This is a genomic window from Maribacter aquimaris, assembly GCF_014596745.1.
Lineage (GTDB): Bacteria > Bacteroidota > Bacteroidia > Flavobacteriales > Flavobacteriaceae > Maribacter_A > Maribacter_A aquimaris.
Genome location: NZ_JABTCF010000003.1, coordinates 1 through 57,671, shown reverse-complemented (window position 1 = coordinate 57,671; position 57,671 = coordinate 1). Strand labels below are relative to the sequence as shown.

39 protein-coding genes (1 of these 39 running past the window's edge) are annotated in these 57,671 nt (G+C 38.9%); 26 read left to right on the top strand and 13 right to left on the bottom strand.

All coding sequences use genetic code 11. From position 1 onward, the window contains the following. The 3 genes in view from HPE56_RS06360 to HPE56_RS06350 are tightly spaced (at most 58 nt apart) and all read left to right on the top strand, a layout consistent with a single transcriptional unit that may run on beyond the window. Positions 1-624, top strand: the final stretch of a protein-coding gene (locus tag HPE56_RS06360) for a glycosyl hydrolase 115 family protein (RefSeq protein WP_188242939.1). 2,313 nt of this gene lie to the left of the window's left edge; 624 of the gene's 2,937 nt are visible here — the last part of the coding sequence; its start codon lies beyond the left edge, outside the window; it ends in the stop codon at positions 622-624. Positions 625-639: 15 nt separating this feature from the next. Further along, a complete protein-coding gene (locus tag HPE56_RS06355) occupies positions 640-2,484 on the top strand; it encodes a metallophosphoesterase (protein ID WP_223170218.1) in 1,845 nt (614 codons plus the stop codon). Between the two features lie 58 nt (positions 2,485-2,542). Beyond that, positions 2,543-6,589 carry an ATP-binding protein gene (locus HPE56_RS06350; RefSeq protein WP_188242938.1) on the top strand — a complete coding sequence of 1,349 codons (4,047 nt, stop codon included), beginning with the start codon at positions 2,543-2,545 and terminating at the stop codon, positions 6,587-6,589. Positions 6,590-6,633: 44 nt separating this feature from the next. On the opposite strand, the gene HPE56_RS06345 is transcribed toward HPE56_RS06350, so the two are convergent. The 3 genes from HPE56_RS06345 to HPE56_RS06335 all read right to left on the bottom strand — a co-directional run bounded on the left by HPE56_RS06345 (position 6,634) and on the right by HPE56_RS06335 (position 10,046). After that, positions 6,634-7,359, bottom strand: coding sequence for a polysaccharide deacetylase family protein (locus tag HPE56_RS06345; protein ID WP_188242937.1), 726 nt, complete (start codon positions 7,357-7,359; stop codon positions 6,634-6,636). Beyond that, positions 7,352-9,130: a glycoside hydrolase family 9 protein gene (locus tag HPE56_RS06340; protein ID WP_188242936.1), complete on the bottom strand. Its 1,779-nt coding sequence runs from the start codon at positions 9,128-9,130 to the stop codon at positions 7,352-7,354. The genes HPE56_RS06345 and HPE56_RS06340 overlap by 8 nt, the downstream gene beginning before the upstream one ends. Before the next feature lie 196 nt (positions 9,131-9,326). Beyond that, entirely contained in the window at positions 9,327-10,046 is a 720-nt protein-coding gene (locus HPE56_RS06335) for an NUDIX hydrolase (RefSeq protein WP_188242935.1), read from the bottom strand. A gap of 80 nt (positions 10,047-10,126) precedes the next feature. Between HPE56_RS06335 and HPE56_RS06330 the strand changes: the two genes are divergently transcribed. Further along, positions 10,127-12,550 (top strand): glycoside hydrolase family 3 N-terminal domain-containing protein, encoded by a 2,424-nt coding sequence (locus tag HPE56_RS06330; protein ID WP_188242934.1) that lies wholly within the window; start codon positions 10,127-10,129, stop codon positions 12,548-12,550. Between the two features lie 109 nt (positions 12,551-12,659). On the opposite strand, the gene HPE56_RS06325 is transcribed toward HPE56_RS06330, so the two are convergent. The 6 genes from HPE56_RS06325 to mnmH all read right to left on the bottom strand — a co-directional run bounded on the left by HPE56_RS06325 (position 12,660) and on the right by mnmH (position 17,364). After that, positions 12,660-13,028: a DUF1801 domain-containing protein gene (locus tag HPE56_RS06325; protein ID WP_188242933.1), complete on the bottom strand. Its 369-nt coding sequence runs from the start codon at positions 13,026-13,028 to the stop codon at positions 12,660-12,662. Positions 13,029-13,037: 9 nt separating this feature from the next. Then, positions 13,038-13,496, bottom strand: a complete 459-nt coding sequence (locus HPE56_RS06320) for a GyrI-like domain-containing protein (RefSeq protein ID WP_188242932.1) — start codon at positions 13,494-13,496, stop codon at positions 13,038-13,040. Positions 13,497-13,627: 131 nt separating this feature from the next. After that, a complete protein-coding gene (locus tag HPE56_RS06315) occupies positions 13,628-14,236 on the bottom strand; it encodes a YkgJ family cysteine cluster protein (protein ID WP_188242931.1) in 609 nt (202 codons plus the stop codon). 206 nt (positions 14,237-14,442) lie between these two features. Beyond that, a complete protein-coding gene (locus HPE56_RS06310) occupies positions 14,443-14,994 on the bottom strand; it encodes a dihydrofolate reductase family protein (protein WP_188242930.1) in 552 nt (183 codons plus the stop codon). A 302-nt stretch (positions 14,995-15,296) separates the two neighbouring features. Further along, the gene (gene selD, locus HPE56_RS06305) at positions 15,297-16,337 is read right to left on the bottom strand and encodes a selenide, water dikinase SelD (RefSeq protein ID WP_188242929.1); all 1,041 of its coding nucleotides are present in this window, start codon (positions 16,335-16,337) and stop codon (positions 15,297-15,299) included. Continuing rightward, positions 16,330-17,364 carry a tRNA 2-selenouridine(34) synthase MnmH gene (gene mnmH / locus HPE56_RS06300; RefSeq protein WP_188242928.1) on the bottom strand — a complete coding sequence of 345 codons (1,035 nt, stop codon included), beginning with the start codon at positions 17,362-17,364 and terminating at the stop codon, positions 16,330-16,332. Before mnmH ends, selD begins: the two co-directional genes overlap by 8 nt. 639 nt (positions 17,365-18,003) lie before the next feature. Here mnmH and HPE56_RS06295 point away from each other — a divergent pair. Further along, entirely contained in the window at positions 18,004-20,610 is a 2,607-nt protein-coding gene (locus HPE56_RS06295; RefSeq protein ID WP_188242927.1) for a c-type cytochrome, read from the top strand. Further along, on the top strand, positions 20,607-21,293 hold the full coding sequence (locus HPE56_RS06290) for a 3-keto-disaccharide hydrolase (RefSeq protein WP_223170217.1): 687 nt from the start codon (positions 20,607-20,609) through the stop codon (positions 21,291-21,293). The genes HPE56_RS06295 and HPE56_RS06290 overlap by 4 nt, the downstream gene beginning before the upstream one ends. 382 nt (positions 21,294-21,675) lie before the next feature. Here HPE56_RS06290 and ilvD read toward each other — a convergent pair whose 3' ends face one another. Both ilvD and HPE56_RS06280 read right to left on the bottom strand, forming a co-directional pair. Beyond that, positions 21,676-23,367: a dihydroxy-acid dehydratase gene (gene ilvD, locus HPE56_RS06285; RefSeq protein WP_188242926.1), complete on the bottom strand. Its 1,692-nt coding sequence runs from the start codon at positions 23,365-23,367 to the stop codon at positions 21,676-21,678. Between the two features lie 140 nt (positions 23,368-23,507). Continuing rightward, the gene (locus tag HPE56_RS06280) at positions 23,508-24,116 is read right to left on the bottom strand and encodes a DapH/DapD/GlmU-related protein (protein WP_188242925.1); all 609 of its coding nucleotides are present in this window, start codon (positions 24,114-24,116) and stop codon (positions 23,508-23,510) included. A gap of 473 nt (positions 24,117-24,589) precedes the next feature. Here HPE56_RS06280 and HPE56_RS06275 point away from each other — a divergent pair, with 473 nt between their 5' ends. The 14 genes from HPE56_RS06275 to HPE56_RS06205 all read left to right on the top strand — a co-directional run bounded on the left by HPE56_RS06275 (position 24,590) and on the right by HPE56_RS06205 (position 45,886). Continuing rightward, complete coding sequence (locus HPE56_RS06275) at positions 24,590-25,966, top strand: 3-keto-disaccharide hydrolase (RefSeq protein WP_223170216.1); 1,377 nt, start codon at positions 24,590-24,592, stop codon at positions 25,964-25,966. 10 nt (positions 25,967-25,976) lie between these two features. Further along, entirely contained in the window at positions 25,977-27,335 is a 1,359-nt protein-coding gene (locus HPE56_RS06270; RefSeq protein WP_188242924.1) for a Gfo/Idh/MocA family protein, read from the top strand. A 9-nt stretch (positions 27,336-27,344) separates the two neighbouring features. Then, the gene (locus tag HPE56_RS06265) at positions 27,345-28,433 is read left to right on the top strand and encodes a DUF6807 domain-containing protein (protein ID WP_223170215.1); all 1,089 of its coding nucleotides are present in this window, start codon (positions 27,345-27,347) and stop codon (positions 28,431-28,433) included. A 96-nt stretch (positions 28,434-28,529) separates the two neighbouring features. Further along, positions 28,530-29,060, top strand: a complete 531-nt coding sequence (locus HPE56_RS06260) for a 3-keto-disaccharide hydrolase (protein WP_223170214.1) — start codon at positions 28,530-28,532, stop codon at positions 29,058-29,060. A gap of 632 nt (positions 29,061-29,692) precedes the next feature. Next, a complete protein-coding gene (locus tag HPE56_RS06250) occupies positions 29,693-31,786 on the top strand; it encodes an acylase (RefSeq protein ID WP_188242922.1) in 2,094 nt (697 codons plus the stop codon). A gap of 444 nt (positions 31,787-32,230) precedes the next feature. Continuing rightward, positions 32,231-33,289 (top strand): LacI family DNA-binding transcriptional regulator, encoded by a 1,059-nt coding sequence (locus HPE56_RS06245; protein WP_188242921.1) that lies wholly within the window; start codon positions 32,231-32,233, stop codon positions 33,287-33,289. 83 nt (positions 33,290-33,372) lie between these two features. Beyond that, the gene (locus HPE56_RS06240; protein WP_188242920.1) at positions 33,373-34,653 is read left to right on the top strand and encodes an Nramp family divalent metal transporter; all 1,281 of its coding nucleotides are present in this window, start codon (positions 33,373-33,375) and stop codon (positions 34,651-34,653) included. A gap of 17 nt (positions 34,654-34,670) precedes the next feature. Next, positions 34,671-35,609 carry a sugar phosphate isomerase/epimerase family protein gene (locus tag HPE56_RS06235; protein WP_188242919.1) on the top strand — a complete coding sequence of 313 codons (939 nt, stop codon included), beginning with the start codon at positions 34,671-34,673 and terminating at the stop codon, positions 35,607-35,609. Between the two features lie 33 nt (positions 35,610-35,642). Then, entirely contained in the window at positions 35,643-37,208 is a 1,566-nt protein-coding gene (locus HPE56_RS06230) for a glycoside hydrolase family 28 protein (protein WP_188242918.1), read from the top strand. Continuing rightward, on the top strand, positions 37,208-39,739 hold the full coding sequence (locus HPE56_RS06225) for a glycoside hydrolase family 20 zincin-like fold domain-containing protein (RefSeq protein WP_188242917.1): 2,532 nt from the start codon (positions 37,208-37,210) through the stop codon (positions 39,737-39,739). Before HPE56_RS06230 ends, HPE56_RS06225 begins: the two co-directional genes overlap by 1 nt. A 4-nt stretch (positions 39,740-39,743) precedes the next feature. After that, positions 39,744-41,012, top strand: a complete 1,269-nt coding sequence (locus tag HPE56_RS06220; RefSeq protein ID WP_188242916.1) for a glycoside hydrolase family 88 protein — start codon at positions 39,744-39,746, stop codon at positions 41,010-41,012. A 39-nt stretch (positions 41,013-41,051) separates the two neighbouring features. Further along, complete coding sequence (locus HPE56_RS06215; protein ID WP_188242915.1) at positions 41,052-43,871, top strand: TonB-dependent receptor; 2,820 nt, start codon at positions 41,052-41,054, stop codon at positions 43,869-43,871. Positions 43,872-44,131: 260 nt separating this feature from the next. Further along, positions 44,132-44,929 (top strand): glucosamine-6-phosphate deaminase, encoded by a 798-nt coding sequence (locus HPE56_RS06210; RefSeq protein WP_223170213.1) that lies wholly within the window; start codon positions 44,132-44,134, stop codon positions 44,927-44,929. Between the two features lie 96 nt (positions 44,930-45,025). Next, on the top strand, positions 45,026-45,886 hold the full coding sequence (locus HPE56_RS06205; RefSeq protein ID WP_188242913.1) for a polysaccharide deacetylase family protein: 861 nt from the start codon (positions 45,026-45,028) through the stop codon (positions 45,884-45,886). Positions 45,887-46,270: 384 nt separating this feature from the next. On the opposite strand, the gene HPE56_RS06200 is transcribed toward HPE56_RS06205, so the two are convergent. Together HPE56_RS06200 and HPE56_RS06195 are read right to left on the bottom strand one after the other, a co-directional pair. Then, on the bottom strand, positions 46,271-46,753 hold the full coding sequence (locus tag HPE56_RS06200) for a RidA family protein (protein WP_394355035.1): 483 nt from the start codon (positions 46,751-46,753) through the stop codon (positions 46,271-46,273). A gap of 181 nt (positions 46,754-46,934) precedes the next feature. Continuing rightward, complete coding sequence (locus HPE56_RS06195) at positions 46,935-47,243, bottom strand: nuclear transport factor 2-like protein (protein ID WP_188242911.1); 309 nt, start codon at positions 47,241-47,243, stop codon at positions 46,935-46,937. A gap of 641 nt (positions 47,244-47,884) precedes the next feature. Here HPE56_RS06195 and HPE56_RS06190 point away from each other — a divergent pair. The 6 genes from HPE56_RS06190 (at position 47,885) to HPE56_RS06165 (ending at position 56,942) form a co-directional block, all read left to right on the top strand. Continuing rightward, positions 47,885-48,436 (top strand): RNA polymerase sigma factor, encoded by a 552-nt coding sequence (locus tag HPE56_RS06190; protein WP_188242910.1) that lies wholly within the window; start codon positions 47,885-47,887, stop codon positions 48,434-48,436. Positions 48,437-48,530: 94 nt separating this feature from the next. After that, positions 48,531-49,457 (top strand): FecR family protein, encoded by a 927-nt coding sequence (locus tag HPE56_RS06185; protein ID WP_188242909.1) that lies wholly within the window; start codon positions 48,531-48,533, stop codon positions 49,455-49,457. Between the two features lie 71 nt (positions 49,458-49,528). Next, positions 49,529-53,026 carry a SusC/RagA family TonB-linked outer membrane protein gene (locus HPE56_RS06180; protein WP_188242908.1) on the top strand — a complete coding sequence of 1,166 codons (3,498 nt, stop codon included), beginning with the start codon at positions 49,529-49,531 and terminating at the stop codon, positions 53,024-53,026. 11 nt (positions 53,027-53,037) lie between these two features. Then, positions 53,038-54,771: a RagB/SusD family nutrient uptake outer membrane protein gene (locus HPE56_RS06175; protein WP_188242907.1), complete on the top strand. Its 1,734-nt coding sequence runs from the start codon at positions 53,038-53,040 to the stop codon at positions 54,769-54,771. Between the two features lie 25 nt (positions 54,772-54,796). Then, positions 54,797-55,654 carry an endonuclease/exonuclease/phosphatase family protein gene (locus HPE56_RS06170; protein ID WP_188242906.1) on the top strand — a complete coding sequence of 286 codons (858 nt, stop codon included), beginning with the start codon at positions 54,797-54,799 and terminating at the stop codon, positions 55,652-55,654. Between the two features lie 100 nt (positions 55,655-55,754). Further along, entirely contained in the window at positions 55,755-56,942 is a 1,188-nt protein-coding gene (locus HPE56_RS06165) for a metallophosphoesterase (RefSeq protein WP_188242905.1), read from the top strand. Positions 56,943-57,671 lie beyond the last annotated feature (729 nt).

The window sequence follows — 57,671 nt, the reverse complement described above, 5'->3', positions numbered from 1 at the left end:
AACTCCGCCATTGGTTTTGTGGCCAATGGGGAAAAAACGACAATTGGTGTATCGGTATTCAATCCTAAATTCAAAGCGTTGGAGAATTATAAAGGCTTTGTGGAGGATAAAGGCTTCGTCTCTATAAACGCAGAAAATTTCACAAGGAAAAAAGACGGTAAGGAAGCTTCTTGGGAAACAATCGACGGACTGGGATATTCCAATGCCGTTAGTGCTGCTTTGCCAAGAAACGTGGCGTCCATTGTAAATATATCCGATATATTAAAGGACAGTCCGTCTTTGGAATATGATTTTTATACCTTTAATTTTGGGGAGGTGAATGTAAATGTGCAAGCGATACCAACGCACTCTTTTTTTGAGGGAAGAGGGGTTAGGTGTGCTATTGCCATTGATGATGCAGCACCTGTATTGGTTGATTTTCAGACTTTGGGTCGAAGTGATGAATGGAAACGGAATGTTTTGAAGAATGCCTCGGTAAAATCCGCCAAACAAATTGTTGACAAAGCGGGAAAGCATACCTTGAAAATCTGGATGGTAGATCCAGGGGTGATGCTAGATCAGGTATTGATCGATCTTGGAGGATGGAAAGACTCATATGCATTTCCATCAGAAACAAAAATGTAGTTTTAAGCTGAACAAATGATGTTGCGCAAGGTAATTATCTTATTGGTTGGAATCACTTTTCTTGGTTGTACACAAGACCCGGAACACGCTGTACAGCCGCTTCAAATTGCCTTTATGTCAGATGTCCATTTATCTGATATTTATGGAGAGTTTACCGACAACGAATTTAAAGGTGTACTAAATCCACAAACAGGAAAATATACCTTGGCCAGAACCATGCAATCCCAATTGCAATCTACGCGATTGTTCAATGAGAATTATTTTGCCTTTCTGGCCGCTTTGGATGATGTGGTTAAAAAGGGCGTGAAACTGGTGGTTTTACCAGGTGATTTTAGTGATGATGGTCAAGCTTTCAATATTCGGGGGTTAAAGCAGATTTTAGACAACTACACCGAAAAATACGGCATTCGTTTTATCCTGACGACGGGTAATCATGACCCTGTACGCCCTTTTCGAATGGCTGCGGGGAAAACGGACTTTTTAGGTGAAAATGGCCAATCCCAAGCTATTTTTAGTGAAAAAGGGCTGTTTTCACCCAAAAACGATGATGATTTGCCCGTTATTATAACCCAGGATATTGCCAAATTAGGATATGTAGGAATATTGGATGAATTGCAGGATTTCGGTTTTTTCCCCAAACCACAGGATAGGTATTGGGAATCCCCATTTTCTTCCTATGACTATGGAAACTATGATTTTAATGAAGCCGAAAAACAGGCCGTTTTTGAAAATAGGATGTATAGGTCCAATAAGGATACACCAATGATCCCCGACGTTAGTTACCTTGTAGAACCGTTGGACGAAGTATGGTTTTTAGCCATAGATGCCAACGTTTATGTACCTAAGCCAGAAGCAGATGCAGACACTGGGGATCCTAAACTTTTTAGTAGTGCGAGCATAGGGTATAATAATATACTCTTGCATAAGGCACATTTATTGGATTGGATAAAATCGGTCACTACTAGGGCAGAGGAATTAGGAAAGACCCTGATTGTATTCAGTCATTACCCTACATTGGATTTTTATGATGGGGCTGTCCCAGAAATCAAAGCCCTTTTTGGGGCAAAAAAAATGCAATTGCATCGTGTGCCTAAGGATAGTGTGTCCCAAATGTTGATAGAAGCCGGGGTGAAGGTCCATTTTGGGGGACATATGCATATGAACGATACCGGACAAAGGCATTTGGAATCAGGAAGCTTGGTCAATGTACAGATACCCTCCATGGCTGCCTATGTGCCAGGTTATAAATTACTGACGTTAAAAGACAATGATGTTTTTGAAATAGAGACCGTTGTCATCGATAATGTTCCTGATTTTGATAGTTTGTTCCCATTGTATGAAAAGGAATATGATTATCTCAAACAGGTTAAGGATAGTGCTATTTGGGACAAGGGCATATTGGATGCCAAAACCTATAAGGAATTTACAACGTGGCATTTAAATGAATTGGTCCGTCTTCGATTTTTAGAGGAGGATTGGCCCGAAAATTTGAAATTCTTACTTATACGATCTTCGGGAGAGGACCTACTAAAGTTAGGATTTGACCAAGAAGAAGAATATAATGCTTTCTACAAACGATTGCAGGAAAAAAATACGGAAATGGCACCATTGGATAGCTGGACAGGCTTGCATATGATACATGATTTTTATAAAATCAGAAATGCCGATGAATTGGCATTTTCCGATATCGACGAAAAAAGGCTTGAAGGATATAAAGTTGTATGTCAACAATTGAGGAAATCCGATTATAAGAATTTACGGCTATGGGCCAGTATTTTTATGAAAGTTTGCAGTGGGGAACCTTCGGACCATTTTAAGATCGATTTGAAGACCGGTAAGATAGAGCGAGTTGTTCCATAACATTTGTACCTTGCCACTTCTCGAATGTTGTTGCCTTATGTAAGGGTTAAATTCAATTATGTTTAGATATATATTCTTATTCCTTTTGATTGGCATGCAAGTCCATCTTTGTGCTCAGGATATTAAGTTCGAGCACTATAATGATAAGGATGGTCTTTCCCATAACTCAATTCGTCATATTGTTCAGGATGATAAAGGATTCTTATGGATGGGTACTTTTTCGGGATTAAACAGATTCGATGGTTACCAGTTTAAATCATTTAAGAGTTCAAAAGGGGATACCAATACCATATATAATGATGATATTACGGTATTGTTGTACGATAAGCCTTCCAATAATCTATGGATTGGGACAAGAAAGGGATTAACCCGCTACAGAACGGAGACAGATACATTTACCACCTATTTACCTGACGAAAACAATCCCAACAGTTTACCCGATGAAGAAATACGTTCAGTGTATGTCGATCGATTCGACAGGGTATGGGTTGGGACAAAGAGCAAAGGGGTATACCTGTTTTATCCAGAGGAGGAGCGTTTTACAAAAATAAATATCGAGGGGTTTACCTATATAAAGGAAATCTTCGAGGATAAAAAAGGACAGATTTGGGTAGGTAGCTATGAAACAGGTTCGGTAGCTAGAATAGTGCTTGATGAACGGGGGGATATCGAAAAGATCAAACGGTATACCCTAAAAATCCCAAATTCAGAAGAGGTCAATCCCTATTTGAACTTTATTTATGAGGACCATAAATCGGACATTTTTGCAGGGACACGGGAAGGACTTTATAAATTGGATACCGTATCGGACAATTTTGAGAATCTTTATATTGAAAATGAAATTGTAAGGGATAAACTTGGACCTTACTTTTTGTCTGTCGCAAGGGCTCCCGATGATAAATATTGGGTAGGTACTTTGGGGGGGCTTTTGGTCTGTGATAATTTAGAGGATATAAAAACAGGTGATTATGAATGGCATTATTCCATATTATCAGATGATACATCATTGGTCGATAATTTAATCGCCGCATTGTACTTTGACGCTTCAGGCGTATTATGGATTGGTACCGAAGAGGGACTGGATAAATATGATCCTTTCGAAAATCAGTTCAAATTAAACAAGGGTATTTCTTCTTTAATCGATAATCAGGCTCCTAGGATCAGAGGGTTTTCAAAGACCTATGACAATAAGATTGTCGTCGCAACACGTCATAACGGACTATTTATTCTTAAGGAAGATAAAATTTCCCCCCTGTTTAATGACAATAGTGATATAGCCAGTATATTTTCATATGATGGAAAAAAATTCTACTGTGGCCTATGGAATGGTAAGGTCCTGGTTTATGACTATGTAAAACGGATATCCCGGATTATTGATGTGGGCTTTCAGAATTCCCCGATTTTTGATTTTGGAAAATACAAGGAGAATGGCCTCATAGCAACTTCCTTTGGCGAAGGGGCAGTTTGTTTGGATACCAAAACCATGGAGGTAAGGGAAGACATTGGTACGTTGCTATCGGGGTATCAAATCAATAAAGTGGTAGCGGATACCAATAATGATTTTTGGTTTGCCACAGAAGGGGGAATAGCAAAATTCGACAATGATTTAAGGCTGATAAAAATGTATGAACAGGGGGTAGGTTCCGAATTTGGTTTGCCCCATAACAATGTAAGTGATATCACCATTGATTTTTCAGGGAATGTTTTGTCCGCCACACGTATGGGGTTAGCCGTTTATGAGCCTGAAAAAGATGATTTTATGGCGATAAAAGAACCCAAGGGACTTCAGGGTAAATGGATTACCGAAATGGCATTGGATTTAAATGGCTACCTATGGTTGAACATGAACAATAGTATCGCCAAATACGACGTGCCCAATAAAACCGCACAAATTTACCAAGTAAAAAGTGGTAATCGCTTGGATGTCTTTAGTTCTAGTGGTTTTTATAGTTTTGACAATTCCAAAATATATTTAGGGGCCAAAAACGGAATCATTCAATTTTCACCCTTACAGATAGAAGGGAATAATTGGTCACCTGCTCCTTTGATTACCGAATTTAAGGTACAGAACAAGGAATTGTTGCCGGGAATGGAAATCAATGGGCAAATACCTTTTGACAAGGACCTGAACTATGGCAAAAATCTTGAGCTCGACTTCGCCAATCGAAATTTCTCCATCGAATTTTCCACACCATCCTTTACCAATCAAAGGCTCAACAAGTATCAATATATGCTTGAGGGTTTTGATGACGATTGGATAGAAACCGATAGTGATTCCAGAACAGTCCAGTATACGAACCTATATGCCAATGATTATGTTTTTAAGATCAAATCGAGTAACAGTGACGGGATTTGGAGTGCTACCTCTTCCTATCATATAAAGATTTTACCTCCATTTTGGTTAAGTTATAAGGGTATTTTAATCATTCTCATCATAATGGCCTTGTTACTTTATTTATCTAGAAGACAACTTAAGATACGACTTAAATTGAAACAGGAACTTCTTCTGGAAAAGGTAAAAAGGGAGCGGGACGAAAAACTGAATAATGAGAAACTCCGGTTTTTTACGAATATCTCACATGAACTCCGGACCCCTTTAACCCTTATTCTAGGGCCTGTAAAACAGCTTCTGGAACAAGAGGGCTTAGGCTCATACAGTCGAAGCAGGGTAGATTTGATCCATCAAAATGCCAATAGATTACTGCGTTTGGTGAATCAGATCTTAGACTTTAGAAGGGCAGAGACAGGTGAGTTGAAATTAAAGGTTTCAAATACCAACATACTGAACACGACAAAGGACATTTTCAATTCTTTCCACGAATTGGCACAGTCCAAAAGCATCAACTTTAATTTAACTATTGAGGATGTTCCGGAAGAGTGCCTTATAGACGTAGACAAGTACAGTAAGATATTGTACAATTTATTGTCGAATGCCATGAAATTCACCAACGTGAATGGGAATATAGATTTGTATCTGGGTGTGACACAGGAGGAACATAGGCAATTGATATTAGAGGTCAGCGACGATGGAATAGGGATACCCAAGGAAAGTAGGGAGAAGATTTTTGTAAGATTCTACCAGGCCAAAAACAGTAAGGAGAATACAACGGGTACGGGAATAGGATTGTCTTTGGTAAAAGCGTTGGTTGAAATACATAAAGGAAATATCGATGTGGTTAGTTCACCTGGATCGGGTAGTATTTTCACCGTTAAGTTGCCCATTTATGGGGAAGCCTATTCCATGGAAGAAAAATTCAATACGATTCCTGTTAAGATAGAAGATAATAAGGTACAACCCATTATCACGGGTGTAAGTGCTCCCAATACTGTAAAGCCGGTTAAGACCAATACGGATATCAAGCAGAAAATCGTAATTATAGATGACAATGCCGAACTCAGAAAATATATTGTAGAGTATTTATCGAGTTTTTATAAGGTGTATGAAGCGGAAAATGGGAAAGAAGGCTTAGAACTTTGTAAAAAGGTAAAACCAGTATTGTGTGTGGCAGACGTTATGATGCCCGTTATGGATGGTTTTGAGTTTGTTGAAGTGTTGAAATCTGATGAAAACATAAGCCATATCGCCGTTGTGCTCCTTACGGCATTGGCCGAAAGTGAAAATAGGATCAAAGGGTATAAAATTGGAGTCGATGGGTATTTGGTGAAACCGTTTGACCCTGCCCTGCTTAAAACCCGTATCGATAATATCATTAAGATCCATTTCGATTTAAAACAAAAATTTTCAGGAGATGTGGAAAGTGATGTCATTAGTTTGGCCCATTCACAAATCGATATTGACTTAATTTCAAAAATCAAGAAAATCGTAGAGGAGAACATAAGTAATCCAGAATTGACATCGAACATGTTATGTACCGAAATGGCAATGAGCTCCTCTAAATTGTATCGTAAAATAACACAACTGACCGATATGTCCCCCAATGAATTCATTCGGACCATTCGCTTGAAGAAATCGGCCACCTTCCTTAAAACCAAAAATTATAATGTCTCCGAAGTAGCCCATATGGTTGGCTTTAACGACCCCTTGTATTTTAGCAGGTGTTTTAAAAAGCAATTTGGCCATTCCCCAAGCCAATTGATCAAATAGTTTGTTTGATAGGAAAGCAAGCTAAAAGAGATTGATATAGCCGGTCAAAACTTGGAGAATTGATATCCTTTTTCCTTTAAAGTGGCAATAAGTGTATCCAAATGGAAATAGAATTTATCTTTCCTCTTTGGACTCGTACCTGGATGGATCAGTAAGTGGAATCCATTCAAGCCCTTTAAGGATTCATAATCATAGATGCTTTTTAAAATAGCCTTACTGGATGTATAGTTAGGCATGTCTGGAGTGGTATAGTCGGCATTGGAACGGGTTCCGGGTGAAAAATTGATGGTCGTTTGGTTTAATCCGGAAGCGATTTCCACAACTTTTTTATTATGCCATTCATAGGGTGGCATAAAATACTTGGGATGAATCCCAAGTTGCTTCAATGCCAATAGATTCTGAAGAATATCGTTCTTGATTTTTTCCGTGGAATGTAGCAGACTGTCCCTATTCGTCCAGTCACAGTATAAAAGATGCTTATCGGAATGGGCACCGATAAAGTGTCCTTGCTTGGCAATGGCTTTCACTAAACGTTTATGACTTCGTACAAAATCGCCGGTCAGAAAGAATGATCCTTCTACCTTATGCTTTTTCAGTATACGCAGCACATAGTCAAAACCTTCGTCATAATCGTGGCCCGTAAAACAGAGTTTAATATTTTTATATAGCGTATCCGACCTAACAATGGCCCCTTCCTTATCCACCATATTTTGGGCAGAAAGCGATAGGTTGATCAATAAGCATAAAATACATAACGTTGTCCTAGTCATTACTCAATCTTGTTAAAATAAGGAGTAATTCCGCCGACCCATCCAACGTAGGCTCATTGGTACTATAATCGGCCCAGTCATCCATATACTTAATGTGATCGGGTTGTAAATGGGCATATTCGTCAGGTTTGGACAATGCTATCCCCAGCATTTTATCATGTATGGTAGACCACAAGGGGCCATCAACCAGGCTTCCTTTAATGGATTTTTTATAGATCCTCCAAAATGGCATATGCACATCAACCGGTGTATCGGAGTTCTCTGGAATTTCCGTGATCATACTCGAACTCCATGGGTTCAGGCCTAATAGCCAATTGATATGGTTTTGCATAAGGGGGCGATATTCTGTTGATCCGGTCATCTCTTCATATAGCATGGCTTGTGTAGCTACTGCTGCAGCCAAATTATTGGAACACCATATAAACAGATGGCCAATGCCATACGGATTTTCCCTCGATCGTTTTTTTACCTGTTCTAAATTGTGCTTGTAATAGGCACTCATTTCTTTTTTGTCTTTGGAAGAACCAACTTGCCACAAGGCATAATGTCCCATGTTTATAAAAGGGTACATTTCATAATGGCTGGCGGTATCCCTCTCCATCCATGACCAGTTGCCAATGATTTTGGCGTAACCTCGGGCATCTCTTAGAAATTCTTTCTTTTTGGTGATTTTGTAAAGGCAGGCCGCTGCCCACTCCATATCATCGGCCCAGGTGTTTTCTTCATAACGATAAGGGGCTCCAAAACTATTGCCTTGCTGATATCCCTCTTGTGATTTTCCCATTTGATATAGTTCCTTAGCGGCCTTCAGACAGGTTTGGGCAAATACCTTATATTCTTCAAAATTAATAAAGACCTGATACCCTAAAGCAAGGGTGGCAGACGAACGACCCGCCAGATTGGCTATTCCCGTTGCCTTGCTTTTATATTTTGAAAGGCCTTGGGGTTTCCCTGTTGCAAAATAGACAGGACGAAAACTATTGGGACCCCATCCATAATCAGCGTTTTCTTCATGGGGAAGTTTAAATCCACGGTGGTCCCTATCGTCAGCAACTTGATGGTAGAGTTCATCTGGACTCGGGTGAAGTTTCAAGATCCATTCGAGTCCCCACTTTGCTTCGTCCAATACATCGGGCAGGTTATTCGCACCTTTTAATCCCCTGGCATCAACCACATCCTTAAAACTATGGGGTTTCATTTGATAGGCCATGAGCAATCGGGCAGTGGTATTGCTCCCCGTAATAAGATATTTCAATTGGTCACCGGCATCATGCCATCCACCCGTTGCATCAATCCGGGTTGAATCCGGTCTTTTACCAAAAAAACTTAATCCGTCTTTTTGATGGCAGAATGCTTTGGTATACGGATTAAATCCACAACGTTGCGTGCGTATGAAACCAATGACATCCTCCTGCCAATTAGGATAGGATCCGACCGTAAAAACCGGACTTACAATATTATTCTCCCCTAATTCAAAGTAATACTTCCCTCGTTCTTTAAAACCGGAAAAATCGGCTTTGTAATAATAGGGGAAGGGAGGCCAAGGGTTTTCACTGGGTATGCATTGGTATTCCTTTAATGTTACTCCTTTTTCATTCTTTAATTTCAAAACGGGATTGTCCAAAGCGCCTTTACTTAGAATGAGTACTTCTTTAGGCATATCACCTGGGTAGCCTCTAAGATTTACCCTAATCTCTATGGGGGACTGGGCATGTAACAGCGAGGCACAGCTATAAAAAAGCAAAAGGGTTAAGATTAGGCTGTTCTTCATAAAATGCGCTTTATTGGGTTCGTATATGCTAAACTGTAAATTGGCATGGTTAGCTCCAACGGGTTTTTTAACTATAAATAGGGAATAGTGATGTCTGTTTTATCGATTGCAATTAAAATTAATCAAAAAGAAGGGATATTTATGGATGAACCATCTTCAGTATTCAATATTCTTTATTCCTGTATTCGTTATATGATCAACTATCCCTTTTCCTTAACGTATATTGATATGGATTTCTTCCAGGTGAATCCTTATTCAGTAGTGAAAGACGTTCTAGTAGTCCTGTAGCAAGAATTTTCTTTTGAAACCTGCTACGGTCTACTTTTTCCTCAAGAATGGTTTGGTGAAGTTGATGTAGCTGGGGCATGGTAAATTGTTCAGGTAATAGATTGTAAGTAATCTGTTCGTATTTCACATCCTCCTTTAACCTGGTACGGGCGGAGTTGACAATCGACTTATGGTCTAACCACATATCGGGCAAATCATCAAAGGCGAACCATTCGAAAGCCTCATCGAATTCCCCAAGTACCGGTTGGGTGCTGTCAATGTTTACTAGGGAGTAAAAAGTCAGTGTGATGAACCTGTTGTTTATCCAGTAGTCTTCCTCCCATGGGATTCCCTTATCTTCAAAGAACTGTTTAAACTCTTTGTCAAACTTACGATCCTTGTCACCGAATATCGCTAGAAATTTCATATAAGGTTCTTCCAGACCGGTACGGAATTTTAAGATCCTTTTCACAGCAACATCCAAGGACTCATCAATCTTTATATGGCCTCCTGGCAATATCCATTTATCCCCAATTTTAAGTAATAGACACTTCAGTTTATGCTCATGATATCCGATTATTACCAAATCGATAGACAAATTGGGTAAGAAATAATCCGATCCATGTTTAATGATATCATGTACATTCATATTACAAAAATAACATTTGGGGCGCTTTGTCACAAAATAAAATAATTATATTTGTGTCGTATTGTCACAAATAGAAGCGCATGAAAAAGTTTTTGAAAAGATTTTTGATCATAGTATCATCCCTAGCCGTTCTTATAGCCATTATCGCATTTATCGGTTGGTCCTATATAAAATCAAGTTTTTTGACTTTTGAAAAGGACTATGTCGAAAATCGAACGATTGGGGAACTAACCATTGAGGGGTATACCTTTTTAGATCGTAATGGAAATAACCAATTGGATGATTTTGAAGATGATCGCAAGTCAATTGATGTACGGGTGGCCGATTTGCTCTCGCAAATGACTATGGAAGAAAAGATACATTTGCTCAAAGGTTCAGGGATGGCTTCCGGGGTTGGAATGAATGAACCCGGACAGGGAATACCAGGCGCCGTGGGTACCATTGTGCCAACACCAAGATTGGGGCTTCCGACGGTATATTTATCAGATGGTCCGGCCGGACTCCGAATCCAGCCAACACGGGAAGGGGAGGATAGAACGTATTATTGCACGGCTTTCCCCATTGCCACCCTGCTCGCATCTACATGGAACGAAACCCTTGTCCAAGAGGTTGGAAATGCCATGGGTAACGAGGCATTGGAATATGGCATAGATGTGATATTGGCCCCTGGTGCAAATATTCAGCGTAATCCCTTATGTGGACGTAATTTCGAGTATTATTCCGAAGATCCGGTGCTGACAGGGAATATTGGTGCGGCCATGGTCAATGGAATAGAAAGGAACGGGATTGGCACTTCCTTGAAACATTATGTAGCCAACAATCAGGAAACGGAACGCAATTTGAACAATGTGATCATTTCCGAAAGGGCCTTACGTGAAATCTATTTAAAGGGCTTTGAGATTGTTGTGAAAAAATCGCAACCTTGGACGATTATGTCTTCTTACAATAAAGTCAATGGTACCTACGCTTCAGAAAGTGAATATTTACTCACCGATGTGTTAAGGAACGACTGGGGATTCGAAGGACTGGTGATGACCGATTGGTTTGGGGGAAGGAATGCGGCCGCCCAGATCAGTGCAGGGAACGACCTTTTGGAACCGGGAACCAAAAAACAATGGGATGCCTTACTGGAAGCGCATGAAAAGGGTGAATTGACTGAAGAAACGATTGACAGATCCGTCAGTAGGATTCTAAGGTTGGTCCTAAAAACCAAAAAGATGGGGAATCAAGGGTACGGAAACAATCCTGACCTTGAAGCACATGCCAAAACTACGCGCCAATCGGCCTCTGAAGGTATGGTCTTACTAAAGAACAACAATTCGTTACCGTTGCAGGACACAAAGCATATTGCCCTTTTAGGAATTACCTCCTATAATTTTATTGCGGGTGGTACAGGTTCGGGGGATGTAAACGAGGCTTATACGATTTCCCTTGAGCAAGGTTTGATGGATGCCGGTTTTGAAATTAATGAAACGGCCAAGCGTGTGTATATGTCCCACAGGGAGGACAACCAGGAGGCGTTTCAACAGGCGGAAGGGATAGATGCCATGTTCGATCCGTATGCACCAATTGAAATGGCATTTACGGCAGAACAACTAAAAGAAATAGTGCAAAGTTCAGACGTCGGGATTTTAACCATAGGTAGAAATGCAGGTGAAGGGGGAGATAGGGTAGAAGAGGATGACTTTTTATTGAAACAATCAGAAAAAGAAATGATTTCCAATACGGCCAAGGCTTTTCAGGCTGCCGATAAAAAACTTATCGTTGTTCTCAATATTGGGGGCGTCATCGAAACAGCCTCTTGGAAAGATATACCCGATGCTATTTTTCTTGCCTGGCAAGGCGGTCAGGAAGGCGGGAATTCCGTTGCCGATATTTTAAGTGGAAAAGTGAATCCTAGTGGTAAATTACCGATGACATTCCCAATGAATTTGGATGACCATGCTTCGAATACCAATTTCCCCCAGGAAGGGGGACACCTTTCCTATACCGATTTAATTTCGGGGTTTATATTTGGGAAGGAGGATCGACCGGAAGCAGAAAAGGTCCAAAATAGGGACTATACGAAGTATGATGAAGGTATTTATGTAGGTTACAGGCATTTTGATCAAGCCAACTTAGAGGTTTCCTACCCTTTTGGTTATGGTCTTTCCTATACCGATTTTGAATTTTCAGAGGTAGCGGTAAGCTTAGAGGATAACATGATCACTGCGGTTGTGCGTGTTCAAAATACCGGTCTGGTTGCAGGCAAGGAAGTCGTTCAGGTGTATACCGAAAAATTAGAATCCACCATTGATCGTCCCATCCAGGAATTAAAGGCATTTGCTAAAACCAGGCTTTTGGAGCCAGGGGATTTTGAACGCCTAACCCTGAAAATCCCTGTTTCAGAGTTGCGTTATTGGGATGGGGAAAGTGGGGGGTGGGCACTTGAAAAAGGAGCCTATAGGATACATATCGGTTCCTCATCAAGGAATATCCGACAAATGGCAGAATTGGTATTGTAAAGTTTTACCCTTAAATGGACAGGGTTGATCTGGAATATTTTTAAGGAAGTGTAGCGGCCTAAGGGATTGACTCATGTCACGCCAAAAGCCCACACGTGATGATCATTGCTTATTTTATCTGTATCGTACCGTTCCTGTATAAATCCAAAGCTTGGTTTAAGATCGATCCAATGGTTTCAATGGGTAAATCGATGGTAGGGTCAATGGTGAGGATCTTCATTCGTGAACGGTTTCCTGCTACCAATTCAGGATGGTTTAGATGTTTCCCCTCTACCCAGAGTATATAGGGCATATCAGTTTTTCTATCGGTCCATAAATAACAGAACATTTTGTTTTTGTAGGTAAAGCACGGCATTCCGTATTTACGGGTTTCACTGATATGTGCATCCGGCTTCAGAATAAATTGTCGTAAGGCAAGCAGGCAGCTTTTGTTCGGCTCATCTTTGTTTAAATAATAATTGTCTATTTCCCGTATCATTTCCAAGGACTATTTTACACTGACAAATATATCAATTTCCGCAGCTGTAGGTTCAATGGCCTTTTCTCCATAAACCTCAAAGTCTGCCGTATAACGTCTATCCAAATCCATTTTCCAAATTTCCGACCAGTGGTTTACCATTAGGCCCTTGGTTAAGTCCCCATACGCCTTGGTCTTACAATAGGTACCGCCTTCAATTGACCTACCTATCATTCCCTTTGGGATTACATCCAATGCGTTAACCTTGCACCCAAGTATTACCGTATACGGTTGGGTATGGTCACTTTCATAGTCTGTGTAGATACCGTAAATCGTATGATCCACTTTGTTCGGAATTGTATTCAGAATGCCCTCAGCCATAAACCTACCCCATAATGCAACGATTTCCTTGTTGGCTTGCCCTTTTTCGTTTGTTGTGCGTATCGAAATCCCGATACTATCGAAAGGCGCTATGCGTACTCTTTGCATCCAATTCTATTTTTTGATTTCATGCAAATTTAAACACACCTGATGACAAATGATGTCAGGGGTGTTTTTTAAAGAATTCAATGTAATCAGGTAAGGCTACGGCGAGATACAACTAATGGTAAGATGAAACATTAGGCAGGTAGCGCATTTTTTCCTATGCTGGGCATAGGCCTGTAGGCATAATATTGTAAGACTTCTTCCAAGGCCATTTTCAGGGCTTTATTAACAGGTAATATGATATTTCCCAAATGGAAATCTATTTGGTTTAATTGCATGTAATATTCCGTGAATACTGGGATATTCAAATCTTTTGTAATTGCTTCTGCCGTTTTATTATAGTTATCCGACTGACCTTCCTTGATGATCTTACAAGTAGCCAATCGCAATTTTCCATATTTATCGGTATTGGCTGCAAATCCAAATAGCCTACAAATCAATCCACGGTATTTATAATCGCTGCAACGACCTTGACCAATAATGGATAATGGCTTGTAAATCAAACAGGTTAAACTGGTGGACTTATTTAACAAAAGGAGTGTTTTTTCGGCTTCCCCATTTAAAAATAGATGAAAGGCCCAAGGCAAGAATTCGAGAGGGGAAGCTTCTATATCGGGATATGTACAACATTTTCCACAGCCGGAAACACAGCCGAGCCCTGATGTTTGTTGAAACACGGTGGTTTCTTGCTCCAATTGAAGAAAAAGGTTTTCTACCAATTGTACTCTTTCCTCTATCGACATTGTTTTTTGCCGAAGGTAGCCTTAATAAGCCTAGGTAGGACATTTTATTTCCTAAATGAGTATAAAAGTATTTGTTCCATTTTGTACCCAAAATCCTTCTTGGCAGGTCTTAGGAAATGAACGTATTTCTACGGATACTGATTGTTTCTAATATGGGAACTTCATTACATTTTCAGATAGGGTAGTGGACCAATAAAATTTTATTATTAGCTACCTTGGGCGTTTATATCTTTCAAATCGTAGGTCAAAATTTGCAATCCTTCATCAAACCATTCTTTGTCAATCAATTTTCCGACCAATGAGGCTTTTGAATTTCCGAAAAGGGGTATGCCTTCCCCGAGTATGATCGGATTCAATTTTAGTTTCAATTGGTCGATCAATCCATTGTCGAGAAGCCAGCCGGCAAATTGTCCGCCACCGCAGAGATAAATATCCGTTATCGAGTTCCTCTTGATTTCGTTGATCCGATCTGTTGAAATTTTTTCAATATGGACATTTTTCGCGAGGGTATCCATGGTTAAGGTTTCAGAGAATATATGATGTTCCATATGAGGATACGCCGGTTGTCCCGGTTCCAGTCCATATTGATAACCAAATTCATAGGTTCGACGCCCCATGATTACCGTCTCGAAATTTTTTAAATCGGATAAATACTTTTGTACCCCATTGCCTTGGGGAATGAACTTGCTAATGTCGTCATCCACTCCTGCAATAAATCCGTCAAGGGAACTGGCTACGTAATAAATTATTCTTTGCATGTCTTCGTTTTTTTAGGCGTCCTTCTAAGCCATAGCGGTCGTCCTATGAAACCTAGCCTATCATTTCTGCGCAGGCATTGGGAGAGCAGAGTTGCCGCGGTGGCGTTTTTAATTCGCTGGATGAACGCAAAGCCGTATGCCACCTCAGGGGGGAACTTCATAAAAATATAAAAACTTGACAAATAAGCCAGAAGGTCGTAAGGGCTATAGGCTTGGTTATGGTATGGTCTTCTTCGACCTGTAGTTGATAAATCCCTTGTAGTATGTTTTGCTTGTTCTTCTTCAAATCGTTCTTTCCACTATTATTTTTCATTAATATATATAGGCAATTCCGATCGTTCTATGAGTTCCCCTATGGGTTTGGCAAAAAGCCCCTTGCTTTTTAGGATGGATTCAACTTTTTGGGAGGCTTCTTTTTTAACAGCAATTAATAACCCTCCACTGGTTTGTGGATCACATAGGATATATCGTTGCTTTTCATTCTCAATATGAAGCTTATGACCATAACTGTCCCAGTTTCTCAGCGTTCCCCCAGGGATACATTTTTTATCGATATAGCCATGGATCTCTTCGAAAACGGGAACGTTGTCATAATTAATAACGGCAGATACATTGCTTCCTTCACACACTTCCAATAAATGGCCCATAAGTCCAAACCCAGTAACATCGGTTAGGGCTGTAATTCCTTCTATTTCAGATAGTTCCAATCCGACATCATTTAATATGACCATTGAATTAGCGGCAATATCCTTATGTTCTTCTTCCAAAACCCCTTTCTTTTGTGCGGTAGCCAAAATACCGATACCCAAAGGTTTGGTGAGATAAAGAATGCTTCCTGATTCCGCTTTATCATTGCATTTTAAATTAGGGATGGCTACCGATCCAGTAACTGCAAGTCCAAAAATAGGTTCTGGATTATCGATACTATGCCCTCCAGCAAGTATGATTTTCGCGTCGGAGCAGGCTTTTCTTCCGCCTTCCATAACCTGGGCTGCCACTGTGGGGTCTATTTTATCAATGGGCCACCCCAAGATGGCAATCGCCATTAATGGTTTCCCTCCCATGGCATAGATATCGCTAATGGCATTGGTAGCGGCAATCCTTCCAAAAGTGAAAGGGTCGTCCACTATGGGTAGGAAAAAATCAGTAGTACTGATGATGGCCGTTCCATCTCCCATGTCATATACAGCAGCATCATCCCGAGTATCGTTACCCACTAAAAGATGTGGGTCTTCAATTTTAGGGGAACATGATTCCAATATTGTCGTTAATACCTTGGGCGATATTTTGCAGCCACAACCTGCACCGTGGCTAAAACTTGTCATTTTTATAGGTTCATCCATTTTTCTGATTTATTAAATTTATTAAAAAATCTGCCGTTTCCTCATGGTTCACGGAAGTGATCTCAAATTTTAAAATTGCAGATTCCTGACGTTTTTGTAATCCTTTTAAATAGTATTTGTCGTAATAGGAAAGGATAAGCGCTACAACCTTATCGTAATTATTATTTTCTAGCGCATTCAAGGCCAATTTAGCTTTCTCATTCCCAAGCCTTTTGGTTATTCTACCAATGGCTTCCGCCAATTTATCCTGACTGAGTTGGGCGTAGGTATCCACAAGGTGTTTTATTCTTTCCTGAATAGGAATATCCAGGAAATATACGGGCATATCCCTCATTTTAAAATATAATCGATCGGGAATCGCTACTTTCCCTATTGCCTTACTTTCGTCCTCGATCCATATTGGCGTTTCAGGATGTAAACTCCGAACTTTTGTAAAAAGGTTGTTTTCAAATTGCTCCGTTGTGGGTTGTGGCGGTAGATCGATCCCTCCAAAAGCAGAACCTCTATGGTTGGCCAATCCTTCCAAATCAATAACCTGTTGCCCTTTCTTTTCTAAAAAATGCAGTATTTCAGTTTTCCCTGTACCTGTATATCCTCCTAAGATTTTAAGATTAAAGGGTTGTTCAAAAAACCGCAACACATAGTTTCTATAAGCTTTGTACCCTTTTTCAATGACGTAAACCTTTTTAAACCCATTCTCGATTAGATGATCCGCAAAGGCACTACTCCTCATCCCTCCACGCCAACAATGAACTACAACCTCTTTTTCAGGGGCAACCCCAATAGATTGGGTTATAAAGTCATTTAGTTTGGGTTTTACAAATCCATACCCAAGTTCAATGGCCCTTTCTTTTGATTCTTTTTTATAGGCGGTGCCAACGATTGCCCGTTCTTCATTGGTAAATAATCCAATAGTATTGGCCCCGGGGATATGCCCTTTCGCAAACTCTCCCGGTGACCGGACATCGATAATCGGAATATGCTCTAAATTGTTAAAATAAAAGTCAATGGTAATGTATTGTTTCATTTTATGGGCTATATGATTTTTCAGCGATGGATGTAATACATGATAGGCGTTTTATATTAGAATAAGCAAGACAACGGGTATGGCATGGATTCCAATGGCTGCATACGTGGATTTAATAAAGGCTTCAATTCCCGAACGGTAAAGTAAAAAAAGAAGATCGATCTATTGATTGTTTGAACTACATCCGATTAAATTTTGTAAATAGTGTACAATGTCTGGGCTTAGGATAGGGCGGGAGTACAGAAGCTTTTTGCTTCCGACTTCACACCGGGCCGAAGCCTTTTGTCTTGTTTTTTTCTTTTTTGTCCAAAGCATTCACCCATAAATCGGGATATGTATTTTGCGACATCATAAAGATACGCAATCCTTTAGATTACGTCATAATTGTGGAAATCAAAAAGCCGATAATTCGATTGGTTTACGGATAAGGGGTTTTCCCATGTTCCCATATTTCGACAAGGGGCAAAATCTGGAAGGGTTAAATCAGGATATTTAAGTCTTTGCAAACCTAATTTATGACGGGTCCATTTCTTAAAAACAAAAAATCTAAAACTTTATGTCTATTTTTAACAGATGCCAGAATATCCACGTTCGGGATATTTACCGGTATATTAGGATCAACCAACCACTAATTATTTTATGAAAAGAATTACGCTATTATTATTAAGCCTCGCGAGCATTCTGTTTTATTCCTGTAATCTGGACTCGGATAACGAAACACCTATTGTTGAAACGGTCACAATCGATGGTATTACACTTCCAAAAGGTTTTGTTATCTCTAAATTGTATGAACCTACCGATAAGGAACAAGGCTCCTGGGTAAGTATAGCCAAGGATGATCAAGGAAATTTCTATACTTCCGACCAATACGGAAGCATTTATAAATCCAGACTTACCAAATCAGGGGAAAAGGATGTTTTTGAAGTACGGAAATTAGAGGTAAATATTGGATTGGCCCAAGGGTTGTTATACCACAATAAAGAATTGTTCGCCTTGGTAAACTCAAATGATGAAAAGATCCAAAGTGGATTGTATAAAATCATCGATTCCAATGGGGATGGGGAATTGGATAAGGTTAAAACGTTAAAGACCCTAAACGGGAATGGGGAGCACGGACCACACAATATTGTATTGGCCCCGGATGGTCAATCCATGTATATGGTTTTTGGAAACCATACGGATATTCCCAGCGACGTCCATGGTAGGGTTCCAGAAGTATGGGGAGAGGATAATTTATTACCGGTCATTAAAGACCCCAGTGGACATGCCAATTCAAGAAAGGCACCGGGTGGTTGGGTAGCCCAAACGGATTTTGAAGGTAAAAAATGGACGCTGATAACGGTTGGGACTAGAAACACTTATGATATAGCCTTTAATCGTGATAATGAATTGTTTGGTTTTGATTCTGATATGGAGTATGATCTAGGCATGCCGTGGTACCGACCCATCCGTTTGATCCATATGACGAGCGGTGCCGATTTTGGATGGAGGACAGGAACAGGAAAATTTAAGGACTTTTATCCAGATAACCTTTCAGGTATTGCCAATTTGGGGCAAGGATCACCAACAGGTCTTTTAGATGGAAGGGAATTGAAATTCCCGGCCTATTATCAAAAGGGATTGTACTTGTTTGATTGGAGTTATGGAACGATGTACCATGCAAAGCTAACACCCAAAGGCAGTTCGTTTGATGCAGAGGTCACAGAGTTTCTTTCCGGTGTTCCCTTACCCCTTACCAATGGTGTCGTGGGTGATGATGGGGCCTTATACTTCTTAACAGGAGGAAGACGTTTGGAATCCGGACTGTACCGCGTAACCTATGAAGGTGATTTGCCCTTTGAAGTATTGGCCTTGGAAGAGCGCTCCGATGGAAAAAGACAACGGGATTTAAGACGGGAACTGGAAGTGTTGCACGTGAGTCCCTCAGCGGACCAAATTCCGTTGATCATGAAGCATTTAAATCATGAAGATCGAGCCATTCGATATTCGGCCCGGGTGGCTTTGGAGCATTTGGATTACGCACATTGGAAAGATGAAATCAAGAAAGATAATCCGCCGGAAGTTGCTGTTGGTCTGGCCTTGGCCATTGCGCGTCATGGTGATGATGCCGCTAGGGTGGAAGCCTTGAAAATCTTAGTGGGAATTGAATGGCAAAGTTTGGAGGAATCTAAAAAACTGGATTTTATAAGAGCAGTTGATTTGCTTTTAACAAGAATGGAAGGAAGCTTGCCAAACGATATGCATAAAAAAATCAAAAAGCTGTTCTTACCTGCCTATTTGGCAAGTTCCGAGGCTGTGAATATGGAATTGTGTAAGATCCTAAGTTATTTGCAGGTAGCGGAAATTGTTGGGTTGACATTGGATGAAATGGAGACGAATACTTCTACGGAGGGTATGAAAGCGTTGTACATATCCGGTGATATTTCCAATAGAAGTGAGCAATACGGAAAGGATGTTGAGAATATGCTGGCAAATATGCCAAATCAACGCAATATTAGTTATGCCAAGAGTTTGAGTTACCTTCAAAAGGGATGGTCAACATCTACAAGGGAGCGTTATTTTAAATGGTTTGGCGATGCGATGCAAAAAGCTGGGGGGAAACAGTATTTGAATTTTATTAGGGCAATCCAAAAAGAGGCTTTGGCCAATGTTCCTGAAGAAGAACAGGATTACCTTTCTGAATTGACTGAAATCGCAGCGGCACGCAGGCCGGATTATATGGAGGATGTAAAGCAACCTCAAGGTCCCGGTATGGCTTATTCGGTAGAGTTGTTAATGTCCGCTTACGAAAAGAATTACAAAAACGCAGATTTTGAAAATGGCAGGAATATGTTTAAGGCTTCATTATGTATTTCTTGTCATAGTATGAATGGGGAAGGAGGTAGCACGGGGCCAGAATTAACCCAAATAGGTTCAAGATTCACGGTTGGGGCAATCGCCGAAGCCATTGTTAATCCTTCTGGAACCATTGGGGATAGGTATCAATATTCAGATTATCATATGGAGGATGGTTCTGTAATCACAGGAATCGAAATCAATGAAGATGACAATACTATTGAAGTGGCTATAAGTGCTTTTGCTCCCGATGTTACCGCAAAAGTGAGAAAGGATAGACTGGAAAGCGTTGAGCTGTCCAAAATATCACCAATGCCAGCAGGCTTGGTCAATAGATTGAATGAACAGGAAATTACAGATTTGATAGCGTATATGTTGTCAGGCGGAAACCAAGATAAAATAAAAAAATGAATTATAAAGTAATTTACACGGCGCTTATGGCCATGGTGATGAGTTGCAATTTAGCAGGTCAGAAAGCAAATGAAACAGAGCAATTGTTCAATGGCAAAGATCTTAGCCATTGGCGGGGTGATAGCCAGGTTTGGTCGGTGGAAGATGGTTGCATTAAGGGGGAAACCACCGATGAACGGGTTATTGGGCATAATACTTTTTTAATTCACGATATGATTGTGTCGGATTTTGAGTTGACATTCAAATACAAAATTATAGGAGGGAATAGCGGTGTCCAATATAGGGCTAGGGTAGTAGATCAAGATAAATTCATTGTTGGTGGCTACCAAGCGGATATGGAAGCGGGCATTCAATATTCCGGGATATTGTACGAAGAAAAAGGAAGGGGAATTATCGCTCAGCGGGGTGAAAAGGTGGTTGTTTCGAAAGATGGACAGAAAACAGTGGAACGATTTAACACCACTGAAGGGATTCAGGCCGTTATAAAACAAGAGGATTGGAATGACTACCGCATTGTGGCCAAGGGGAGTCATTTACAGCATTACATCAATGGGCAATTGACAATGGATGTTGTGGATAATGAAACCAAGAAATCGGCATCTTCAGGAGTGTTGGCATTGCAGGTTCATGCAGGTCCGTCGATGGCAGTATTTTATAAGGAATTGATATTGAAAAAATTATGAATGGTACTATTGGTCTCTACTTTTTAACGAAGGGGCAGGGGGACAATTGATCAAGGCCCCAAACTAATCAATGGGGCAATTGGGATGTAGGATAATCAATAATAGTTCAATAACGATTTTTTATTTGATCTTTTAATTTGGTTCGCCGACATGGTGTCCTAACTTATCTCTTCTTCATTACTTATCCAAGGCGAAATTAAATCAATATAATTTTGTTTACCTATTCGTATGTAAGGATTCTGACAGTAAAGTTTTTTAAACGGCAAACTCAATATTTCCGTTATTGAACAAAAAAGGTTTGTGACTTGATAAGTCACAAACCTTTGAAATAAGACTGAAGTCCATATTTATAATTATGAACCAGAGTATATGGTATTATTATTTAAAATAAATCCGTTTTTAAAATAGCCCCACTACTTGCATTTGTCACTAATGCCCTATATTGTTTAAGCCAACTAGACTTTAGTTCTTTTTTAATTGGAACGAATTCTGATTTTCTTCGTGCAATTTCTTCATCACTTAAATTTACCGATAAAATATACTTATCAACATCAATATGAATTTCATCACCATCTTTCAGTAAACCAATCATACCACCTTCTGCAGCTTCCGGACTTACATGTCCTATACTAGCTCCCCTAGTAGCCCCACTAAATCTACCATCGGTAATTAAGGCTACTTTATCACCAAGTCCCATTCCCATAATTAATGAAGTAGGCGCTAACATTTCTTGCATACCCGGTCCTCCTTTAGGGCCTTCGTATCTTATAACAACAACATTACCTGCTTTAACTTTTCCTCCGATAATTCCTTCAATAGCTTCTGGCTGACCATTAAAACATACTGCTGTACCAGTTAAAGCCCTAGCTCCGATAATTCCTGCTGTTTTTATAACAGCCCCTTGTTCAGCTAAATTTCCGTATAAAATAGCAAGTCCACCTACTTTTGAATATGGATTGTCTATCGTGTGAATAATTGAGGTGTCTTTTATATGTGCATCTTTAATTTTTTCATAAACTGTTTCGCCGGTTATTGTTAAGTTATCCTTTAAAACATCATCCCCTCTTTTGGTCATTTCTTTCATTACGGCATTTACACCCCCAGCGCTATTAATATCTTCCATATGAACTGTTGACAAGCTAGGGGAAATTTTAGCGATATGTGAAACTTTTTTAGAAATATGGTTTATATCTTCAAGATTAAAATCAACATGTGCTTCTTTGGCTATGGCCAACATATGTAACACCGTGTTAGAACTACCACCCATGGCCATATCTACCGCGAATGCATTTCTGACAGCATTTTCATTCAATATATTAGTAAGTTTAAATTTTTTGGTCGCCGCTTTGTTCTTTGCTATTTCACAAATCCTTCTTGCTGCTTTTCTATATAGTGCTTCACGTTCTTTGGTTAATGCAACGATGGTACCATTCCCAGGAAGGGCTATTCCCATAGCCTCCATTAGAGTGTTCATTGAGTTTGCCGTGAACATTCCAGAGCAACTACCTCCACTAGGACAGGCATTACACTCTATATCATGTAGTTCATCATCGGTCATTTCACCAGCCTCGTATTTACCAACAGCTTCAAATGCGGTAGCAAGATCAATGGGAGTACCATCTTTTGTATATCCTTTCTTCATGGGGCCACCACTCACGAAAATGGTAGGTACATCTACCCGTAAGGCGCCCATAATCATTCCCGGAACTATTTTATCGCAGTTTGGAATAGCGATCATGGCATCTAACTTATGGGCATTCATGACCGTCTCTATAGAGTTCGCTATAATTTCTCTTGAAGGGAGGGAAAAAAGCATGCCATCATGCCCCATGGCAATACCATCATCAACACCAATGGTATTAAATTCAAAAGGAACACAACCATTAGCCTTAATTTCTTCTTTTATTACTTTTGATACCCTGTCCAAAAAAAAGTGCCCTGGAATAATTTCAATAAAGGAGTTTGCAACCCCTATAAAGGGTTTGTCAAAATCTTCATCAACTAATCCCGTTGCCCTAAACAATGATCTATGTGGGGCTCTTTGATGTCCTTTTTTCACTTCATCACTTCTCATAATATTTGGATTTTTATTTTCTATACTACTTAAATATAAAATGCATATATTTTTATCGAATCACTAAAAACAGTATAAAATAAATACTTTTATACTACCTAAGTGTCAAAGTTAATCATCCTTTTTTTGAACTTTTAATTTTACCCTAATTGATCTACATGTGTTAGGCGAGGAACAACAGATTTAACATATAAAATGGTTCCTGGATTAAGAACGGAATTTGCCCCTATTCTAGAATGATCACCTATTAATGAACCGAACTTAATTGCATTGGTTTCGACAATCTTATCTTCAAGGAATATTCGAATAGTCTTATCTTCCCGTTCATTAAAGTGGTTGGCAAGAATAGACCCAGCCTCCAAATTCACATCTTCCCCAATCAGGGAGTTCCCGATATAGTTTAAATGTGCCGCTCTTGAATTTTTAAATAGGATACTCTGCTTAATCTCACAGTTTGCTCCTATTACCACATCACTTACCAAATAGACGCCATTTCGAAGATATGAGCCGGCCTTTATTGTACATCGGGGTCCAATTATCGTATTTGGTTTAATTGTTACACCATTTTCAACCAAAGCGGTTTCATGAATAGCGACTTGGTTTACTATCTTATAATTCGTTGTTTCCAAATTAGACAGCAAATGTTTTATCGTTTTTTCCAAGTTATTGATAATCTCCCAAGGAGGTAAGTCCCTAGGTAAAAACGGTAGGTCATGGTAAATGTCTTTGATGAACTCTGATAAATCCATTTCTAATTTATGTGTTTAATAATCCTTTGTCTGAACTTCAAATTTTATTCAGGCTAACGTCTAGGCCTGTCTGCATATTTTAAAGATAGCTAGAAATGTGCACATCAATAGATGGTATCAAACGAGTGTATATGAAATTATATGAATAATCAATTAAGTAGTATTTTAAATTTCAATGAATCCTTAATCCAACCTTTTAATCAGCGTGTCCTTGGTTGGAGGCTTAGTGGGGGGAGCATAGCAAAGGCCATTTGTGAGTATGACTTTCTTTATGATCCTTTCCCAAATAGGATCCAAATGCTTTTATGGAATGAATTGATGTTTATTGTTTTAATCTGTAACTAATTCTTAGGATTTAGAAATAAAATCATATTTCGTTAACGTTAACGACTAAATTTATTATTTTTAGTTAAAATATCTAACAATCCCTATTTTAATCGGGTAAAACCATATAAAACAAAGAACTTTAAGTGATGATGAAAAAAGTAAAAATTGAATTCTTATTACTTCTCCTTATATCCTGTTATTCTGTATCTGCACAAGAAAACTGGGAATTCCTTTTTAACGGGAAAGATCTTACCAACTTTCAACAACTAAATGGGGAAGCCGACTACAAAGTTGTGAACCAAGAACTGATCGGAACTTCAAAAATCGGGGTTCCCAATAGTTTTATGGCCACAAAAAAAACGTATGGTGATTTTATTTTGGAGTTTGATGTATTTGTTGAAAATGGATTGAACTCTGGCGTACAGTTCAGAAGTTTGAGCAATCCCGACATCATGGACGGGAGAGTACATGGGTACCAATGTGAAATAGAAACTAGTGCTAGAAAATGGGCCGGTGGTGTGTACGATGAAGCGCGAAACGGTTGGTTGTATCCATTGACAAGAAATCCAAAAGGTCAAAATGCCTTCAAACCTGGAGAATGGAACCACTATCGTATTGAAGCGGTAGGTTCATCGATCCGCACATGGATAAATGGTATACAATGTGCCAATTTGGTTGACGATACCACTGCTGAAGGCTTTATTGCCTTTCAGGTGCATAGTATTCATGATAATACCTTGGAAGGTAAAATCGTGAAATGGAAAAATATAAAGATCAAGACAACCGACTTGGAAAGCTCAAGAAAGCAGGTGGATAATGAAGTTCCTGAAATCAGTTATTTAAAAAACCAGTTAACTGCTGATGAAACCAGAAAAGGCTGGCGCTTATTGTGGGATGGAAAAACCACCGATGGATGGAGAGGGGCGAAATTGGATAAATTCCCTGAAAAAGGTTGGGAAATTAAAGATGGTATCCTTAGTGTATTGTCTTCAGGAGGGGCAGAGTCCAGAAATGGTGGTGATATCGTAACAACCAATGTATTCAGTAACTTTGAATTATGTGTTGATTTTAAATTAACTGAAGGTGCCAATAGCGGTATCAAATATTTCGTGGATTCTGAATTGAACAAAGGTGAAGGTTCGGCAATCGGGTTGGAGTTTCAAATATTGGATGACGAGAAACACCCAGATGCCAAAAAGGGTAAGAATGGCAATAGAACGGTAGGATCTTTATATGATCTGATCAGAGCTGAAAATAATGAAAGTTCCAGAGGTAAAAATTTCAAGGGTATAAATAACTGGAATAATGCCCGAATTGTTGTAAAAGATGGCCATGTAGAGCATTGGCTGAATCAGGTTAAAGTTGTCGAGTTCGATAGGTTCAGTCAAGTTTTCAGGGCCTTGGTCGAGCATAGCAAATACGAAAAATGGGGGAATTTTGGGCAGTTGCCCAATGGCTTGATCTTATTACAGGATCATGGGGATAAGGTATCCTTCAAAAATATTAAAATAAGGGAGTTTTAAACTATTTATTATGAAAAAAGACAGACGCAATTTTATAAAGAAATCAGCTTTGGCTACTGGCGGTATCGTTTTAGGGGCAAACGCTATGAGTGCAAGTAGCTACAGAAAGATTATAGGTTCCAATGATCGTGTTCGCGTGGGAATCTCAGGGTTTTCCAATCGTGCGAAAGGGGCTTTGATCCCAGCATTCAATGGTCATTCAAAAATCCAGAATTTCGAAATCGTAGGGGTCTCCGATATTTGGAACCGCAGAAGGGATGAAGGAGTTGCTTTTATTCAGGAGATGACCGGGAATAAAGTTAAAAAATGGGAGAACAATGAAGAGATGTATGCGAAAGATAAGATTGATGCCGTAATCATTTCAACTGCCGATTTTCAACACGCCCTCCATACCGTAGAAGCGGCTACTGCTAAGAAAGATGTGTATTGTGAAAAACCATTTGCGGAAACAATGGCCGATGCCCGTATTGGAATGAAAGCCGTTAATGATTCGGGTATTATTTTCCAAATCGGTTCTCAAAGAAGAAGTGGGGCCAATTATCATACCGCCAACGATTTCATTAAATCAGGTAAGTTCGGCGATATTGTGATGGTAGAAATGACATGGAATGTCAATCAACCTGGCAGATGGCGTTTACCTAAATTAATACGGGAAATCAGGGAATCGGATACGGATTGGAAACGCTATCAAATGAATCGGCCGGAAGCAGCTTGGGACCCAAGAAAGTATTTGGAATATAGGTTGTTCTGGCCCTATTCTTCAGGTATCCCAGGCCAATGGATGTCGCACCAAATTGATACCGTACATTGGTTCTCTGGTTTAAACCACCCAAGAAGTGTAGCTGCCAATGGTGGTATTTATTTATGGAAGGACGGACGAAAAAACTTCGATACCATGTCCGCTGTTTTTGATTATGGCCCTTCTGATGATATGGGTTCTGGCTTTCAAGTGACGTATTCTTCACGCTTTACAAACTCAGCAGGTGGGACGAAGGAAATATATTATTCAAATGGAGGAGAGCTCAACTTGGATACCAACAAAGTAAGTGATAATGGAGGTTTATCTGAGAGGCACGCAAAAGCTATGGATATGCTACCCAATAAATTAGAAGCTTTTGATCTTGCTGACAATGCCCCAAAAGCAGTTACTTCCGCCAACACGGGCGTCGATGATATGACATCATTGCATATGTTGAATTGGATGGAATGTGTCCGAAGTCGTAAAACGACAAATGGTCCGATTGAGGCCGCATATAATCATTCAATTGCCAATATCATGACTACTGCAGCCATGAGAACTGGACTCAAAGCTACTTTTGATGAGGCAACCCAAAATGTTATGGCTGGTGGAAAAATATTCCAATATTAAAAATAAGGTATGGTAAAGATTCCTAGAAAGATTGTTGGATATGGCTTTATTCTTATTTTGTTGCTAGCATCCTGTAAGGAGAAAAAGGAAGGGTCCGAGTCGGATGCTTCCAAAGAAAGTAAAATGGTACAATCATCGAAGATAAGTTTCGCTAGTGATGAACTGAATAAAAAAGTCGACGTCTTGATAAATGGTGACCTGTTCACAAGTTATGTGTATGATGGGCAAACCCCAAAGCCAATTTTATACCCCATTCGTACCAAAAGTGGAAAAACGGTCACTAGGGGTTTTCCATTTACACCAAGACCCAACGAACGTGTTGATCATCCACATCATGCTGGACTTTGGTTCAATTATGGTGATGTCAATGGATTGGATTTTTGGAATAATTCCTATGCCATTCCCGCAGAAGATAAGCACAAATATGGAACTATATTCCATCAGGAAATCACAAATATGGACGAAGAAAAAGGCATACTTAGTATCAGGTCTTTTTGGCGTTCACCGGATGCTGTTGATCTTTTGGAGGAAACGACCCAGTTTGTTTTTAGCGAAAAAGGAAATTCAAGAAGTATTGATAGGAAAACCACCTTAAAAGCCTTACAAGATGTTTTATTTAAGGATAATAAAGAAGGTATGTTAGGGATGCGGGTTACGCGTGAGTTGGAAATTTCTTCTGACAAACCAGCAGTTTATACCGATGCAGAAGGTAATGTAACCGAGATAAAAGCCCTAAACAATACCGGAGTGAATGGAAATTATTTTGGAAGCGAAGGTTTAACGGGCGATGATGTTTGGGGTACCCGAAATAAATGGGTGAAATTAGAGGGCGACATGGAGGACGAAACGGTATCGGTAACCATAATCGATCACGAAAAGAATATTGGATACCCAACGTATTGGCATGCTAGGGGATATGGGCTATTTGCGGCAAACCCCTTAGGACAGGCCGTTTTTTCAGAAGGAAAGGATACACTGAATTTAAAATTGAACCAAGGCGAGTCGGTTACCTTTAACTATCGTATCCTTATACATAATGGATCAACACTTTCCAAAGAAGCCATCAATGAATCCGCTGCCGATTTCAATGGAAAGTAATTTGAATTTAAGATGGAAAAAATGAGACTACTTTGTGTATTAATTCTCACAGTTGTGATGACATTGAATAGTTTTGGGCAAACCAAGCAGCCTAAAATGAAATCTATTTTCAATGGAAAGGATTTAAAACAATGGAACACTCCTGAAGGTAATATTTGGTGGTCTGTGGATGCTGGTGTGCTTTGGGCAAAAAGTGATCTGGAAAAACAAGGATCGATTTTATGGACAAAGAAAAATTACAAAGATTTTGTGGTTCAAATGGACTTCAAATTTGGAGAAGGTACCATTGATTCGGGTATTTTTATGCGTGGGGACGATGAAAAAAATGCGCAAATACAAATCGGGGAATCGGGTTCCTTAAAGCGCGACATGACAGCATCACCCTACGTTCCTAAGTCAGGATATCCTGTTGAGGCACATGGGATCCAGGAATTATTGAAATTGGATGATTGGAACACCATAAAAGCGATGGCCAGGGGAAACACCTATAAAGTTTGGCTCAATGGAAAGGAAGTCATGAACTATACCCTTGAAAATGCCAATTTAAAAGGACCGATAGGTATTCAGCTTCACCCGAATAGGGAAATGTCCATACAATTCAAGAATATATTTGTAGCCCGTTTGTAATTGGTATTGGGTATATATTATTTTTAAATTCTATGTAGAACTTTTGATTTATCACTGGGAATAAAATTAATAGCAAAATTGGCCAATGTTTCCATTGGCACTGTAGATTGGGTATTGCATAAGCGGGCAGGTGTATCAAAGGAAACAGAAAAAAATCCTTAAGATTATTAAGGAAACGGGCCATGTAAAGCATACAACCGCTAATAGGCTTAGATTGGCTTCCGTAAAAAAATAAAGTTTGAATTCTAATTCCTAAAGAGGGAAATCCATGGGGATGGAATTATTGGAAACTTTCAAAAAATGGAATCAGAAAGGCTGTTGAAGGGATTGCCGAATTGGGTATCGAAGCTAATTTTTATGATTTTTAGGATTCCATTTCATTCTCAAGGCAAAGTAATGAAATTCTCAAGGAAAATTATGATGGTATTGTAACGGTATCCTTTTTTAAGAAAGGAAGTAATGAACTCGCTATTATTTGAATGCTCTAATTTCTGAAAAGTTCAAATAAACGGTAGGATCTTTGATTGATTTTGTTGGGAATATAAAACAGAAAAATATTAACTTGTTACTGTAATCCATTGACAACCTTTGTTTTGAAATTTAATTTACCACTTCTAAACCAACCATAAATCATGAAAATCCATTTAATTATTGCTTTTTTTGTCCTTTCTTTATTTAATATCTCCTACGCCCAAACGGAGAATACAGCAACACGGATTGCATGGGATACTTGGGGTGTACCACATATTACAGCTGATACTATTGAGGATTTATTTTTTGCACAGGGTTGGGCACAGATGCACAATCACGCCAATCTGATTCTGGAGCTCTATGGTAGTTCTCGAGGTAAAGCTTCTGAATATTGGGGTAAAACAAAACTTGAAAACGATATACTGATCCATACCCTAGGGTTTGAAGACTTGGCGGATAAATGGGAAAGGGAACAAAACCCGGAAACCAAGGTAATTTACAAATCCTTTGTTGAAGGTTTAAATGCCTATGCAAAAGCCCATCCAGAAGCCTTGGATGAGAAGAATAAAATAGTTCTGCCCATAACCACAAAGGATCTAAACATGCACCTTATGTATGTCGTTTTTACACGTTTCATCGGAGGCAACGATTTGGGACGTGTACAACGATGGCCGGACATGGGTAGTAATGCCTATGCGATTGCCCCCAAACGATCGGCTTCAGGAAATGCCATGCTGGTACAGAATCCACACTTACCCTGGTGGCGTGAATTCCTTTTTTTCGAATCACACCTAAACCTAAAAGGTAAAAACATGTATGGTAGTACCTTGGTGGGGCTTCCAGGAATTGCCATAGGGTTCAATGAACATTTAGGTTGGAGCCACACCAACAATACCATTGATAATGCTGATACGTATGAATTGGAAGTAAAGGATAATGGCTACGTGTTGGATGGGGAAGTAAAGGCATTTGAAAAGACTAAAAGAACAATTAAAATAAAACAGGAGGATGGCTCCCTGGTCGAAAAGGAAATACCTGTGCTTAGGACCGTCCATGGGCCAGTGGTCAATCAAAAAGACGGTAAGGTTTTGGCTTTGCGTATGGTTGGACAGGATAGGCCCGAATTGGTTTTACAGTGGTGGAAAATGATCAACAGCTCTAATTTTGACGAGTTTGAAACAGCCTTGAAGATGGCACAAATTCCGTTTTGGAATGTCATGTATGCCGATAAATCAGGTGGAATTTTCTATCTATTCAATGGACTGGTACCCAAACGAAATGAAGATTCTTGGTCGTATTGGGACCGTATAATTCCCGGAGGAAAATCTGCTGATATATGGACAGCGGTTCATGATTATGCCGATTTGCCTAAAGTAAAAGACCCTGTAAATGGCTGGCTTCAAAATGCCAACGATCCACCGTGGACAAGCACAATACCCATGGCCTTGGACCCCAATGATTATCCTGGTTATATGTCCCCACAAAATATGGGATTTCGACCACAACGTGCGGCAAGGATGTTGATGGAAGACGAATCGATTACCTTTGATGAGTTAGTGGACTACAAACTGTCTACACGGCTCGAATTCGCAGATAGGATTTTGGATGATTTGTTTTTGGCGGTTGAGGCCTCAGGTTCAGAAAAGGCAAAGGAGGCCAAAATAGTTTTGGAAAATTGGGATCGTGAAGCGGATGCAGATAGTAAAGGAATGCTCCTGTTCTATAATTGGGCAAAAAAATTCAATGTTCGGAAAAAATCCAATTATACGGAGCCATGGAGTATGGATAAACCAAATACAACCCCGGATGGCCTTGCTGACCAAAATGTAGCCGTTCAACTATTGGCAGAGGCGGCCCTTGAGGTTGAATCCAAATTTGGTCGTTTGGATATCCCTTGGGGAGATTACTATAGGATTCACTATAACGGTAAAGACCTGCCCGCAAATGGCATCGATGGTTCTATGGGCGTCTTTCGCGTGGCTTGGCCCGAGGGGAATGATGAAAATAATATGTTCGTTGGTGGGGGTGATTCTTGGGTAGGTATCATAGAGTTTGGTGAAGCAGTAAAAGCCAAAGTACTATTGTCTTATGGAAATGCAACCCAAAAAGATTCTCCCCATAATGGTGATCAGTTGGAATTATTCTCCAAAAAGGAAATGCGTGATGCTTGGTTTACCAAGGAAGCGGTAAAAGCCCATACCACAAAAATGGAAGTGCGAACGGAAAATGGGTTTGATGAAAAGAACCAAGAATGACGGGCAAAGGGTTTTAATTAAACGACAAACCGTGAACAAACATTTATCCAAATGAAAAACCCTTATAGAATTATAGGGGAACAGTTGATGCCCCTGATTTTCCTCCATTTAAATGGAGCCAAAGCTTTAAAATAACAGTAGCAAGCAAGAGGAACCGTGGCATGCGGTTCATCAATTGCAAAATAGATTGATACAAGGATCTACAATAGGCTTTTTCCGAATCAACCTAGAAGTACAACCCCAATTTTCGATGCTTTGTAGAAGCTCTTAAATAAAAAAGTTGAATTAGTATGAAACGGACAGGAATAAGTAGTTAAAACAAGATATTCCAAACAACTTGTAAGGATTTCGTAATATTGCAGGGAGCAAAGGATGATCTACGATATACGTTCTAATTGCTATTATTCAAATTACTACCATATTGAGGTCCATGAAAATTATATAATGGGAAAACAACAGAACTACGGTATTAAGGAAATCGCCAAGAGAGCCAATGTGTCCATAGGAACAGTGGATAGGGTGATACACAAGCGAAAAGGGGTTTCCGAAAAGACCCGATTGAAAATTCTAAAGATTATTGAAGAACTGGATTACCAACCCAATGTTCTTGCCAGTAGATTGGCTTCAAAAAAAATATACAGGATAGGGGTATTGGTGCCATCGGCTTCGAAAGAAACGGATTTTTGGAATGCCCCTATTAATGGAATGAAAAGGGCAGCAGAGGAAATTAAACAATATGGGGTTGAAATATATTACTGCTTTTTTCAACTTCATTCCAGGGATTCTTTCCTTACCCAAATAGATAATCTATGGAAGAAGGAAGTACATGGGGTTATTCTATCGCCACTTTTTAAGGAAGATGCCCGACAGTTTGTGGCGGATTGTAATAAGCAGAAGTTACCTTTAGTTTATATTGATAGCTATCTTGAAGACCAAAAAGCACTTAGTTATATCGGTTTTAATTTAAATGATAGTGGTCGGCAGGTGGCCCAATTATTTGATTACTGTTTAGATGGGAAAGACAAGATCCTTGTCGCAAACATATCCTGGAAGATTGATGATTTTCACATAGAACAAGGGTTTAGGTCTTATTTAATTGATAAAGGGAGTACTAGACCTGTTATTAAAGTGGATATCCGACATACGGATTATGCCTACATAAAGGATAGTTTACAAAATCTTTTAAAGGACCATACGGATATAAAAGGCATATTCGTCACCAATTCCAGAGTGAATATTGTGGCCAAGTTTATGGAGGATATCGGTCGGAAGGATATTTTTATTATTGGGTATGATATGACCGAGGAGAACCTGAAATATCTTAAGAATGGGACCATTCATTTCTTGATTTGCCATAAACCGGAGTTTCAGGGCTATCAGGGAATAATGACCCTCTATCAATATTTGGTCCTAGGCGCTGATGTCAAAGAAATGCAATATATGCCCATAGACATCTTGACCAACCAGAATTACCAGTATTATCAAATGAGTAATGAACTATAATTAAAAAAAAATAAACAATTTACGTGTACGCCCACGTTTTTATTATTATATTGCGTTAACGTACACGAAATACGAATAACGGAATGGGCGATAAACACAAATTGGGTAATACAGGATATCGAAGCAAATTAGGAGCTTTCAAAGGCAAGGTAGCCCTTTTAGTGTCTTCTATAGCTCCTGGATTATTTTTATTGGGATATAATATAGGTACAGGAAGTGTTACCACTATGGCCACTTCAGGAGCCCAATACGGATTGCGGCTGAGTTGGGCGCTTTTATTGTCCTGCGTGTTTACCTATTTTTTAATTATCAGTTTTGGAAAATTTACCATAGTATCCGGTAAAACGGTATTACAAAGCTTTAGAAGTCGTTTTGGTTATGGTATAGCCATGTTTATCCTATTGTCCTTGATTCTTAGTGAATTTGCTTCTTGTATAGGGATAATGGGGGTTGTGACCCAGATAATACAAGAATGGTCCAGACCATACACTTCGGATGGTAGCGGATTTCATCCCATGCTGATTTGGCTTTTTTTTAGCGCCATACTCGTCTTTCTTCTTTGGCAGGGTAGGTATAGGTTTTTTGAAAAAGTATTGGCGGTGTTCGTTGGTCTGATGGCAGCAAGTTTCTTAATGACCCTTTTTGTCACAAGTCCGCCACCGGTAGATTACTTGATTGGTTTGATTCCGACATTGCCAAAGGAAAATCACACTTTTTTGATAATCTCAGGTATGGTGGGAACCACAATGGGAGGTGTACTCTATGTCGTTCGATCGGTTTTGGTCTCAGAAAAAGGATGGACCCTAAAGGATTTGAAAATTGAAAAACGTGATGCGGCAATCTCATCGGGGCTTATGTTCATACTTAGCCTAGCGGTTATGGGATGTGCTGCGGGTACCTTATTCCCAAAAGGCTTACATATAGAAAATGCTATTGATATGGTTAAATTGATGGAGCCCTTGGCGGGGAAATTTGCATCCTCCATATTTGTTTTTGGTATTGTAAGCGCCGGACTCTCATCGCTTTTTCCAATCTTATTGTTGGCACCGTGGCTTTGGTCCGATTTTCAAGGGGTCAAATCCAATTTAAAGTCACCCGTTTCCCGCGGTTTGATAATTTTAGGAATTTTGATAAGTGTTACCTTTCCATTATTTGGGGGCAGGCCTATCTTTATAATGATCGCTTCCCAATCACTCGCAATAATGGCAACCCCACTAATCCTTTTTCTCATCTTGATATTATTGAATGACAAAAAAATAATGGGGAAATACAAGTTCAATATAAGGCAAAATATAACCATGATTCTTATCCTATTATTCACCATATATATGGCTGTAGTGGGGTATATGGGTCTGTTCTTTTAAATTGATTTTAAAATTATATGGAAATAAAGTCAAAAAGAATAAGTCAAAAAATCACTTGTGCTTATTTATATACAATCAGTAAGTATGGTTATCCACCAAAAGTGGAGAATACCACGGCACATATTAGGGAAATGGCAAGTCTGGGTTTTTCGTCCATTGAATTGGAGGGTATAGGGCATGCGAATATTGAATATTTATATCAAAATCAGAAGGATATTGTGCAACAAGTTGAGGAATTGGGACTTGAAGTCCCCGTTTTTTGCATCGTTCTTCCTGAAATGAGTGCCTTCGACCATGAAGTGAGACAAAAACAGTTACGGTATTTTGAGCAGGGATGTGAAATTGCCAAAGCATTAGGTGCAGAAGGTGTTTTGGACAATGGTCCTTTACCTCCTTATAACTATCCTAGCGATATGCCGATCCAGAGACATTATACGGGGGATCAACTTTACGGATTGCCCTTACCTGAGAATTTAGAATGGGAAACCTATTGGAAAGGACTGGCTACCACCTATAGCGATGCATGTGATATAGCCGACAAATATGGCCTGAAATATCATTTACATCCTTGTGAAGGGAGTCTCGTCTCCAACACAGATGGTTTTGAGAATTTCGCCCGTATTGTTGATCGAAAAAACCTTGTTTTTAATTTGGATACGGCCAATCAGTTCTTTCTTAAAGACAACCTTGCCCTATGTTCATTAAGGCTGGCCAATAAAATATCATACATCCATATATCCGATAATACGGGCAGCCAATTGGGTCACTTGATGCCTGGTTCCGGTGATGTTCATTGGGATAGTTTTTTTCAAAGCTTGAAAAAAACCGGTTTTTCCGGTCGGTTCGGAATAGATATAGGTGGTGCTGAATCCAATGTGGGGAATTTGGACAAGACATATAGTGAAACAGCACTTTGGTTGGAAAAGCAAATCGAAAAACATCAGTTATTCCAATAGAAAAGTTATAAAATGGTAATGACTTTAGCTAAAATGAAAGGAAATAGACACAGAGGGTATATGACTTTGAGAAATCTGCAAATGGTAATATGCTTTTTGTCGATCCATGTCTTGTTGGCCCAATCGTATGATATTACGGAATACGGTGCCATAGGGGATGGAATAAAAGATAATACGACCATTATCCAAAAACTTATTGACCGTTGTTCCTCTTCCGGTGGTACGGTCCTAATTCCAAAAGGGGTTTTTCTTACCGGTACTTTAATTCTCAAGGACAATACCCATGTACACCTCAGTCAAGGAAGCGAACTTCGGGGAAGCACCAACCCCAAAGACTACCCCTTACTCAATGCGGGAATTAGTTTTTATGGTGAAGGTTGGGCAAAACAAGCCTTAATTTTCGCTAAGGATGTAAACAATATCCAAATCTCGGGTAAAGGGACAATCAATGGACAAGGGGAAACTTTTAAAATCACCACGAATAAAAAACCAGAACGTTATAAAAATCGACCATACCTGCTTTGGTTTTCCAATTCCAAAAACATAACCGTAAAGGATATCGAATTGAAAAATTCCGCTTTTTGGATGCAACACTACTTAGGTTGCGAAAATGTGACTCTTGACGGATTGCGAATATGGAACCATTCGAATAAAAATAATGATATGATGGACATTGATGGTTGTAAGAATGTCACTATTTCCAATATCATCGGGGATTCCGATGATGACGGAATAACGCTAAAAAGTACATCCCCATTGATTTCGGAATATATTACGATCACGAATTGTATCATCAGCAGCCATTGCAATGGACTTAAAATGGGAACGGAATCCACAGGAGGGTTCAGAAACGTCGTCATTTCCAATTGTATCATACGTCCATCAAGAAGTAAGACAAAAATTTATGGCCTCGACGAAGGTATTAGTGGTATTTCATTGGAAGTGGTAGATGGGGGAATCATGGAAAATATATCCATTAACAATGTGGTTATGGAAGGTCCGGAAGTACCTTTATTTATACGATTGGGAAATCGAGCAAGAAAACACAACCCTTCTGCAGCTATTCCAGGACTAGGAAAAATAAGGAATATCAGAATCTCCAATATCACAGCTACCGGTGCAGGGGAAACGGGGTCTTCAATAACCGGCATAATTGGGGCGAACGTTGAAAATGTATCCTTGCATAATATCGATATAATGGTTTCCAAAACTGGAGAATCGGAATTGGCTGCCGACCAAGTTCCCGAAATGGAAAACGCATATCCAGAAGCTACTATGTTCGGAAAACTTCCTGCCTATGGATTTTTTATTAGGAATGTAAAACAATTACAAATGTCGAATGTGAACATACGGCATACAAATAAGGATCCAAGACCGGGTATCCGAATCGATAATACAGAGGTATTTTCCCTCTCCGGTTTAAATCTACAATCGGATATTAACACCAAAAAGGTAGTTGACGTTCGACAAAGCACGAATGGTTGGATTCAAAGTAACCATCAATATCCTGCCTTACATTACCTCGTAAAGGACAAAGATTCCAAAAACATAGAACTCGAAGGAGATTTTCCCTTTCTAACGTCAAAAAACAAAAACTGATGAAGATGTTGCATCCTAAATATTTTCTGTTCTTGTTCGTACAGCTGTGCATGGGCCATTCCGCCTTTTCACAAAATCTTCCTGTAGTCCCTTTACCCCAGATAGTGAAAGAGGGTGGTCATAATATGGACTTGGACCATATCCAATTACAGGTATCCAAGGGAAGCAATATTGGCAATCTAGTCGAATTGTGGAATTCATATTTCAAGGAACAACCATCCCATTCCGGTACCACAAAGAAACCATTGTTACTGGGTATCCTCGGGGATAACCCGGATTTTGACGCCATGCTCTTGAAAGCGGTCCAAGAAGACCAAATAGCAACGATTGGGAATGAAGGTTATGTTCTGGTTCTAAGGAAAAAACAATTCATGTTGGCTGCCCATAGTCAGGCTGGACTTTTCTATGGATTACAAACATTGAGACAATTGATTGCCTCGGAATGGGAGAAAGAAGTTGTGGTCATAGACTGGCCCGATTTCCCTGAAAGGATAATCATGGATGACATCAGTCGGGGACCAATTTCAACATTTGAATACATTAAACAACAGATCGATCGGTTATCGGCATTGAAAATAAATGCCCTGACCTTCTATGTGGAAAAAGTCATACAATCGCCAACCTATCCCGATTTTGCCCCTGGTGATGGCAAATTGACCTTGAGTCAAATAAGGGAATTATCAGAATATGCAGCTCAGAATTACATGCACCTCATAGGGACTTTCCAATCTTTTGGCCACTTTGAAAAGATATTGGCATATCCCCAATATAAGGATATGGGAGCGACCAGTACAATGATTTCACCGATTGACCCAAAAGCGAAATTATTTTTACAAACCATATTGGAAGAATATATCGATGCCTTTAACTCACCTTATTTTAACGTCTTCTGTGATGAAACCTGGGATATAGGACGTGGAAAAACCAAAGCCTATGCAGAAAGTGTGGGAATTCCTCGCTTTTATGCCGAACATATCAATTTTTTACATGGCATTCTCGCAAAGAAGAATAAAAAAATGATGATGGCGGGTGATATCATTCTCAAATATGAGGAAATATTGGATATGGTGCCAAAGGACATCATGTATCTTACTTGGGAATATGGTGCCAAGAAAGATTTTTCCCCATGGATAAAACCTTTCGCCGATAGAAAATTGGATTTTATGGTCACTCCCGGAATCTTGAATTCCAATCGACTGTTCCCTGACCTGACTATGGCTAGGACAAATATCGACGAATTTTCAAAGGCGGGTTACAAAACAGGGGCCAAGGGGGTGTTCACTACTATTTGGGATGATGGCGGAATACATCTTTTCTCCAACGATTGGTCTGGTGTGGGCTTCGCTGCCGAAAAAAGCTGGAATGTTGGAGATACCCCAAAATTCAACGAAAGATATGGTCAAGTTAATTTTGGTTGCAGCGACACCTACTTCCAAGCCGTTGAACAATTACTTAAGCTAAAGGATAACCCCCTTACGTTTGCCATGGGCGATGCCATTTGGAAACAGCAATTATTACCGGAAGCAGGACATAGTTTGATCGTGGAGACCGTTGGTCTAAAAGAGGCACTTGAAAATATAAAAAATGCCAAGAGTATTTTAAAGGAACCTTGTGCCACAAGGAACCAAATGGAGATGCAATCCTTGGAATTGATCGTAGACCAATACCACCTACTTTTACATAGCAAAGAATCCTTGTTGAACATTGCGGAAGATTATAAGGAGGCTTCAAAAATACAACTGTCACATACCCCTAAAGCCAGGGCAATACTTATTTCCTGTATGGCTCAAGTAGGGGAACTCCATAAAATGTATGGTCTTTTGGCCAATAGATTCCGTCAAGCTTGGTTAAAGGAAAATCAGATTTACGGACTTGATTATGCTCTGGAATTTTATAAGGATAAGGAAAGTTCCCTGCACAAACTAGAGCAGGCCTTATACAAACAATTAACCTATCTGGATTTAGGGCTGTCTTTAGCCCCTCCACTTCAAATAGGTTTGGATCTGCAGGAAAACAACAAAATATATTTTAAAAACTGGTTACTATTGGGTAGTATTCCGTTGGATACATTGGAAGTACTTCCCGATTTCACCTATAATCCTAATCCCAAAAAGGATATTCCCCCTGTTAAAGGAACAACATTAAACTATAGGGGAAAGGAGTACCAATGGACGGAATTCCAATCCATCGATGGCTCTGTCATTAATTTACGAAAGCAGTTTACCTCCAATGAAAAAAGTGTAGCCTATGCGTACTGTTCTTTAGATGCCGATCAAGCCAAAAACGTGAAGGCATTTATTGGAAGCAATGACGGGATGGAAATATTCGTGAATGGGAAATTGATTCACTCCAAAATTATAAAACAACCTTTTATCATAGATGAAACGGAAATTATACTGCCACTCAAGAATGGGCGCAATGATATTCTTTTACGAATATCACAATGGAAGGGCGAGTGGCAGTTTTCGTTTCGTTTAGATGATGAAGAAGTACGATACCGTGAGTACAACTATTTCACTTTAAAAAACTAATCCTATGAAAAGCAATACTACTACCTACAAAATCATGTATCCCTTATTCCTGCTCTGTTTATGTGTGGGTATTTCCCAAGAAACTTATGCCCAGGAAGATATAGAGGTCAAGAATAGCATTTTACAGGCAATCGAAGAATCTGCAACTTATATTTCCACTACTATTTTGGATGAAGAGGGGAAATCGCAATGTGATTATAATTTGACCGAGGGGAAGTGGTATCCCTATGAGGTTCCTTGGCATACCGGACAAGCGATTTATGCACTCCTACATGCCTACCATGCTACTGGAAACCAGCATTACCTCGATCGAGCAATTACGGCCGGGAATTATTGGACGAGTTTGGAAATCAAGGACAAAGGGAAACTTCAAGGAATGGTAAAGGGTCTTCATGGGGATTTTATTGGGGATTCATCGATTATTTTCGCCACCATTTCCGATGGAACCCCAGGTATTTATGAACTTTCAAGGGTTACCGATAACCCACATTATGCAGAAGTGGCTACCTCTGCGGCATCTTGGATGCTTGCTAACATGTACAACGAAAAAGAAGGGGTTTGCTATGATGTGGTTAATAATAAGGGAGAGGTTCAAAAAGAAAGTAGTCCATTCTGGGAAGCTAAGGATAAGGAAAAACAAGACCTTTTCGACGTTTCAAGACCGAATACCGAAGGATGGCTTTTTCTGGATGCTTACCACTATTCACATGATGAAAAATTTAAGAAAGCCTATATCAATTTATGCAATAGCTTATTGGAAAAGCAAGGTCCAGAGGGACTTTGGATGCATTTTATGCCCAATTTCATGGATGCAGGTTCTTTTCATCCCAGATTTAACCTGTGGTATGCGGAATCGTTGATAAAGGCCTTTGAACTTACCGGTGACAGAAAATATCTAGAGGGAGCAGCCAAAACGGCTAGGGCCTATGCAAAAGTTCAAACCAAAAATGGAACGATCTATTACAAAAATTTCATAGATGGCAAAGAACCCGACAAAGGTTCGATTTGTGGTTCTTCCGTGGCATTTTCCGGTATTGTATGGATGGAATTGGCCAAATACGGATATACCGAATTTGAAGGCCATATAGAACTATCGTTAAACTGGCTTTTGAAAAATAGATTTTCCATAAACCACCCAGACCCAAACCTTAGGGGTGCCATAGTGAATACAAGAACTCGGAGTAAAAAGGGAAAAAACTGGATGGTGAATCGTGATATAGGTACTTCATTTGGTTTACGATTCTTTGCCGATTACCTGGATTACAAATATTAGAATACCCAAACAAAATTTTATAAACTCAAAACTATGATTATGAATAAACAAGAAAGTTTCAGATTTAGGTTCTTAAGAAGTAGATGGTTGCTTTTTTTTGCTCTTAGTTGTATAGCAGTCCTTACAACATCGGCACAAGGCACACCTGCCAGCATTCACGGCCAAATTAGTGATGAATTTGGTACACTCCCAGGTGCCCAAGTGTTTATTAAGGGGTCTACCATGGGGGCCGCAACAAGCCTTTCCGGGGATTATGTTATTGATAATTTACCAGCAGGTAATTACACTTTGGTCGTAAGTTATTTAGGTTTTACGACAATTGAAGATGATGTGACAGTACAAGCAGGCGATAAACTGCTAAGGAATTATACAATGACCCAAAGTTCTACAGAGCTAGGAGAGGTAGTTGTGAGTGGGGTTCGTGAAGGTCAATATAAAGCATTGAACCAACAACGTAATGCTGATAACATCAAACAGGTGGTATCCTTAGATCTTATGGGCCGTTTTCCTGACCTTAACGTTGCGGAGGCCTTACAACGTTTACCTGGGGTTACCATAGGTAGGGAACGTGGAGAAGGTGCGGATGTGCAATTGAGGGGTACACCAGCTAGCTTTACGAATATCAATATAAATGGGGAACAGATCATGGGTACCCAGGAAGAAGGAAATAGGAATGCGCAATTGGATGTAATTCCAATCGATGTTCTTTCCTCTATGGAAGTTATAAAAACACTTACCCCTGATTTGGATGGGGATGCCATCGCTGGGGTTGTAAATATGAGGACCCCTACTGCCTCAAGTCTAAAAGCAAAAGGATCCGCCAATTTAGGGGTCGGATACAACGATTTGAGAGAAAAACCCAATGCCATTGGCAACTTTAGTTATGGCCAGCGTTTTTTAGCAGATGAAAAAGTACCCATGGGACGATTAGGTATCATAGCAAGTGGAAGCTATTTTAGGACAAAGAACGGTAGAGACCGTATTGAAGCCAAAAGTTGGAAAACCAAGGATGTCGGTGGTGATTTGGGTGAAATAATTTATCCGACCGATTTCCGATACCGTTATTTGGAATCCGTACGTACCCGTACAGGACTTTCCGCTACCGTGGATTATAAATTCAGTCCATCTACATTTGTTATCGCCAATGCTATGTTCAACAATAGGGATGACGATGATACGCGTTATCGAAGACGTTTTCGTATGGATGGTCCAGAAATTCAGGAAGACGGTTCTTATTATGACGATAGGGCCAGGGCATATAATCAGGTGCTGACAAGAACCCAAGATGTAAAAAACGCAAATTACAGCTTACAAGGAGAAACTAAAATAGGAACTTCTACCTTGGATGCCGCTGTTTTCTACACGGATTCCCAAAGAGATTACAATAGTGATGCCGTTAGTTTTAATTCTGGCAGATTTCCAATGACGAATAGGGACATTAACACGAGTTACCTACAGACAGAAGGTGATTATAATGATTCTTCAATCTATTCATTAAATAATTTCGAGTCTAACGATGTCGTAACCCATGGTAATAACACTGTTTTTAGAGTGAATCTTTCAATTCCATACCGTTTGGGTTCTGGAACAGGGAAAATAAAAACTGGACTTAAAAGTAAAAGCTTGTTCAACGAAAGATACAGACCTAGTTCTTCTATTTACAGTGAGTTTTCAGGAGATACATCAGTTTTGTTAACCGATTTTGTAGGTTCTAACGAATTAGATGCCAATTTTATGGATAACCATCTGAATTTCGGTCCTAATGTATCTACTTCTGCTATTGATTATTATTATGCAAATCCAAATAGTTTTACTACAAATGAAGACGCAAGTAGAATTTCAGCGGATACTTTTTTCTATGAAGCAAATGAAAATGTATTTGCAGGATATGTAATGACCCAGCTTCAGTTAGACAAACTTATGATACTTTTAGGGGCAAGGATAGAGCGTACAGATGTCGATTATACCGCAAATATTGTGGAACAAAACGGTGAGTCTTGGGTATCTACTACACCCATTACCATTGAAAATGACTATACCAAAATACTCCCAAATCTTCAGTTTAAATACAATCTGAATAAATCCTCATTGATTAGGGCAGCACTTTCTTTTGGATATTCCCGTCCTAATTTTTCCGATTTGGTACCCTCTAGATCTATAGGCATAGATAGTGAGCAAATAACCATGGGAAATCCTGATTTAGAACCCGCTTTTTCTACCAACTTGGATTTAATGTATGAAAAATACTTTGATGACTTAGGAATTATTTCTGGAGGGTTATTCTATAAAAATATAGACAAGTTCCAATATACCAGTCAAACTTCTGTAATCGGTGATGAATTTGATGGTGCCTCGAATTATGAAGATTGGTTACTATATCAAACCCTAAACGGAGAAACAGCAAAGGTATATGGAATGGAATTGAATTTTCAAAAGAATCTGACTTTTCTCCCTGGCGCACTTAAAGGGCTTTCATTTTATGGTAATTACACCTATACCTACTCTAGTGCAGACACCCAAGACAGAAAAGATTTAAACTTACCGGGACAGGCACCCCATTCCGCTAACGGAACGTTGTCCTTTGCGTATAAAAAGTTCTCAATTAAGGGAAGTGCCAATTACAATGGCACTTATGTCTTGAGCTTGGGAGCAAATGAGGATGAGGATATTACACGTGATAACAGATTGCAATTTGATGCAAATGCAGCTTATCAACTATCGAAACACTGGACAATCTACACGGAAGCCTTAAATCTTACCAATGCCGCCCAATTCGATTATTATGGTGATAAATCCAGGGTCTACCAAAAAGAGTTTTATTCTTGGTGGGCAAGAATGGGTGTTAAATATCGATTCTAATCTAGAATAAACGGTATTTCAAGACCATAAAAATAACAGTGCTATGAATCGCGAAATATGTTCCATTCCCTAAAACGGAAGAACGTATTTCGCGAGACGTAGCCATTAACGAGATCAATAAAGGAAAGTTAAACTTAGTTAGATGGAAACCTATGGTTTTCAAACTATCGGATAAACTATGCGGTAGAGCCTCAAGAAATTCTTCAGATTAAATACATACTTATTGGTGTGTGTTCATTTGGGGCAAAACATAGGGTTGCATGTTTATTAAAACAACCATTGTAAGTATGATTAAGGAGACAGTATACGGAAAACTAAAAGTGCAATTCCATCAGGATAAACGAGACGCTGGAAGAATGATGGCACAGTTGGTGGCCCTACGTATAATAAAACTTCTCGATAATAAGGAAACCATAAACATGATTTTTGCAGCGGCACCTTCACAGCTCGAATTTCTAGACTCCTTGCTTTTACATGATGAAATTCCATGGGAGCGAATAAATGCCTTTCATATGGATGAATATGTAGGGTTGGATAAAAAAGACGCCAGCAGTTTCAGTAGTTTTTTATCACAACATATATTTGACAGAGTTCCCTTTAAAAAGGTACATCTGATCAACGGTAAAAATGCATCCCCTAAAATGGAGTGTGACATTTATTCCTATTTATTGCACAAAAATCCCCCGGATATCGTATGTATGGGTATAGGGGAAAATGCCCATATAGCTTTTAATGATCCCCATGTTGCCGATTTTAAGGATTCGGAAACAGTTAAGGTTGTAGACTTGGATAATGATTGTCGGAACCAACAGGTCAATGATGGTTGTTTCACATCCATCAACGATGTACCAAAATTTGCACTTACCCTAACCATTCCCTGTCTTATGAAAGCACCCCATATATTTTGTATCGTACCAGGGAAAACCAAGGCAAAGGCGATTTACCATACGCTGCTTTCACCCATAGGGGAGAAGTATCCTGCCACATGTTTACGTGAACATATGGATGCAACACTTTTTTTGGACCAAGAAAGTTCTTCTTTAATAGACGGTAATTAGATAACCGGAATATGGCTTATTTGCAGAGGTAATCAATTAGAAAGGACAATACACTATTCAAAAAATCAACCAAAAACTTTAAAAACCTGATTGAAAATGAATTCGGCACAAACATTGGGATTCTCCGAAACAACCAAATTACTGATCATCCATGCAGATGACGCCGGACTTTCGCATTCCGAGAATATGGCAACGATACAAGCCTTGGAGAATGGATTTGTAAATTCATACAGCCTTATGGTACCCTGTCCGTGGTTTTATGAAATGGTATTGTTCGCCAAGGACAACCCCCAATTTGACTACGGAATACACCTAACACTGACCTGTGAATGGGAAAATTACAAATTCGGTCCTGTCCTGCCCATTTCCGAAGTACCAAGTTTAGTGGATGGTAATGGACATTTCTATAAAAACAGGAAAGATCTTGGTAAAAACGCGACGCCAGAGGATGTTCGAAAAGAGCTGCATGCACAGATAGGGAAAGCCCTGGAATTCGGATTACGACCTACCCATATTGATTCTCACATGTACAGTGTCGGGGCCGATCCGGCATTTTTTAAGATCTATAAGGATTTGGGGAGGGAATTGAATCTTCCGGTTTTGATCAATGAACAATTGATGCAGATGGTGGGAATAAATCCTGAACAGCATATCGAAGAGGGCGACTTCCTGATTGACCGAACCTATGTTGGGGAATTCAAGTATTTTGAGACGGGTAAATTGGGGGACTTTTATAACGACATTTTGGAAAACTTATCAAGTGGGATCAACCTTATCCTAATCCATCCCGCATTTGATGACCGTGAAATGAAGGGCGTAACCGTCAACCATCCAAATTTCGGTTCCGAATGGCGGCAAATCGACCTCGACTTTTTCACCAATGAGGAAAACAGGTCAAAACTCCAAGAAAACAATATCGAATTAATCACTTGGAACGACATAAAGAAATGGAAATAGTAAATGTGTGATAAGCGTAACAAACTTACCACAGCATACTGGTTTTCATTATATACCATTGAATCAAGCCTCTTCAAGAGGCTTTTTTTTGTACCCATGGGAAATGGAAAATTTAATTTCGGCTATTGGGTAACCAAAGTGTTTAACGTTAAGTAAATTATATACTTGCCAAAGGGTAGGCTTTCGAGTTTGTCCTTTTTCAAATGTTTGCTTTTTACTGTTGCAATTAATAAGACTCAAGCTAAATACAACTACGGTTATTGTCTTAATCAATCTTTTCATTAGAATCCTCTCCATTGTATTTTTCAACAGCACAAGGATCAAGCAATGGCAAGTAGGATAGAACCAAGCTGTTTATGTTCACGGTGTTGTACGTTCGCGCTTTTATTCAGATTTATGTACTTCGAATTCAATTTCAATCATAAATTTCGGTACGGCCAATTCTGTTACGCCGAGCCAAGAACCTGTCGGAAATTGTTTGGTGTATATTTCATTTCTGTAGGCAGCGTTTTCGATGAACAATGCCATATCGGTCGTGAAAACATTTTCCACAACGACGTCATCAAATGTGCAACCATAGTGTTTCAGTATTTTATCCAAATCCGCATAACAATTTTTCATTTGTTGTCCAAAATCCCCTATTGCAGTTGGATTCCCTTCATCGTCCATACTCACGGCACCGGATATTTTAATATCATTTCCGATTTTGACTGCGTGTGAGTATCCGTATGCCTTCTCCACTTCTGGCCGAAGTAAAAAGTATTCAGGTTTTTCAGATTCAACAACAACTTCCTTTTCCACTTCTTTGGTTGCTTCTTTTTCCTTTGGGTCACAACCTTGAATTGTAAAAATCAATGCAAAAAGCATCAAAATCAAAGTCGGTTGATGGGTTGGTTTTTTCATGGATTCAATTTATTATTTTATACCTGAATTTAATCGGATCCAGATTTTTTCGTTTTTATATAAGTTTCGTCCTTAAGGAACATGATCTCACAAGGTGTTTGCTTCCCTTATTTCCAATCAATCACTTTTCGGAATCGCCAACTTCTTAGTGTCGACAAACTGCTGAAATGCGGTAATTTCCTTCATCATTAAGCGTCCATAGATGTGCGGCTTGTGTGCTATAGCTCTTTCCGGTTGCCTTTACCTTAGCATCATATCTCAGGGTCGCTAAGACCATATTATCATTCATGCCATGCACTTTTACATCCTGTAAACTAAAGTATTCGTGAACTTCAGTACGTTTTTTAGATATGCTCGTAGATGCGCTTAATTTCGATAATAGTTCGGCATTATGGGCACTTGGAACCAAACCCAGTTCCAAATAGGTAATGAGAGACCTTTTAATGAGGGTCATGAACAACTAGTGTTCTCGTTTGGTTTTAAAGCGTGTCCTCGGCCTTCATGGAGTTTGTCGTACTAGGGTAGGTTAAAATAAGAAAATAAAAGACATAAAAAAACGGCTTGTGCGTACACAAACCGTTGATTTTGCTGGTATTGATCTTTGTAGCGAGAGGGGGGCACGATCCCCCGCCCTTCGGGTTATGAATTTTCAAAGACCCCCTGTTTTAGGCTATTTTCAAGCTTTTTATACAAAATCGTATTAGGTAGAGTATACGCTGATTAATTTCGAAAATTAATAAATAAAAGCTGCAGTTAACTTTTCTGGAAAAGGACAGGTATAGTTGATAGATCAAGGCTTTAAATTTGGTTTTTTATTTAGTAGTCGTAAAAACCTATCATTAGTTATAAATTGGATAACTCATTGTTAATATTCGAAAAAAACTATATTTAGATTTATTCCGCCTATTATCAATCACCTCATTAACCTACTCTTATTGATACATGTTTTTTTTAGTATATTGTCAATTATTTGCTAAAATCTTTATTGAATTACATTATTTATTGTATAGATTTAATCTTTTTATAATAATATTATAATTTAATCTTTACTTTTAATTAATGCTTCCTACTTGAATATTTAATTTATTTGTGGCTATGAAAGAAAGCAATATTAACCTAATTTCTTCTTTTGATCTGATGGAGAGGATAAAGAATTCTGATGAATTAGCCCTCCGAATCCTATATAGTAGGCTTTGGGAACGTATGTATGTCTTGGCTTTTGGCATACTACGTGACGAAGCGATTTCAAAGGATATTGTTCAAGAGATATGGATAGATTTATGGGAAAGAAGAAATAAGATTATTAATCAGAATATTGAAGCCTATATAATTACAGCAACAAGGTTCAAGGTTTTTAGAACCTTGAGGGATTCGAAGATGAATGTAGTTTCGATGAAGTTTTTAGAGCAATTAAAAATACCTGAAGCGGAAGGAGCATTGGAAAAAATATATGCTAACGAAACAGAGTCTAAGATACATAAAGCAGTAGAAAAGCTACCCAAAAAATGCAATCAGGTATTTCTTTTGAGTAGACAGGAAGGGTTGGAAAACGCTGAGATTTCGAAGATGTTGAATATTTCCCAAAGGACTGTAGAAACCCATATTTCCAATGCAATAGTTCGGATAAAACGAGAACTTTCTATATAGGTGTTAAACCCATGTTTTTATTTTTTTTCAAAATTTATTGATTTTTTTTACGTGTGACGATAATGTTCTGGTATATAATAGTAGAACATAAGTCATGACCGAAAAAAAATTCAAAGAACTTATAGATAAATATCTGCAAGGAAAAACTTCGCCGGAAGAGGAAAAAATCTTAAATGATTTTCAAGACTTCGCAATTTCCCATTCAACAGAAAGTGTTTTTAAAACCGATGACAATAAGAAAAGAATCAAAGAAGATGTCTTTGGTAATATTGAAGATCATATAAGCAAGAAAGCTTCTAGAGGGGGATGGATAAGGATAGCGGCTTCGATTGCAATCCTAATAGGTTTAGGAACCTTTTTTTATAATACCGGTTTCTCGAATGCCATAGTGATTACCAATAATTCCGAAACCTTTAAAATCACCAAACTTGAAGACGGAAGCCAAATTACGCTCAACGCATACAGCTCATTACGTTTTGACAATAATCATAAGGGGGTACGACTTGCAGAGTTAGATGGTGAAGCCTTTTTTGAAATAGCGAGGGACGAACAAAAGCCTTTCATCATTAAGACAGGATCAATAAGTACAAAGGTTTTGGGAACTAGTTTTAATATAAAGGAAACTGATTCTGTTATTGATGTTACGGTAGCTACAGGTCTAGTTCAAGTTTCCAATGGCACCAATGCAGTAAAATTAAAACCTAACCAGAGGGTTAAATACAGCTCAACGTCAAAATCTTTTAAAACTACCGAAATAAATCACAATCTGTACACATCATGGTATAAGAATAAGGTTGAGTTTAATGGAGTTAGAATGGTTGATTTGGCCAAATATTTAGAATCTAAATTTAGTGTAAACATCAATTTTAAGGAGGAAAAGTCAAAAAATGTTCAAATGACATTGACCATTTCTAAAGAGGAATCTTTGGAGGATGTATTGAATACTATCAATTATATCAGTGAATTAACATTAACCAAAACCCAAACCAATGAAATAGAAGCCAATTTTAAAAACCAATAAAAACGGAGAAGGGCCTGCTGTTACAGACCCCTCCATTACAAGCGTCGAATGTCAAATAAACAACACTTAATATGAAAACAGATTTTAATTTCTTTAAACCTAAACTGCCAATATTGGCATTCCTATTTTTTATAGGGGCCTATGCCTCCGGTAGTTCAAACAGTCCAAATATAAGTATTAAACTTAAAGGTGCTAAGCTTGTTGAGATTTTTTCCGAATTAGAACAAAAAACGGAATATGAATTCAATTATGGTCAATTTGTACTAAATAATGAAAATAAATATTCAATTGCCCAAGAAAATAGTCCTTTAGAAAGGATATTGGAGGATTTATCAAAAAAGGCCAATTTTATATATAGGATCAATAAAAATCAAGTCTTGGTCGCACAAAGTTCTATAATTGGCAGTGCAGAACAAGAAGGGGTAATTAAAGGGTTGGTAGTTGACAGTGATGGTAATCCTTTGCCAGGAGCTACTGTTATTGAAAAAGGGACCAATAATGGTACAACTACTGATTTTGATGGAAATTTTTCTCTAGATATTTCAAGTGCCGTAGCCACAATCCAGATTACCTACATAGGTTTTGAAATGCAGGAGGTAACGGAAGCAGCGGGTTCAAATATCGTCATTGAATTAAAATCGGGTTCCAATACTTTGGATGAGGTAGTTGTTATCGGTTATGGAAAGAAGAGTAAGGAAAAGCTAATCGATGCCGTTACGAAAGTTGATATTTCTACTATTGAAAATCGACCATTGTCGAATGCAGCAATAGCATTGCAAGGAGCAAGTCCTGGGCTTAATATTGTTCAGACTAGTGGAAAACCAGGAGACGCACCAAGAATTAATATTCGAGGGTTTACAACTATAAACGGTGGTTCTCCATTGGTGATGGTAGATGGAGTTGAAGGAGATATCAACAACCTGAATCCTGATGATATTGAATCGATAAGTGTTCTTAAGGATGCTGGGGCATCTGCAGTTTATGGTGCCAGGGGTGCGTTTGGCGTGGTATTGGTAACCACTAAAAAAGCAAAGAAAGGAGACTTTACAATCAATGTGAATCATACAACAGCCTTTAGTTCACCCACGATGAACACGGATTTCTTAACAGACCCATATAAGTCTACAATGTTAGTAGACGAGGCGTTTAGAACTGCGGTAGGAAGATCGTATACTGGGTATACCGAACAAGATTATGCCAATCTTCTTGAAGTTTCACAAGACCCATCAAAGGCTAGGGTCATAACCGATATACGAAATGGAAGAGAGCAATACGTTCATTATGGGGCTACGGATTGGTGGAATACTTTTTTTAGAAAAAACTCACCATCCAATATAACAAACGTTTCCCTTTCTGGTGGTTCTGAAAAAGTGAGAACATTTTTCTCATACAGAAACTTTCAATCTACAGGGATATTAAAAGTGCAAGATGATATATATAAGCAATATAATCTTAGGGGGAAACTAGAGGTTGATGCGAAAGACTGGTTGACCTTTAGCAACAACATGCAGTACAATCGCTCAAATGATATTCAGCATGGAGGTAGTCAATACGGTAATTATACGAATCCTTGGAGTAGCCTAATATGGGTACATGCCTTACCGGCTTATGTTCCAGTTAATCCAGATGGTAATGCACTTTGGAGAACCGAATTGAATAATTATACCGTAGGTGATGGAATTTATGCCGCTCTTCTACATGGTAAATCAAAACAAGAAACGGATAATCAAGAGTTTTCGAATATCGCAACGGCGATTATTACACCTTTTGAGGGTATGGAAATAACAACTAGTTATGCCCTGCGAAAAAAGACGTACAATAGATATCAAAGATCTACTAGAATACCCTATTCGATATTTACCGATGAAGTCGGTATTATGGGAAGTGATAGATTGACAGAGTTTAATACTCAATCGAGTTACAATGCTTTTAACATTTATGGGGAGTATAGGAAACAGCTTTCAGATCATTTTATAAGTGGTATGGTAGGTTTCAATCAAGAGTCATATAATGTTAAGAATATAGAGGCTAGTAAATTGAACAGTATATCGGATGACCTAAATTCGTTGGGCTTAGCCACTTCTAATGCAGAGGCAAATGGAAGTGCTTCAGCTTGGGGATTGCAAGGTCTTTTCTATAGACTTTCTTATGATTATAAGAAGAAATATCTTTTGGAGTTTAACGGGAGATATGATGGTTCTTCAAGGTTCCCATCTGATTATCGATGGGGATTTTTTCCATCAGTTTCTGCCGGATGGATTGTTTCCAACGAAGAATTCTTAACAGAAAACAACATTATAAATCAGTTTAAACTGAGAGCATCTTATGGTTCTTTAGGTAATCAGAACATTGATGATTATGCGTATATCCCAACCCTGAACAAGGATATAGATACCGGTTACGCTATTGATGGCAGTACCTTGGATTATATTGAGTCGCCAAGCTTGAACCCAAGGGCTATAACTTGGGAGGAAGTGAAAACCTTAAACCTAGGGGCGGATTTTTCGTTTTTCAAAAATAGGTTGACGACAAATTTTGATTGGTTTCAAAGGGATACGGAAGGCATGCTTACTCAAGGAGCTACTTTGCCAAGTGTTTTGGGTGCAGCATCCCCACAGGAAAATGCAGCGGATTTACGCACGAAAGGTTTCGAATGGTCTGTAGGGTATAATGATTCTTTTGAAATTGGTAATGACAGGTTTACTTATTCAATTGTAGGTTCCTTATCCAACTCAAAGACCAAGATTACAAGGTTTGATAATCCTACAAATAGCTTATTGGATTATTACGAAGGTATGACCATAGGTGAGTTATGGGGATATCATATTGATGGTCTTTTTCAAACAACTGAGGAAGTTGCCGGACATGCGGATCAAACAAGGGTCTCCAATAGAATTGTTGCCGCAGGTGGACTTCAACCTGGGGATGTTAAGTATAGTGACTTAAATAATGACGGGTTAATAGATGAAGGCGAAAATACATTGGATAATTCGGGTGACCGTAGAGTTATTGGTAATACCGCGCCACAATATCTCTATAGTTTTAAGTTGTTCGCAGCATATAAAGGCTTTGATCTGTCCGCCTTTTTTCAAGGAGTTGGAAAACAAGATTGGTATCCGGATCGTGATTCAAGGTTGTTTTGGGCCATGTACAACAGACCATATGATTCGTTTATCCGAAAGGATTTGGCCAATGATATTTGGACCCCTGAAAATACCGATGCATACTTCCCTAGGATGTTCGGCTATATTTCTCTTTCCGATAGCGATGCACTAGGTGCCGTTAACAATAGATATTTACAGGATATATCTTACCTAAGAATGAAGAACATCACTTTAGGGTATACACTACCTGCCAAAATAACCGACCGTCTACCTTTCAATAAGTTAAGGGTGTATTTCAGTGGTGAAAATCTGTTGACCTTTACCAAGCTAACTGATTATATAGATCCTGAAGCTGCTGGTAACTCTGTAAACCTGAATTCCCCATCGACTTCCACAAATAGAAGTACGGCTCAGACAGTTCCATTTTCAAAGATTTATTCATTAGGTATTTCATTACAATTTTAAAAACACACATTATGAAATTTAAATATTTAATATTAACCTGCATCCTTTTCTTGACCGGATGTAGTGATGAGTTTTTAGACAAAGAACCATTGTCGGAAGTATCTCCAACCAATTTCTTTTTAAAGTCAAGTGATTTACTGTTATATACTAACGGATTCTATAGAATGTTTCCCAGTGAGGCTATATATGACGGAGATGAAAGGGCGGATAATATTGTAGCCACTACCTTGAGCGAAGAAATGCGTAGCGCCAGAACTGTACCGACCACTGGAGGTGGATGGGATTGGGAATACCTTAGGGATATTAATTACTTCCTTGAAAATTATGAAAAATGTGAGGATGAAGCTGCTAAATTACACTACAGTGGAGTGGCCTATTTTTTCAGGGCTTATTTTTATTTCGAAAAATTGAAAAGGTTTGGTGAAGTTCCTTATTATGAAAGTACTATTGAGGCAGATGATCTAGAAAGTCTTCAAGCTCCGAGAGAAAGTAGACAGTTCATTGCAAATAAGATCTTGGAAGATTTGGACAAGGCAATAAGTAATTTGAACGAAGAGGTTCAGGCTTATCGTATCACTAAATACAGTGCACTTGCACTAAAGTCTAGGGTAGGCCTTTATGAGGGGACTTATGAGAAGTATCGGGGTATTACGGGGTATGAGACCTACCTTAATGCCGCTGTGGATGCCTCCTTGAAATTAATGGAAGACTCACCATATGCCGTGTATAGTGCAGGAAACATTGAAGCGGACTACATGAACTTATTTAATTCCCACGATGCGCAGACCGCTGAAGTTATCTTAAGTAGACAGTTTTCACAAACGGTAGCGATAGATCATAATGTTAATTACTACACCACCACTTCTTCCTATGGTAGACCTGGAATGCCCAAAGATTTGGTGAACAGCTATTTAATGACAGACGGGTCTAGGTTTACCGATAATGCAGGTTATGATCAAATGTTCTTTACCGATGAGGTTCAGGATAGGGATCCCCGATTATCACAGACCATAAGAACTCCCGGTTATACAAGAAAGGGAGAAAGTATGGAGTTGGTGCCTAATTTAGGGGCGACCATGACCGGTTATCAATTAACAAAATATGTGACAGAACCTGTATATGATACTTATGATGAGTCTATAGGTGATTTACCTATATTAAGGTTCGGTGAGGTCTTGTTGAACTATGCGGAGGCAAAAGCGGAATTGGGAACACTGGAACAATCCGATTTGGACGCCTCCATACAATTATTGCGGGCAAGAGTAGGCATGCCTGCAATGATCTTAAACGATGCCAATGGTGATTCTGATCCATTTTTGGAAGATCAGTATCCTATGGTAGAAGGAACGAATAAAGGTGTAATTCTAGAGATTAGAAGAGAACGTAGAATTGAGCTTTATATGGAAAATCTTCGTTGGGATGATGTAGTTCGTTGGAAATCAGGACAGACATTGACCCAACCACTAAGGGGATTATATTTTCCTGGAGTCGGGGATTATGATATGGATGCAGATGGGAACATTGATGTTGTTTTATTTGAAGGGGATGAGCCTTCTGGGCAAATGGAAGGTATTCAATATATAAAAGTTGGTTCTGATATGTATTTCGACGAAAACAACTTAATCAATCCTCAACCAGATTTTAATGTCAGATCTTTTAATGAAGATAGAGATTATCTATATCCAATTCCTAGGGTAGAATTACAATTAAATCCAAATTTAACGCAAAACCCTGGTTGGGAATAATTCGAATAATAAAATGGAAAAAAAGATGATTTCAAGACTTATAGTTTTGTTTTTTATAGTTGGTTCACTGAACACATTTGCACAGAATCATACCGATATAAAAGCAATGACTTTTAATATTCGTTATGCAAGCCCGAATGATGGTATCAATATCTGGGAAAATAGACGTGATTGGCTATGTAGTAGTATTGATTTTTTTGATGTGGACGTTTTTGGAGCGCAAGAGGTAATAAAAAGTCAATTGAACGACATGGTCAAAAGATTACCTGAATACGCTCATATAGGCATAGGAAGGAATGGGGGTAATGAAGGAGAGTTTTGCCCCGTTTTTTATAAAAAAACAACATTCGACCTATTGGACAGTGGTACATTTTGGTTATCAGAAACACCGTCGGTGACAAATTCAAAAGGCTGGGATGCAGCATTACCCCGTATTATAACATGGGTTAAATTAAAACATCTCATTAGCGGTAAGGAGTTTTACTTTTTTAATGCACATTTCGATCATAAAGGAGTAACCGCACGTTTGGAAAGTGCAAAACTTTTGAAGAAAATGGTTAAGAAAATAGCAAAAAATGAGTCATTCTTGATCAGTGGTGATTTTAATCTACCGCCTTCATCAGAGGCTTATTCAGAGCTTGTTGACCAAAAGGATGCCAATATCAAGCTCTTGGATAGCAAGTTACGGGCTAAAAAGATTTATGGGCCTTCTTATTCATTCAATGGGTATTTATTAGAGCCGGATGAGGAAAGGGAGAGAATAGATTATATATTCAGTAGTGAGGATGTGACTATTTTGAAACACCATACCATTGATGGTCAAAGAGGAGGTAAATATATCTCCGACCATTTCCCCATTTTGGTAGATGCACGTTTCCAATAATATTTTTTATGTGCCGCCCTATATAATGAGATGGGCGGCACTTTTTTTATAGTCAGGTCTGGCCATAAATATTAAAATCAAATGTTATTAAAAATAAAGAATGATAAAAAAACAAAATAAGATATCGAGTCTCCTTCACATAATAATTGTGTTGGTATGCGCTGTGAAATTCACATATGGTCAAGATATAGCCATTACACACGGCCCATTTATTCAATATTTAACGGCCAATAGTGTGGTGATCAATTGGAGCACTTCCGTTGATGGCGTTTCATGGGTAGAATATTATGAGGAAGACGGCTCTAATTTTTACCAAAAAGAACGTTTAAAAGTATATAGTGCAACCGGCGGATTAAAAAATATAAGTAAACGGCAGTCGGTCACCATAGATGGTCTTAAACCACGAATAAAATATGCCTATCGCATTTATTCGCAGGCAGTAACCAAAGAGGGCAATTTGGGCAAAATAGCAGCCACACAGGTATATAAAAAAAGACCATTGTATTTTACGACGCTAGATTCGGAAAAAGAGCGAACATCATTTGTGGTTTTAAGCGATATGCACGAAAACAGGGCTAAAGTGGGAAAACTCCTGAATAATGTGGAATGGAACAAAACCGATTTTGTATTGCTAAACGGCGACTTTGTAAACAACGCTACGGGCGAAGAGGCGATATACAGTGTGCTGGATACTTGTGTGGATATATTCGCAAAGGAAAAACCGGTCTATATTGTACGCGGAAATCATGAAACAAGGGGAGCCGCGGCAAGTGAATTGGATACCTTCTTTCATTTTCCACAAAAGGAATACTATTATACATTTTCATCAGGAACGACTTTCTTTATTGTGTTGGATTCCGGGGAGGATAAACCGGATTCGGATATTGAGTATGGTGGTATGGCAGATTTTGATTTGTACCGTAGTAATCAGGCTCAATGGTTATCTGAGGTGGTGGTATCAGATGCATTCAAGAATGCGAAACAAAAGATTGTATTCATGCATATTCCGCCTTTTAGTGAAAAAGAAGGAAATGAGTGGCATGGCGAGTTGGAGGTTAGGAAAAAATTCATGCCTATTTTAAATAAGGTGGATATTGATTTGATGGTATGTGGACATAAACACGCCTATTCATTTATGCCTACAGTACCCGATAAAAATAATTTCCCGATTATCGTATTAGATCACAATTCCCGATTAAATCTCTTTATTGATAAATCAGGGATTAGTGCAAAAAGATTCAATGCTGATTCAAAAATGATTTCTGATTTATTCTTTAACCGTAACTAAATAGAAGAAAATTAATCGAAATCATCCCTTTGGACTACTCAATTTAAAGATGGGTACAATTATAGCCTGTTCAAATTGAAGAGTGTTCTTTATAATGGTTAGACCTGTTAGGAATAGGGGAGTAAAAATTTATAAATCATAGATTAAAATACTTTGTAAAGGTTAAGCAATTAACATTTATAGATAATAGGGTAACCTCGGGTAGGCAATGTGGTGATTATGGGGTAGTAAGTAAGCTTGTCATGGGTAGGTGAATTGTTGACTTGGGTGGTCATTAGGGTAGTCTATTGACAGCTGAATGTGTTTTTTGGGTAGTAAAAGTGCCGTATTGGGTAGTTGATATGGTTTGTTAGGTAGGCTAGGGTAGGTAATTTGCTTACTAAAGAGTAGGGGCAATAGGGTAGGTGTCGGGTAGGCATTTTTGATTATATATATCATGTGTATTCTAACACAAGTTGATTTTGGTATCATTTGGCGTTATTTTGCATGGAGCAACCAAATCTTGGCAACAGTAGTGCTATGTGCTATTACAGCCTATTTAACCTATACCAAAAAGTTCATCAAATTACCGAAACCGAAAATATCGTTTGAGTTTGTTAGTTAGTTTGAGCCGGACTTCATTTTTTTGAAGTCCGGTTTTTTGTTTAAGGGACATCATCCTTTTATATTTTCCATCTTTTTATCAATAAATTTAAGGAGGAGTCCATAAGCTGGTTTGGCCATTTCTCC

Excerpts from the sequence above, each read along its gene's own strand:
- HPE56_RS06355 (WP_223170218.1), top strand. The coding sequence starts at position 640 with ATGATGTTGCGCAAGGTAATTATCTTATTGGTTGGAATCACTTTTCTT.
- HPE56_RS06350 (WP_188242938.1), top strand. The coding sequence starts at position 2,543 with ATGTTTAGATATATATTCTTATTCCTTTTGATTGGCATGCAAGTCCAT.
- HPE56_RS06345 (WP_188242937.1), bottom strand. The coding sequence starts at position 7,359 with ATGACTAGGACAACGTTATGTATTTTATGCTTATTGATCAACCTATCG.
- HPE56_RS06340 (WP_188242936.1), bottom strand. The coding sequence starts at position 9,130 with ATGAAGAACAGCCTAATCTTAACCCTTTTGCTTTTTTATAGCTGTGCC.
- HPE56_RS06335 (WP_188242935.1), bottom strand. The coding sequence starts at position 10,046 with ATGAATGTACATGATATCATTAAACATGGATCGGATTATTTCTTACCC.
- HPE56_RS06330 (WP_188242934.1), top strand. The coding sequence starts at position 10,127 with ATGAAAAAGTTTTTGAAAAGATTTTTGATCATAGTATCATCCCTAGCC.
- HPE56_RS06325 (WP_188242933.1), bottom strand. The coding sequence starts at position 13,028 with ATGATACGGGAAATAGACAATTATTATTTAAACAAAGATGAGCCGAAC.
- HPE56_RS06320 (WP_188242932.1), bottom strand. The coding sequence starts at position 13,496 with ATGCAAAGAGTACGCATAGCGCCTTTCGATAGTATCGGGATTTCGATA.
- HPE56_RS06315 (WP_188242931.1), bottom strand. The coding sequence starts at position 14,236 with ATGTCGATAGAGGAAAGAGTACAATTGGTAGAAAACCTTTTTCTTCAA.
- HPE56_RS06310 (WP_188242930.1), bottom strand. The coding sequence starts at position 14,994 with ATGCAAAGAATAATTTATTACGTAGCCAGTTCCCTTGACGGATTTATT.
- selD (WP_188242929.1), bottom strand. The coding sequence starts at position 16,337 with ATGGATGAACCTATAAAAATGACAAGTTTTAGCCACGGTGCAGGTTGT.
- mnmH (WP_188242928.1), bottom strand. The coding sequence starts at position 17,364 with ATGAAACAATACATTACCATTGACTTTTATTTTAACAATTTAGAGCAT.
- HPE56_RS06295 (WP_188242927.1), top strand. The coding sequence starts at position 18,004 with ATGAAAAGAATTACGCTATTATTATTAAGCCTCGCGAGCATTCTGTTT.
- HPE56_RS06290 (WP_223170217.1), top strand. The coding sequence starts at position 20,607 with ATGAATTATAAAGTAATTTACACGGCGCTTATGGCCATGGTGATGAGT.
- ilvD (WP_188242926.1), bottom strand. The coding sequence starts at position 23,367 with ATGAGAAGTGATGAAGTGAAAAAAGGACATCAAAGAGCCCCACATAGA.
- HPE56_RS06280 (WP_188242925.1), bottom strand. The coding sequence starts at position 24,116 with ATGGATTTATCAGAGTTCATCAAAGACATTTACCATGACCTACCGTTT.
- HPE56_RS06275 (WP_223170216.1), top strand. The coding sequence starts at position 24,590 with ATGATGAAAAAAGTAAAAATTGAATTCTTATTACTTCTCCTTATATCC.
- HPE56_RS06270 (WP_188242924.1), top strand. The coding sequence starts at position 25,977 with ATGAAAAAAGACAGACGCAATTTTATAAAGAAATCAGCTTTGGCTACT.
- HPE56_RS06265 (WP_223170215.1), top strand. The coding sequence starts at position 27,345 with ATGGTAAAGATTCCTAGAAAGATTGTTGGATATGGCTTTATTCTTATT.
- HPE56_RS06260 (WP_223170214.1), top strand. The coding sequence starts at position 28,530 with ATGAAATCTATTTTCAATGGAAAGGATTTAAAACAATGGAACACTCCT.
- HPE56_RS06250 (WP_188242922.1), top strand. The coding sequence starts at position 29,693 with ATGAAAATCCATTTAATTATTGCTTTTTTTGTCCTTTCTTTATTTAAT.
- HPE56_RS06245 (WP_188242921.1), top strand. The coding sequence starts at position 32,231 with ATGGGAAAACAACAGAACTACGGTATTAAGGAAATCGCCAAGAGAGCC.
- HPE56_RS06240 (WP_188242920.1), top strand. The coding sequence starts at position 33,373 with ATGGGCGATAAACACAAATTGGGTAATACAGGATATCGAAGCAAATTA.
- HPE56_RS06235 (WP_188242919.1), top strand. The coding sequence starts at position 34,671 with ATGGAAATAAAGTCAAAAAGAATAAGTCAAAAAATCACTTGTGCTTAT.
- HPE56_RS06230 (WP_188242918.1), top strand. The coding sequence starts at position 35,643 with ATGAAAGGAAATAGACACAGAGGGTATATGACTTTGAGAAATCTGCAA.
- HPE56_RS06225 (WP_188242917.1), top strand. The coding sequence starts at position 37,208 with ATGAAGATGTTGCATCCTAAATATTTTCTGTTCTTGTTCGTACAGCTG.
- HPE56_RS06220 (WP_188242916.1), top strand. The coding sequence starts at position 39,744 with ATGAAAAGCAATACTACTACCTACAAAATCATGTATCCCTTATTCCTG.
- HPE56_RS06215 (WP_188242915.1), top strand. The coding sequence starts at position 41,052 with ATGAATAAACAAGAAAGTTTCAGATTTAGGTTCTTAAGAAGTAGATGG.
- HPE56_RS06210 (WP_223170213.1), top strand. The coding sequence starts at position 44,132 with ATGTTTATTAAAACAACCATTGTAAGTATGATTAAGGAGACAGTATAC.
- HPE56_RS06205 (WP_188242913.1), top strand. The coding sequence starts at position 45,026 with ATGAATTCGGCACAAACATTGGGATTCTCCGAAACAACCAAATTACTG.
- HPE56_RS06200 (WP_394355035.1), bottom strand. The coding sequence starts at position 46,753 with ATGCTTTTTGCATTGATTTTTACAATTCAAGGTTGTGACCCAAAGGAA.
- HPE56_RS06195 (WP_188242911.1), bottom strand. The coding sequence starts at position 47,243 with ATGACCCTCATTAAAAGGTCTCTCATTACCTATTTGGAACTGGGTTTG.
- HPE56_RS06190 (WP_188242910.1), top strand. The coding sequence starts at position 47,885 with ATGAAAGAAAGCAATATTAACCTAATTTCTTCTTTTGATCTGATGGAG.
- HPE56_RS06185 (WP_188242909.1), top strand. The coding sequence starts at position 48,531 with ATGACCGAAAAAAAATTCAAAGAACTTATAGATAAATATCTGCAAGGA.
- HPE56_RS06180 (WP_188242908.1), top strand. The coding sequence starts at position 49,529 with ATGAAAACAGATTTTAATTTCTTTAAACCTAAACTGCCAATATTGGCA.
- HPE56_RS06175 (WP_188242907.1), top strand. The coding sequence starts at position 53,038 with ATGAAATTTAAATATTTAATATTAACCTGCATCCTTTTCTTGACCGGA.
- HPE56_RS06170 (WP_188242906.1), top strand. The coding sequence starts at position 54,797 with ATGATTTCAAGACTTATAGTTTTGTTTTTTATAGTTGGTTCACTGAAC.
- HPE56_RS06165 (WP_188242905.1), top strand. The coding sequence starts at position 55,755 with ATGATAAAAAAACAAAATAAGATATCGAGTCTCCTTCACATAATAATT.